Annotated in this window: 48 protein-coding genes (1 of these 48 running past the window's edge); 29 read left to right on the top strand and 19 right to left on the bottom strand. The window is 64.1% G+C overall.

Going from position 1 to position 57,671, the window contains the following annotated elements:
• The 6 genes from IH971_01785 to IH971_01760 form a co-directional block, all read right to left on the bottom strand.
• A protein-coding gene (locus tag IH971_01785) for an addiction module antitoxin (GenBank protein ID MCH7496567.1) crosses the window boundary here: on the bottom strand, positions 1-102 show its beginning. The gene continues 129 nt to the left of window position 1, outside the view; 102 of the gene's 231 nt are visible here — the first part of the coding sequence; the start codon lies at positions 100-102; its stop codon lies beyond the left edge, outside the window.
• 137 nt (positions 103-239) lie between these two features.
• A complete protein-coding gene (locus IH971_01780) occupies positions 240-1,484 on the bottom strand; it encodes a histidine--tRNA ligase (GenBank protein MCH7496566.1) in 1,245 nt (414 codons plus the stop codon).
• A gap of 81 nt (positions 1,485-1,565) precedes the next feature.
• On the bottom strand, positions 1,566-2,045 hold the full coding sequence (locus tag IH971_01775; GenBank protein MCH7496565.1) for a PTS sugar transporter subunit IIA: 480 nt from the start codon (positions 2,043-2,045) through the stop codon (positions 1,566-1,568).
• Positions 2,046-2,130: 85 nt separating this feature from the next.
• Positions 2,131-5,613 carry a hypothetical protein gene (locus IH971_01770; protein ID MCH7496564.1) on the bottom strand — a complete coding sequence of 1,161 codons (3,483 nt, stop codon included), beginning with the start codon at positions 5,611-5,613 and terminating at the stop codon, positions 2,131-2,133.
• Positions 5,595-6,920, bottom strand: coding sequence for a replication-associated recombination protein A (locus IH971_01765; GenBank protein ID MCH7496563.1), 1,326 nt, complete (start codon positions 6,918-6,920; stop codon positions 5,595-5,597). The genes IH971_01770 and IH971_01765 overlap by 19 nt, the downstream gene beginning before the upstream one ends.
• Before the next feature lie 2 nt (positions 6,921-6,922).
• Positions 6,923-8,032: a terpene cyclase/mutase family protein gene (locus IH971_01760; protein ID MCH7496562.1), complete on the bottom strand. Its 1,110-nt coding sequence runs from the start codon at positions 8,030-8,032 to the stop codon at positions 6,923-6,925.
• Positions 8,033-8,061: 29 nt separating this feature from the next.
• On the opposite strand from IH971_01760, the gene IH971_01755 reads away from it, so the two are divergent.
• Genes IH971_01755 through IH971_01745 form a run of 3 tightly spaced genes read left to right on the top strand, consistent with a single transcriptional unit; the run spans position 8,062 to position 11,790 of the window.
• Complete coding sequence (locus IH971_01755; protein MCH7496561.1) at positions 8,062-8,904, top strand: hypothetical protein; 843 nt, start codon at positions 8,062-8,064, stop codon at positions 8,902-8,904.
• Between the two features lie 17 nt (positions 8,905-8,921).
• On the top strand, positions 8,922-9,941 hold the full coding sequence (gene dctP, locus IH971_01750) for a TRAP transporter substrate-binding protein DctP (GenBank protein ID MCH7496560.1): 1,020 nt from the start codon (positions 8,922-8,924) through the stop codon (positions 9,939-9,941).
• 1 nt (position 9,942) lies between these two features.
• Positions 9,943-11,790 (top strand): TRAP transporter large permease subunit, encoded by a 1,848-nt coding sequence (locus tag IH971_01745; protein MCH7496559.1) that lies wholly within the window; start codon positions 9,943-9,945, stop codon positions 11,788-11,790.
• Positions 11,791-12,496: 706 nt separating this feature from the next.
• On the opposite strand, the gene IH971_01740 is transcribed toward IH971_01745, so the two are convergent.
• From IH971_01740 to IH971_01720, 5 genes are all read right to left on the bottom strand, one after another.
• Positions 12,497-13,057: a hypothetical protein gene (locus IH971_01740; protein ID MCH7496558.1), complete on the bottom strand. Its 561-nt coding sequence runs from the start codon at positions 13,055-13,057 to the stop codon at positions 12,497-12,499.
• Positions 13,050-13,658 (bottom strand): hypothetical protein, encoded by a 609-nt coding sequence (locus IH971_01735; GenBank protein MCH7496557.1) that lies wholly within the window; start codon positions 13,656-13,658, stop codon positions 13,050-13,052. The genes IH971_01740 and IH971_01735 overlap by 8 nt, the downstream gene beginning before the upstream one ends.
• 366 nt (positions 13,659-14,024) lie before the next feature.
• Positions 14,025-14,345, bottom strand: a complete 321-nt coding sequence (locus IH971_01730) for a 4a-hydroxytetrahydrobiopterin dehydratase (GenBank protein ID MCH7496556.1) — start codon at positions 14,343-14,345, stop codon at positions 14,025-14,027.
• Between the two features lie 14 nt (positions 14,346-14,359).
• Positions 14,360-15,709, bottom strand: coding sequence for a chromosomal replication initiator protein DnaA (gene dnaA, locus IH971_01725; protein MCH7496555.1), 1,350 nt, complete (start codon positions 15,707-15,709; stop codon positions 14,360-14,362).
• Positions 15,710-15,907: 198 nt separating this feature from the next.
• Positions 15,908-16,870 carry a hypothetical protein gene (locus IH971_01720; GenBank protein ID MCH7496554.1) on the bottom strand — a complete coding sequence of 321 codons (963 nt, stop codon included), beginning with the start codon at positions 16,868-16,870 and terminating at the stop codon, positions 15,908-15,910.
• A gap of 144 nt (positions 16,871-17,014) precedes the next feature.
• Between IH971_01720 and IH971_01715 the strand changes: the two genes are divergently transcribed.
• The 3 genes from IH971_01715 to IH971_01705 are packed head-to-tail and all read left to right on the top strand — an operon-like array spanning position 17,015 to position 20,320.
• Positions 17,015-17,929 carry a formamidopyrimidine-DNA glycosylase gene (locus IH971_01715; GenBank protein ID MCH7496553.1) on the top strand — a complete coding sequence of 305 codons (915 nt, stop codon included), beginning with the start codon at positions 17,015-17,017 and terminating at the stop codon, positions 17,927-17,929.
• Positions 17,930-17,975: 46 nt separating this feature from the next.
• Positions 17,976-19,199, top strand: coding sequence for a DegT/DnrJ/EryC1/StrS family aminotransferase (locus IH971_01710; GenBank protein MCH7496552.1), 1,224 nt, complete (start codon positions 17,976-17,978; stop codon positions 19,197-19,199).
• A gap of 8 nt (positions 19,200-19,207) precedes the next feature.
• The gene (locus IH971_01705) at positions 19,208-20,320 is read left to right on the top strand and encodes a hypothetical protein (GenBank protein MCH7496551.1); all 1,113 of its coding nucleotides are present in this window, start codon (positions 19,208-19,210) and stop codon (positions 20,318-20,320) included.
• 104 nt (positions 20,321-20,424) lie between these two features.
• On the opposite strand, the gene bcp is transcribed toward IH971_01705, so the two are convergent.
• Positions 20,425-20,883: a thioredoxin-dependent thiol peroxidase gene (gene bcp, locus IH971_01700; GenBank protein ID MCH7496550.1), complete on the bottom strand. Its 459-nt coding sequence runs from the start codon at positions 20,881-20,883 to the stop codon at positions 20,425-20,427.
• A gap of 154 nt (positions 20,884-21,037) precedes the next feature.
• Between bcp and IH971_01695 the strand changes: the two genes are divergently transcribed.
• The 7 genes from IH971_01695 to IH971_01665 all read left to right on the top strand — a co-directional run bounded on the left by IH971_01695 (position 21,038) and on the right by IH971_01665 (position 27,321).
• Positions 21,038-21,973, top strand: a complete 936-nt coding sequence (locus IH971_01695; protein ID MCH7496549.1) for an aldo/keto reductase — start codon at positions 21,038-21,040, stop codon at positions 21,971-21,973.
• Between the two features lie 85 nt (positions 21,974-22,058).
• Complete coding sequence (locus IH971_01690; GenBank protein ID MCH7496548.1) at positions 22,059-22,589, top strand: peroxiredoxin; 531 nt, start codon at positions 22,059-22,061, stop codon at positions 22,587-22,589.
• 6 nt (positions 22,590-22,595) lie between these two features.
• Complete coding sequence (locus tag IH971_01685) at positions 22,596-23,105, top strand: isoprenylcysteine carboxylmethyltransferase family protein (protein ID MCH7496547.1); 510 nt, start codon at positions 22,596-22,598, stop codon at positions 23,103-23,105.
• A 39-nt stretch (positions 23,106-23,144) separates the two neighbouring features.
• The gene (locus IH971_01680) at positions 23,145-24,107 is read left to right on the top strand and encodes an EamA family transporter (GenBank protein MCH7496546.1); all 963 of its coding nucleotides are present in this window, start codon (positions 23,145-23,147) and stop codon (positions 24,105-24,107) included.
• Positions 24,108-24,136: 29 nt separating this feature from the next.
• A complete protein-coding gene (locus IH971_01675) occupies positions 24,137-25,444 on the top strand; it encodes an MATE family efflux transporter (protein MCH7496545.1) in 1,308 nt (435 codons plus the stop codon).
• Between the two features lie 110 nt (positions 25,445-25,554).
• The gene (gene ssb / locus IH971_01670; protein ID MCH7496544.1) at positions 25,555-25,971 is read left to right on the top strand and encodes a single-stranded DNA-binding protein; all 417 of its coding nucleotides are present in this window, start codon (positions 25,555-25,557) and stop codon (positions 25,969-25,971) included.
• Positions 25,972-26,133: 162 nt separating this feature from the next.
• On the top strand, positions 26,134-27,321 hold the full coding sequence (locus tag IH971_01665) for a hypothetical protein (protein MCH7496543.1): 1,188 nt from the start codon (positions 26,134-26,136) through the stop codon (positions 27,319-27,321).
• 164 nt (positions 27,322-27,485) lie between these two features.
• Here IH971_01665 and IH971_01660 read toward each other — a convergent pair whose 3' ends face one another.
• The 6 genes from IH971_01660 to IH971_01635 all read right to left on the bottom strand — a co-directional run bounded on the left by IH971_01660 (position 27,486) and on the right by IH971_01635 (position 34,233).
• A complete protein-coding gene (locus IH971_01660; GenBank protein MCH7496542.1) occupies positions 27,486-28,511 on the bottom strand; it encodes a radical SAM protein in 1,026 nt (341 codons plus the stop codon).
• Positions 28,495-31,632 (bottom strand): DNA polymerase III subunit alpha, encoded by a 3,138-nt coding sequence (locus IH971_01655; GenBank protein MCH7496541.1) that lies wholly within the window; start codon positions 31,630-31,632, stop codon positions 28,495-28,497. Before IH971_01655 ends, IH971_01660 begins: the two co-directional genes overlap by 17 nt.
• On the bottom strand, positions 31,617-32,825 hold the full coding sequence (locus tag IH971_01650) for a hypothetical protein (protein ID MCH7496540.1): 1,209 nt from the start codon (positions 32,823-32,825) through the stop codon (positions 31,617-31,619). The genes IH971_01655 and IH971_01650 overlap by 16 nt, the downstream gene beginning before the upstream one ends.
• Positions 32,826-32,924: 99 nt before the next feature.
• Positions 32,925-33,329 carry a DUF2203 domain-containing protein gene (locus IH971_01645; GenBank protein MCH7496539.1) on the bottom strand — a complete coding sequence of 135 codons (405 nt, stop codon included), beginning with the start codon at positions 33,327-33,329 and terminating at the stop codon, positions 32,925-32,927.
• An 8-nt stretch (positions 33,330-33,337) separates the two neighbouring features.
• Positions 33,338-33,931, bottom strand: coding sequence for a hypothetical protein (locus IH971_01640; protein MCH7496538.1), 594 nt, complete (start codon positions 33,929-33,931; stop codon positions 33,338-33,340).
• Positions 33,928-34,233 (bottom strand): YggT family protein, encoded by a 306-nt coding sequence (locus IH971_01635; protein MCH7496537.1) that lies wholly within the window; start codon positions 34,231-34,233, stop codon positions 33,928-33,930. Before IH971_01635 ends, IH971_01640 begins: the two co-directional genes overlap by 4 nt.
• A gap of 211 nt (positions 34,234-34,444) precedes the next feature.
• Here IH971_01635 and IH971_01630 point away from each other — a divergent pair, with 211 nt between their 5' ends.
• The 16 genes from IH971_01630 to IH971_01555 all read left to right on the top strand — a co-directional run bounded on the left by IH971_01630 (position 34,445) and on the right by IH971_01555 (position 55,843).
• Complete coding sequence (locus tag IH971_01630; protein ID MCH7496536.1) at positions 34,445-36,262, top strand: S8 family serine peptidase; 1,818 nt, start codon at positions 34,445-34,447, stop codon at positions 36,260-36,262.
• Between the two features lie 30 nt (positions 36,263-36,292).
• Positions 36,293-36,646, top strand: coding sequence for an NADPH-dependent 7-cyano-7-deazaguanine reductase QueF (queF, locus tag IH971_01625; GenBank protein ID MCH7496535.1), 354 nt, complete (start codon positions 36,293-36,295; stop codon positions 36,644-36,646).
• Positions 36,647-36,755: 109 nt separating this feature from the next.
• Positions 36,756-36,890, top strand: a complete 135-nt coding sequence (rpmH, locus tag IH971_01620; GenBank protein ID MCH7496534.1) for a 50S ribosomal protein L34 — start codon at positions 36,756-36,758, stop codon at positions 36,888-36,890.
• A gap of 223 nt (positions 36,891-37,113) precedes the next feature.
• Entirely contained in the window at positions 37,114-37,452 is a 339-nt protein-coding gene (gene yidD, locus IH971_01615) for a membrane protein insertion efficiency factor YidD (GenBank protein ID MCH7496533.1), read from the top strand.
• Positions 37,453-37,454: 2 nt separating this feature from the next.
• On the top strand, positions 37,455-39,218 hold the full coding sequence (gene yidC / locus IH971_01610) for a membrane protein insertase YidC (GenBank protein MCH7496532.1): 1,764 nt from the start codon (positions 37,455-37,457) through the stop codon (positions 39,216-39,218).
• 58 nt (positions 39,219-39,276) lie between these two features.
• Positions 39,277-40,668: a tRNA uridine-5-carboxymethylaminomethyl(34) synthesis GTPase MnmE gene (gene mnmE / locus IH971_01605; GenBank protein ID MCH7496531.1), complete on the top strand. Its 1,392-nt coding sequence runs from the start codon at positions 39,277-39,279 to the stop codon at positions 40,666-40,668.
• 32 nt (positions 40,669-40,700) lie between these two features.
• Positions 40,701-42,572, top strand: coding sequence for a tRNA uridine-5-carboxymethylaminomethyl(34) synthesis enzyme MnmG (gene mnmG / locus IH971_01600; GenBank protein ID MCH7496530.1), 1,872 nt, complete (start codon positions 40,701-40,703; stop codon positions 42,570-42,572).
• Entirely contained in the window at positions 42,569-45,838 is a 3,270-nt protein-coding gene (mfd, locus tag IH971_01595; protein MCH7496529.1) for a transcription-repair coupling factor, read from the top strand. Before mnmG ends, mfd begins: the two co-directional genes overlap by 4 nt.
• An 11-nt stretch (positions 45,839-45,849) precedes the next feature.
• The gene (locus IH971_01590) at positions 45,850-46,659 is read left to right on the top strand and encodes a peptidyl-prolyl cis-trans isomerase (GenBank protein ID MCH7496528.1); all 810 of its coding nucleotides are present in this window, start codon (positions 45,850-45,852) and stop codon (positions 46,657-46,659) included.
• Positions 46,637-47,926: a peptidylprolyl isomerase gene (locus IH971_01585; protein MCH7496527.1), complete on the top strand. Its 1,290-nt coding sequence runs from the start codon at positions 46,637-46,639 to the stop codon at positions 47,924-47,926. The genes IH971_01590 and IH971_01585 overlap by 23 nt, the downstream gene beginning before the upstream one ends.
• A gap of 415 nt (positions 47,927-48,341) precedes the next feature.
• On the top strand, positions 48,342-49,457 hold the full coding sequence (gene dnaN / locus IH971_01580) for a DNA polymerase III subunit beta (protein ID MCH7496526.1): 1,116 nt from the start codon (positions 48,342-48,344) through the stop codon (positions 49,455-49,457).
• Between the two features lie 154 nt (positions 49,458-49,611).
• Positions 49,612-49,887, top strand: a complete 276-nt coding sequence (locus tag IH971_01575; protein ID MCH7496525.1) for a DUF721 domain-containing protein — start codon at positions 49,612-49,614, stop codon at positions 49,885-49,887.
• Positions 49,887-51,905, top strand: coding sequence for a DNA topoisomerase (ATP-hydrolyzing) subunit B (gene gyrB, locus IH971_01570; protein MCH7496524.1), 2,019 nt, complete (start codon positions 49,887-49,889; stop codon positions 51,903-51,905). The genes IH971_01575 and gyrB overlap by 1 nt, the downstream gene beginning before the upstream one ends.
• Before the next feature lie 76 nt (positions 51,906-51,981).
• Complete coding sequence (gyrA, locus tag IH971_01565) at positions 51,982-54,504, top strand: DNA gyrase subunit A (protein ID MCH7496523.1); 2,523 nt, start codon at positions 51,982-51,984, stop codon at positions 54,502-54,504.
• Between the two features lie 245 nt (positions 54,505-54,749).
• The gene (locus tag IH971_01560; GenBank protein MCH7496522.1) at positions 54,750-55,466 is read left to right on the top strand and encodes a YggS family pyridoxal phosphate-dependent enzyme; all 717 of its coding nucleotides are present in this window, start codon (positions 54,750-54,752) and stop codon (positions 55,464-55,466) included.
• A 5-nt stretch (positions 55,467-55,471) separates the two neighbouring features.
• A complete protein-coding gene (locus tag IH971_01555) occupies positions 55,472-55,843 on the top strand; it encodes a TfoX/Sxy family protein (protein MCH7496521.1) in 372 nt (123 codons plus the stop codon).
• Between the two features lie 7 nt (positions 55,844-55,850).
• On the opposite strand, the gene IH971_01550 is transcribed toward IH971_01555, so the two are convergent.
• Positions 55,851-56,966: a threonine synthase gene (locus tag IH971_01550; protein MCH7496520.1), complete on the bottom strand. Its 1,116-nt coding sequence runs from the start codon at positions 56,964-56,966 to the stop codon at positions 55,851-55,853.
• Positions 56,967-57,671 lie beyond the last annotated feature (705 nt).

Here is a 57,671-nt window from a genome sequence, read left to right as displayed (position 1 = left end):
CACGAGGTCTTCAATGAAGCGGCTTATGCGGCGGCGGCCGATCTGCGCATGCAGGCCTTCGTAGACCTTCTCATCAATGGTGAGGGTCAATTTCTTTTGCATGTTGCACCTTTGCATTCACTATACGTATACTACACGTATATTAAGACGTTGTAAGGCAGGAACCAAGAGGTGCGTGAAAATCTCAGCCGCAGGGCGCGGAGGTCTTTCAGGGGACGGTGGGTGAGGGGCATGGGACGTCAGGAGCGGAGCAGCCCCTGGACGTGCTCCACCAGCCCCGCCAGCGGCACCTCCGTCTGCTTGCCACCGGCCATCGGTTTGACGCTACAGGCCTGGTGGGCGAGCTCCTCCTCCCCGAAGATGACCGCCACCCGGGCGGCGGCCCGGTTGGCCTCCCGCAGCTGGGCCCTGGCGCTGCGGCGCAGAGTCTCCAGGATTACGCTGAACCCGGCCGCCCGCAGGTCACTGGCGGCCTTCATGGCCGGGAAACGCGCCGCCTCGGCGAGGACCACCACGGCCACGTCCAGGGATGGGGACGCAATCTGGGCGCGCAGCCCATCTCCGGCGGCCAGCAGGAGACGCTCAATACCGGCGGCAAAGCCGGTGGCGGGAATGTCGGGGCCGCCCAGCTGCTGCACGAGGCCGTCATAGCGGCCGCCACCGCAGAGGGCGTCCTGAGCGCCCAGCTGCGGCGCGGTGATCTCAAAGATGGTGCGGGTGTAGTAGTCCAGGCCGCGGACCAGGCGGGGGGCGTCCTCAAAGGGGATGTCCAAAGCCTGGAGGCCGGCGCGCACCTCGTCATGGTGGCGAATGTCTTCGGGGGACAGGTAGTCGGCCAGGGACGGGGCGTGCTGCTCCATGAGGGCGCGGGTCTCCGGGGCCTTGCTGTCGAACAGGCGCAGGGGATTGCGTTCCAGGCGCTGCCGGTCGAGGCCGACCAGCTGGTGGGCAAAGGGGGTCAGCGCCGCGCGCAGCTGTTGCAGGTAGGCGCCCCGGCTTGCGGGCGTGCCAATGGTGTTCAGGTGCACGGTGAGGCCGTGGGGCTGGAAGCGGGCGCATAGGTCGTAGGCCAGGGCGATGATCTCCACGTCCTGTTCCGGGTGTGGCGAGCCCAGCGCCTCGGCGCCGAACTGGTGGAACTGACGCAGGCGGCCTTTCTGGGGCCGCTCCTGACGGAAAAGCCGGTCCAGATAATAGAGCCGGGCGAGGGGCGCTTCCCGGTCGAGGTGGTTCTCAATGTAAGCCCTTACGACGGGCGCGGTAAGTTCGGGTTTGAGGGTGAGGTGCTTGCCGCCCTGGTCCTCCAGGGAGTACATCTCCTTATGGACGATGTCGGTCTCCTGCCCCACGCTCCGGACAAACAGCTGGGTAGGCTCGAAAGCCGGTGTGCGGATTTCCTGGTAGCCATAGGCCGCCGAGACGGTATGCACCAGCCCCTCGGCATGACGCCAGAGGGGCGTTTCGGCGGGCAGCAGGTCCCGCATCCCCCGGACGCGCCTGACGGGCTCGGCTATGGGCCGCCCTTTGCCAACGGGCTGCGCACCGGCAGCGGGTCACGGGACAAGCTAGATGGGCATTTCATCGGGGGGGGAGTCCCACGCCTGCAGCGTTGAGATAACCTGCCCCGCAGTTTCGCTGTCCAAGAGCGCGCTACGCAGATCACTCTCGCCCAGGAGCTTGCTGATGCGGCCCAGGGTCTTGAGATGGCTGTCGGGCTGATCCGCGGGGCTAACCAGCAGCACAAAGATGTGGCACAGGGCACCGTCAACGGCCTTGAAATCGATGCCCCCGGGAGAGATGCCCACCACCAGGGCCAGGTCCTTCACGTTGGGACTGAGGCCGTGGGGCAGCGCCACCCCTTTGCCCACACCGGTGCTCATGCGGCGTTCGCGCTTAAGGATGGAATCGAGGGTGGCATCGGACGCGTCAATGATGTGCAGCATCTGCAGGGGCATGAGCAATTCCCTGAGAGCGCCTTCCCTGCCGGTGGCGCGCATGGGCAGGACGATAAGCTCCTCGGAGAGGTGGGATGCGATGCTACTCATCTGCGCGGGCGAAGTTTGTCTCAATCCAGCTCAATTTCAAGTGTTTTGATCGCGCGGCGAAATTCTCCGGCCGGGGGACCAGCGCTTACACGCCAAAGAAACTTTGCTGGCCTCCCCGGGACTCATACTTGATATCCTTGAGGTCGGCATCCCGGACGTTAATGCGCAGCAGAAAACCCCGCCCAAACCCTGAGGGTGTCCAGCTGAAGGCGAACTCCCAGCAGTGCAGCTGGCGATACAGCTGCAGGTCGTGGCCGATGAGTTCCTGCTTGAGGGCGTCGAAGTGCGCAGTATAGCGCAGCTTCCAGCCGGGCCCGATATTGATCTTGAAATCTCCGTCCAGCCGGAACGATTCACGGCGGGGAGCATCGAGGGCGGGGTTCAGGCTGTAGCGCAGCCGCAGGGTCGCTTCCCACAGATTTCCCGTGGCCATGGTGGGTTCCAGCACCCGGCGGCGGAGCGAGAACTGCCCCTCCAGCTCGTCTTCGGCCTGGAGCGAGTCGGCCACCGTGTCCAACTCCTCCGGCGGTGGTTTCCCGGCCCGAAAAAAGCGCTCGCCAGCCAGCCGCAGGGTGGAGCTGGCATTCACGCGTGAGAGCCGCGGCACTGAGAGGAGCTGGTTGAGGCGGCGGTTGTTGGCATCCCGGCGGTAAAAATCGTGCTCCAGTGAGATGTCCAAGCGCAATTTTTGCAGGAAGGGCGAGCGGAAACTGGATCGAATGGGGGCCAGCTTGAGGCTGTCGGCGGTGAAATTGTAGCTGCTGCCCAGATTCCAGGTGAGGAGGTTGGTCTTGACCTCCTCCCCGTCGATGATCCGCTTGGCCTGAAACAGGTTGGATACGGACATGCTGATAGACTGGCTCTCCCCGCTGGGCGTGCGGCTTACAGGGGACCCCTGGAAGCGGTCGAACACTGCTCCACTGATGCTACGCTGGAAATAGCCAAAATCGTAGCCCAGCAGGGGCCGGGAAAAATCGGGGCTAAAGCTGTAGGAGACGGACGGCTTGATGACGTGGCGCACCGATTCCAGCGAACCGATATTGATGGGCAACAGGCCGTACACCGTGGTACGGGCCGACAGGGAAACCCGGCCGGTATGGCGCAGCGCGAATTCGTCGATTTCATCGTAAATGATGGCGTTCTTGGAATCCCTGAGGAATTCCCCGCTGGCATCGAAAGCGGCTCGCCGAAAGCTGGGGGTGATGTCCTGATTGATGCCCAGGCTGAGGTTCATGTTGACGTAGCGGAGCAGGTTCTGCTGGGCCTGGATACTGTATCTGTTCCGCGCCCAGGTCCGGTTCGACGTCTGATGCTCGCCGGGTTTCGGCCAGAAGAGCGAGTCGGGACCCACACCAAGGGTCTCAGCCTCCCAGAACACGCTCTGGAGGTTATTCAGGCTGCCGTTGAAGGACCAGTAGAAGTTGTGATACCAGCGGGGCGCCGCCCCCTTGGCCGGTTTGAGCAGAGCGCTGCGGTTGCGGCCCAGGGTGAGCCGGGGGAGGACGCGGGACTTCTCCTGAATGCGTTGGCCCAGGCTGTCGGGACGGGTGTCGAGGCGGCCCTGCGCCTGGAGATCGTAGCGCTCCTGGAAGGCCAGGGTAAAGCGGGTGGGCGACCCCGGCCAGCTCTTGCTGTAGCTGGCGTTGGACACGGCCTGCTGGGTGAGCCTCGTTCGACGGTCCAGCCCGTGCTGGCGAAAGATGCCGGGGTCGGACACGAAGCGGACGTTCACATTGAGCCGCTGGGTGGGATCGATGGTGTGGTTGTGCCGCCAGGCGGCGCTCCACTTGGTGGATACTTGCTGCGTGAACAGGTTGGCGATATTGTCGTCATCCACGAGCCGGAAGGCGGTGGCATCCAGCTGGCCGCTAAATCGATAGCGCCGGTTGTACCTGAAGCGCCCCCGGGTACGCACGCCTTTTTGGTCAAAGAGGTCCACCCAGCCCGTGGCGTCCAGGTAGGGGCCCAGCGCCCGGAAATAGCCCAGGCCTTCCAGGTAACGGCCATCGCGGCTGCTGTTGCCGTAGCTGGGCATGATCCAGCCGCTGCGCCGGCCCCCCGACTCGTTGGGAAAGACCACAAACGGCAGCCCCAACACCGGCACGTCCATCAGGTACAGGATGATGGGCTTGGCGATAACCTTATCGCCCTGGAGCATTTTCATGCGGCGGGCAGCGAAATAGAAATGGGGCCGGTCCAGGCTGCAGGTGGTGTAAAGGCTGCGCTGAACATAGAAGATGTCATCGGGGTAGCGGTGCACCAGCTCCCCGTGGTAGTGCCCGTTCTCCAGCTGGGTGCGCCCCCTGACCACGCGCCCGGCCTCGGTGAGCAGGTTGAACTCCATGACGTCGCCATACATGGGCTCCCGTCCGGTCTGATAGAGGGTGGGCCGCTCATCGAAGGCCCCCTCGGCGCGCAGCAGGTTGTCCTGCCAGGTGACCTCAAGATGCCCGGCGGCCAGGCCGTTCTCCTTGTAGTCCACGCGGGCACCGCGCTCCAGGTAGGTCACTTCTCCCGCGATATCGTAGTCGATGTACTCGGCGCGGTAAACGACCACCGTATCGACATCGGAGTTGCCGCGTCGTGGCTCGAAGCGGCCCCGGGCGCCCCCTTTAACGGTAATCCGCACCAGCTTGCTGTCCTGGTCGAAGCGGAGGGTCAGGGTATCGCCGGAAGCATGATTGACCCCCTGAAGCACGGAGTCCTCAACCACGTGGTACAGGGACGAAGCCATGCCCAGCAGCTGCAAGCGGGCCAGACGGTCCCCGCTGAAATCGGCCACCATCATGCGGCTGGTGAAAAGATCGATAAACTCCTGCCAGTCGCTGGGCGGGGCTGAGAGATAGCCCCGAATGACGGCAGTGGCCTCGGCGCCATCCTCCACCAGCGACCGCCGCAATTCATCATCCTCGTAGGTCATGCGAATGTGGGCGCCGCGCAATTCCCGGTCAGCTTCTTTGATTTCGGCGTCGCCACGGAGGTCCAGCAGCCCGGCAAGGTCGCGATAGGTCATGCGCTGGGCCGTCACGCGGCGGTCCGCTTCCACAAGGGAGACGCCACCCGTGGCATCAAAAGAGGCCCCGCGCAGGCCATCGGTTTTCACATAGCGGAACTCCTGGGCATCGAGCCGGCGGAGGCCCTGTATCATGGTGACATTCCGCAGCGCCTCGCCTGAATCGAGTTCGGTCCAGTAGGTCAGCTCCCGGCAGGTGATAATTTGATCCCCCTGCTCAAACCGGACGTTTCCCAAGGCGTGGAGCCGGTCATCAGGATTGTGGAACACGAGCGAGTCGCAGGTGAGGCGCTCACCGGGGCGGATCATGATGACGTTCCCCGAGAGGTGGGTGCGATCGGCCTTGCGGAAAAAGACCGCCCGGTCGGTGTTGAGGGTCATGGCCCCCTTCTGGAAGCGGACGTTGCCGGACAGTATCTCCCGCTCGCGTCCGCCTGCGCCGGTGCGCTCGAGCAGGTCGGCCGATAGCAGGCGCAGGCGCTCGTCCGGGGCTGCGGGCCGGGCGGGGCTGCCCAGCGCCCCCAGCAGCAGTAGAACTAGTAGCGGCCGCCCCACAGCTTCTCCAGCCGCTGCCGGATGAATTGCTCATGGCCCTGATCGGTGGGCCGGTAGAACGCCTCCGCAGCCATCCCGGCGGGGAAATAGTCGGCCGCGACGAAGTGCCCGGGCTCATTGTGGGGATAGGCGTAGTCCTTGCCGTAGCCCTCCGCGGCCATGAGGTCGGTGGGGGCGTTGCGCAACGGCAGGGGCACGGTCTGGGCCCCGTCGGCCCGCACCCGCTGGGTGGCCCCTTGGAGGGCGGCATGGGCCGCATTGCTCTTGGGCGCCGACGCCAGATAGGTAGTGACCTGGGCCAGGATAAGCGCCGCCTCCGGCATGCCCACCAGATGGACGGCCTGCATCCCGCTGGTGGCCAGCACCAGGGCCTGGGGATCGGCGTTACCGATGTCTTCCGAGGCCAGGATAACCAGCCGCCGGGCCATGAACTCGGGCTTCTCGCCCCCTTCCACCATGACGGCCAGCCAGTAGATGGCGGCATCGGGGTCGCTGCCCCGTACCGATTTGATGAACGCCGAAATAGTGTCGTAATGGTAGTCGCCGGCCCGGTCGTACAGCAGGCTGCGCTGCTGGAGGGCCTCTTCGACGGCAGCCTTGGTGAGTGTGATACGCTCAGCGGCGCCCTGCTGCCCCACGGCAATATCCAGGGCATTGAACATCTTACGGGCGTCGCCACCGGCGGAATCCACCAGCAAGGTTTTGACCCCCTCATCAAGGGCGATCTCCTTCCGGGACAGGACGATATCCTCTGCCAGGGCGCGGTCCAGCATGACCGTCAGCTGCGGGGGGGTATAGGGCGGCAGACGGATGACGCGGCTGCGGGAGAGCAGCGGGCCGATCACCTCGAAGCTGGGGTTCTCCGTCGTGGCGCCAATGAAAATGATGGTGCCGTCCTCCACCGCGTGCAGCAGAGTGTCCTGCTGGGCCTTGTTAAAGCGATGAATCTCATCGATAAACAGAATGGTCCGGCGCCCCAGCTCACGATTGCTCCTGCCCAGCTCCAGGATGGCACGGATGTCCTTGACTCCCGCCGCTACTGCGGAGAACTCGTGGAACGCGGCCTGGGAGTGCCGTGCCAGCAGCTTGGCCAGGGTGGTCTTCCCGGAGCCGGGCGGGCCCCAGAAGACCAGCGAGAAGAGCGTGTCGGTCTCCAGCGCCTTTTGCAACAGGCGGCCGGGCCCCAGCAGCTCCTCGTGGCCCACGAAGTCCTCCAGGGTGGTGGGGCGCACCCGGTCGGCCAGCGGCGGCAGGTTGTGCTGGTCCCCCTGTTGAAAGAGGGAGGGGTCGTGGGACTTAGTGGTCATATTCAATCGCTGCCGGGGACGGTGGGCTGGTCGCTGGCGACCTGGGTCTGGGTGAACCAGATCAGCGCCTGGGCCATGGCCAGAAAGCGGCCATCCTGTGTTCCCCGCCAGAGCACGCCGAGATTGGAGGGGTGGCCGTTCAGCGACCGCACCGCTCCCGTCAGAATCATATCGAACTCGGGCATGCCCCGCACGTTACGGGCCAGGACCAGGGCCACCAGCTCGAATGTGGGCACCTGGTAGGCGGCCAGTTCCATCGGTCCTGAGGCGAAATTCCCATCCTCTAACTGATTCTCGAGGAGATAGTTCAATCCGGCGGTGACAGCGCCCCGCACCCGCCGGCGCTGAGGGTGGTCTTCCACCAGCGCTTCTTCCAGCGACAGCAGCGCCTCGGTAATGATGGCGTGACGATCGCTGGATAGCGGCCCGGGGTCGCTCCAGCTGCCGTTGGGCAGTTGCCGGTTGATGATGAGCAGCCCTCCGTCCAGGGCGCGCTTAACCAGCTGCACTTCATGGGTCGCCCGGTAGTGCTCCAGGACGGCCGCCAGGACCAGCCCATGATGGTAGGGCGAATCGTCCTGCGGACGGGCCTGTAGCCAGTCCAGGGCGCGCTGGGCGGCCAGCACATAGCGGGGATTGTCCAGCACCCGGTAGCCCAGGCTCAGGGCGCGACCGGCCAGCGCCGTGGGGATGACGCTGTTCACCGAAACCACGCCCCGGTTGGTGGAGTAGAGCGGCCAGGCGCCCTCGTCCACCTGCCGCATGAGCAGCCAGTTGAGTCCCAGACCGATGCGGTCCACCGTCACCGAGTCGGCCAGTCCAGCCTCCAGCAGCTGCAGCAGCCCCATGACGTGGCGAGCCGACACGCGCACCAGCGGGTGATCGGCGGGGTAGGGCCGAGTGGGCCAGTCAGCGTAGCCCAGCCCCCAGCTGCCGTCGCCGTTGTACATGGCTTCACTGTGCACCGCCGTGCCGTCCCAGTAGCGGGCCATGGTGAGGGTGTCCAGGGGCGGGTGGTAGACAGCCTTGAAGGCCAAGGCATCGTGACGGGCGTAGGCGGTCTGGCCCCCAGCCACGGACACCATCAGGAGCCAACCGAAAATGCGGTTCATTGCGGAAAAGTTACACGGGCGGGGGGCCAATGGCTAGGGCTGATGGGGCGCCCTTCCGTGGGCCCCACCTTTTCCTTTTTCCGTTCCGCTGGCTGGCCTACATTCCCGCCGCGATGTGGCCCCTCCGTTCGTCCGCTCACGCCCCCTTGATCATGGCTCTTGCGCTCCTGGCAACCGGCTGTGCCGGACCACGCACGGCCCACCGGCCCACGGCCTTGCGCATCAGCTACGCCTATGCCTTTCTGGCGCTCCGCGCCGAGCGGGTACAGGGCGAAGATCTGCAGCGGGCCAGAGCTCTGCGCAAGCGGGCGGGCAGGCATTATATGCGTGCCCTGGAGCAGGGGCTGGCCCGCCTGGAGCGGCGGCACCCCGGCTTCACGGCCCAGCTGTCCCGCAACCCCGGCGAGGCGGTGGCTGTCACGACCCTGGTGGACGTGCCCCTGCTCTACTGGACCGGCGCCGCCCTGGGGACCGCCATCAGCGTGTTTAAGGACCGCCCCGAAATGCTCATCCGGCTGCCCGAGATCGGCGCCCTGGCCTTCCGGGTGACGGAACTCCAGCCCGGCTACCTGGACGGGGCCGCTTACGAGCTACTGATGCTGTACGAGGCGGGGCGGCCGGCCATGATGGGGGGCTCGCTGGCCCTGGCCAAGCACTATTATGAACGGGCCCTGACCTATTCCCAGGGCAACAGCGTCAGCCTCTTTGTGGGCTACGGCGAGTCCATCAGCGTGCAGGAACAGGACCGGGAGACTTTCGTGCGGATGCTGGAGCGGGCGCTGGAGGTCAAGGCGGGCGGAGTGGCCAATCGCCTGGCCAGGCGGCGGGCACGGTGGCTGCTCCAGCGCGCGGACGACCTGTTCATCCTGTGAACCTCCCGTGGTGACAAATGGCTAAGCTAGCTCCGTCCGTGGCGCTCTGTTGGGCCCTCCTTGCCACGGGCGGCTCAGCAGCCGGTGGGCGCCCCGTGACGATCAAACTGGCGACCCTAGCCCCCGCTGGGTCGCCCTGGCACCAGGTCCTGGAGGAGATTGCCCAGGACTGGCGGGAGCTGTCGGGCGGGCAGGTGCGGCTGAAGATCTACGCCGGCGGCATCGTGGGCGACGAGAGCGACATGGTGCGGAAACTGCGCATCAACCAGATTCAAGCCGCCGCCCTCACTGCCGAAGGGCTGAGCTACATCGACCGGGGCATCTACGCCCTGTCCCTGCCGCTGCTGGTAAAAGACTACCAGGAACTGGACTGGATCAGGGCCCGGGTGGAGCCGGAGCTGCGCAGCCGCTACGAAGCCAAGGGCTTCATGGTGTTGGCCTGGGCCGATGTGGGCTGGGTCTACTGGTTCACCCGTGAACCGGTGCGCACCCCCGACGACCTGCGCCGGCAGCGCATTTTCACCTGGGCCGGCGACCCCCACTCGCCCCGGCTGTGGAAAGCGGCGCGTTTCCAGGCGGTGTCGCTGTCGGCGGTGGACGTGCTGCCGGGGTTGCAGACCGGCCTTATCGACGCAGTGGACAGCTCGCCCCTTACGGTGGCCACCTTCCAGTGGTTCGGCATCGCCAAGTATATGACCGACCTGCCGTGGGCGGCCCTCACCGGCGCCATCATCATCAGCCGTGCGGCGTGGGAGCGCATCCCGGCGGAGCTGCGGCCCCGGCTGCTGGCGGCGGCCGAAAATCGGGCCCGACGCATCAAGGATGAAATCCGCTACAGTGACGCCGACGCGGTGGCCGTCATGCAGACCTACGGGCTGACCGTGGTAAATCTATCGCCCAGTGAGCGGGCCGAGTGGCACGACCTCATCGACACGTACGGCCGCCAATTGCGGGGCACCCTGGTGGACACCGCCATGTATGACCGGGTGCAGGCGCTGAAGCGGGCCTTGCCCGGCATGGATCGTGAGCGCCCCTGACATGGACTGCCTGACCCTCAAGCAGTATGCGGCCACTGCCGGTGGCACGGTCCGGCGCGGCCTTGACCTCGCAGGGGATTGGACCTTGGTGACCATATTGGCCGTGATGGTGACCTTTCCCGTGGCCGAGGTCATTTGGCGTGAGCTGTTCAGGTCGGGCATCAGCGGATCCATCGTCACCGTGCAGCACCTCACGCTCTGGATCGGCTTCGTGGGGGCCATGCTGGCGGCGCGGGATGGGCGTCTGCTTTCGCTTACCGGTGACAGCAGCTGGCTGCCGGAACGGTGGAGCACCGCGGCGGGGATTCTCGCGGGCGTGGTGTCGGTGGGCGTCACCGTGGCCCTGCTGGTGGCCAGCTTACACCTGGTGGCCGTGGAACGGGCCTTCCCCCGGACGGTGCTCGGCCCGATCCAGGTCTGGATGGCCCAGGCGGTGATGCCGGTGGGCTTCGCCGTCATCGCCTGGCAGCTCCTGCGCCGCAGCAGCAGCCGCTGGGACCACCGGCTGATCGTCGTGGCGGGGGTGGCACTCCTGGCGTGGCTGGGTATGGGCCTGGAGTGGCAGGGCGGCGCGGCCCTTTATGTGGGTTTCGCCGGACTGTTACTGGCGGTCATTCTGGGGTCGCCCATTTATGTGATCCTGGGTGGCGCCGCCGTGCTGCTGTTTTGGAATGTGGGCGGCGTGCTGGCGGCCATCCCTGCAGAGACCTACCGCATCGTGGTCCATCCCATGCTGCCTACCATTCCGCTGTTTACGCTGGCAGGCTTCTTTTTCGCCGAGGGCGGCGCCTCCCAGAGGCTGGTACGCGTTTTCAGGGCCTGGTTTGGCTGGATACCGGGCGGAACACCGGTGGTGGCCGTGTTGGTGTGCGCCTTTTTTACCTCATTCACTGGGGGGTCCGGCGTCACCATTCTCGCCATGGGCGGGCTCCTGTTCCCCATGCTCTTGAAGGAGGCTTACTCGAAAGACTTTTCCACCGGCCTGCTCACAGCCTCGGGCTCGCTGGGCCTGCTGTTTCCCCCCAGCCTGCCGGTAATCCTCTACGGCATCCGTTCCCAAACCCCCATTGACCGGCTCTTCCTGGCGGGGCTCCTCCCGGGGCTGTTGCTCATGGCTCTGCTGGCCGCCTGGGGAGTCCGGCAAGGGCTGGTGGGCCAATCCCGACGCACGCCTTTCCGATGGCGCGAGGCGTTGGCGTCGGTGTGGGTGGCCAAATGGGAAGTATTCACGCCGCTGATTGTGCTGGTGGGGCTGTTCGCCGGCATCGCCACCCTGGTGGAGACAGCGGCCATCACGGCCATCTATGCCTTTATCATCCAGGTCTTCGTCTATCGCGACCTACGGCTGACCCGACAGGTCATCCCTACCATGGTGAACTGCGCCACCCTGGTGGGCGGGGTGCTTATCATCCTGGGAGTGGCCATGGGCCTGACCAGCTACCTGGTTGACGCCGAGGTACCCACCAGAGCATTGGCGTGGGTCCAGGCCCATATCCATTCCAAGCTGGTCTTCCTGCTGGCGCTCAATGCCGGCCTGTTGCTGGTGGGCGCGCTCATGGACATCTTCTCAGCGATTATTGTTGTGGTGCCGCTGATTGCGCCTATGGGGCTGGCATTCGGCATCGACCCGGTGCACCTGGGCATTATTTTCCTGGTGAATCTGGAGCTGGGCTACCTGACGCCGCCGGTGGGCATGAACCTGTTCCTGAGCAGCTACCGCTTCGAGATGCCGCTGCCCGCTGTCTACCGCTCGGTGGTGCCCTATCTGATCATCCTGGCCGTGGGCGTGCTGCTCATCAGCTACGTGCCGGCTATTACGCTCACGATTCCAAACCTGCTGGGGCGCTAACAAGACCGGCCGGCGCGTCCCGGCGCCCAAGCTCCCGGTCAGTCCATCCAGCCAGTCCACCACCTTTGCCATCGCCCCCGTGATGTTGGCGGCGTTGGCGGCCTGGCTGGCGGCATCCTTTTTGCGGCTCAGCTGCAGGCCGTGGTCGCCGTTCACCACCGTGACCGCGACCTGGTGACCGGCGCCGCGTACATAGGCCTCCATCATTGGCAGCGCGTTCAAAGGGTCGCTGTTGCCCGTCAGCAGGTACACCGGCCGCTGCTCTGCCCTGAGACCGGGGTAGTGCTTGTCACCGCTGGCTGCGTCCCTGAATACGGGCGTCAGCAGGATAACGGCGGCGACTTTGGGGCGGGAGCGGAACACCCGGTAGGCCACGGCGGCCCCCAGTGATTTGCCCGCCAGCACAATCGGCTGCGCCGCCACACGGGGCAGTCCCTCGGCGTAGGCCAAAACCCCCTCCAGGTCCGCTACCTCCCGGGCACGGTTGCCCGATGCCCGGCCCCCGGCGGCGGTGTAGCGCCAATCAAAGCGTAGCGCCGCCCAGCCGGCCGTCACGGCGTGGTCGGCCAGTGCGGCGATGAGGGCGCCTTCCTTGGGGTAAGCTGAGCCCGGGGCGATAATGAGCAGGGGGACCGGGCTATTCCCGGGCGGATAGGCGATCAGCGCCGGTACCTCACCGCCCTGGGGCAGCACGATGGCGACCCAATCAGCCAGCGGGCAAGCCTGGCCGGGGTATCATGAGCAGCGCCGGCACCTGCCGATAGTCCTCTTCCTGAGCCAACAGCCGTTTAGCCAGCGTCAGGCAGCGGTGTACGCCGTCGAATATAAAAAAGGAACCCTCCGGCGACTGCTCGCGCTCCTCATCTGTCGCCGGCGCCAGCATGAGGGTGCCAAAGCGCTCGTAGTCGAACTCGTCGTCCATATAGCGGCACTTGCCGAAATAGTCAGGGTCGTGCTCCACCGGCGACAGTCCCAGATCAGCCGTCAGCTTTTCAAACGTCCATTTGTTCACCAGGAGCCGTGCCGCCACCTCGCCCAGGGTACGCCCCTCATCAGCGGGTGTGAGGAGCCGGCTGCCGTCGGCTTCCGGCCAGATGAGCGACAGGAAGCGCTCGTCATCCTGGAGGTGGACCTGATAGAGTTCCCGGGCCTCACCGAGGGCATCATCCACCTTGGGGTCCAGATGGTGGAGCCCGGCCCGGGTCGCGTCCAGCAGTTCAACCGCCTGAGGCCAGGTCATGCGGGTCATGCTGGGGCTTTTAGCCATCTTCCTCCTGGTGAAAAAAGTCCGCCTTCAGGGCTTCAATGAGGTCGGCCTTGTGCGCAGAATCCGCTTCCCACCACGGTTCCGCTGCCTGCAGAACCCGGACGGCGGTCTGGGTGCGTTCACCAAAGAAGATTTCATTCAGCGCCAGCAGGCTCATGAACTCGGCGTGGACATCGGCGATATTGCAGCGCGTTACCGAGGATTCCTTGAGCATTTTGGAGATGATGCCCACGGCCTTAGTGGGGTCCTCCGCCGTCTTGGCCATGGCCGTGAGAAAACTCCTGGTGTAGTTTTTCTCCTGCCCGATGACCGCGGTACTCTTGCCCATGAGGCTCACCGTACGCTCGATGAGTTCGATACGCTTCTGCGTCAGGTCATAGCCGGTCTGCTCAGCCCAGAGCGCCTTTTGAACGAGCATGGCGCCCCACACGGCCCCGCCGAAGGCCAGGATCCCTGAAATGATCGCCAGAAAAAGATTGTATTTCAGGGTGCTGAATAGATTTCCCAGGCGCGACGGCCGTCGCGGCTCCGTCCTGGCCGGTTGCTGCGCCGGGGCATCCTTGCCGGCCGGTCTAATTTCTCCCTTGGCTGTCTTACTCATAACGTCCTCACTGTCCATCCTGTGGATGTAATCGAGCCTCGCATTATTGGTCTCTCACAGCCTGTACCGGGCCGCGTCATCATCGCGAGACGGTGACCGAAGCTAGCCCCACGCGCGTGGAATAGCAATGTGCCGCCCGTGCGCGGCGGTGGTCAGGATACGTTATTTAGAGGGGTCTCTGGTTCCGCCATGGCCACCTTACTCTCCACAGTCTGATGCTGCGGCAGCGGGGCCCAGGCGACGCGCCGGGTAGCAGCTGTTTATCCGGCGCCCTGATTCAGCGCGACATTCAGCAGCCTCGCTGTGGCAACTGGCTGCCTCGGGGTGAGTTTCATGCGGGGGTAGCGCTGCTTGATCGGTCAAATATCAGCTTAGCCTACCAGCCAGCTCCGCAATCTTGCGGGCCATATTTATGTCCCTGGCCGTGACCCCGCCCGCATCGTGGCTGGTGAGAATAACGTCCACGGCACCCCACCTCAGCACCAGGTCGGGATGGTGATTGGCCTCCTCGGCCAGGAGGGCCACCTGCTGGACGAAAGCGGCACCATCGAGATAAGCGGCAAAGGCGATGGTGGTGCGGAGCGCAGCACCACCATGCGTCCAAGTGGGCGACTCCGTGAGAAACGCCTCGATTTCAGACGGCGGAAGCTTGTGCGGCCGGGGGGCGGAACCACTCTCTGCGGTCAAAGTACGGGCCTCCTCTAAAAGACGTTGTTGGCCAGTTCATGCCGGATCGACCCCACCCGCGCCATGAATTGGGGGTCGGCGTTCATCTTGTGCTCAACAGTCCGGCAGGCGTGAATGACGGTGGAATGGTCGCGTCCGGCGAAATGAAGCCCGATGGTCACGAGCGATGCGCCGGTGAGCTCCCGGGCCAAAAACATGGCGACCTGCCGGGCCAGGGCGAGATCCGCGCGGCGCCCCTTGCCGATGAGATGGTTCTCGCGAAAGTCAAACTCGTCCGAGATGACCTTGATGACCTCATCAACGGTGACATTCTTGGCGGCATTTTTGCCCAGTATCTGCTGGACCACCTGCCGGGCCATTTCCAGATTGATCTCCTGGTTACGCAGGGAGCTGTAGGCCAGGAGCCGGATGAGGGCCCCCTCCAGGTCCCGCACATTGGACTTGATGCAATGAGCAATATACTCCGTGATCTCGTAGGATATATCGAGGCCGTCTTGCTCGGCCTTGTGCAGCAGAATGGCGATGCGCGTCTCCAGGTCGGGCGGATGGATATCGACGACCAGGCCGGCCTGAAAACGGGAGATCAGGCGGTCCTGCAACCCGGAGAGCTCGCTGGGAGGGCGGTCGAGGGTCATGACAATCTGCTTGCCGCGCTGGTAAAGGTCGTTAAAAGTGTGGAAAAACTGCTCCTGGGTCTGCTCCTTTTTCTGGAAGAATTGAATATCGTCCACCAGCAACATATCCACACTGCGATAGTATTTGGAAAATGACGTGGTGCGGTTCTTCTGGATGGATGAAATAAAGTCCAAGGTGAACTTCTCGCTGGTGACATATACTACGCGGGTGTCGGCATCCTGGGCCAACATATGATTGCCCACAGCCTGAAGCAGATGGGTCTTGCCCAACCCCACCCCGCCATAGATCACCAGCGGGTTGAACAGGTTTTTTTGCAGGCCATCACAAACGGACTGGGCCGCCGCCTTGGCGAACTGATTCCCGGCGCCCTCAATAAAGTTTTCAAAGGCGTAACGGCGGTTCAGTTGCGACTGGCGCGAAAAGCCGTTCCCGCGCTCAATTTCCGTCGGCAAGATGGGCGCAGGCTCATCCGCCAGACCTTCGCCCAGAACCACGCTGTACTGTACCTGGAGGTCCCTGCCGGTAGCCTGCTTCAGGGCCGCCACAATGATGGGCCGATAGTGGGCATCGAGCCACTCATAATAGAACTGGCTCGGCACCTGGAGGGTCAGCTGCGAGTCCTGCAGGTTGGCCACCTTGAGCGGTTCAAACCAGGTCTGAAAGGTTTGGGTGGCGACCCGATCTTTAATGAGTGAAAGGCAATTTTGCCAAACGGCAGAGGTGTCCAACAGTACTCAGTCAGTTAACTATTAAATTTGAAAGCGAGCCTAGCGGCCGGCAAGTTATCCACAGGTTGTCCACACTCACCGATCACGCGTTTGAAGTTGAACCGCGGCCACGCAGGCAGTCAAGTTAATTGTGGCGCGAGGCCGATTATTTTGCCCGTCAGGGGCGATTTGCACCCCAGATCTCGCGGGCTAAGACGGCTACTGCAGGGGGGCGGTGGAAAAGCTGTCCCGGAGGCTGGCCACCAGCTCCTGGTCGGTCAAATCGAGGATGGGCGTCGTATCGTACTGCTCAAAGTAAAGCGCGGGCGCCAGGCCGGCGGGCAGAGCCAGCGCCTCCTGTATGCGCCGGTCGCTGGGCACAAAACCGCGCAGCAGCAGCCGTTTCACCGTCTCGGCGATGGTTCCCTGCAACCCGCAGACAAAAACGACGCAGTTGGCCGGCGCGATGTAACCCGGCTCGAATCCCAGGCGCTGCTCCAGGTCCGCCAACTTCTCAGCCTCGAAAAAGGCCTCCACCCGGCCGGTGTCACCCTGCCAATCAGGGTGCAGATGGGGGCGACTTATGGATGGAAAATAGCGCGGCGCCACAGGATTCAGCAGCGCCTCCAGTTCCGCGCTGTAGGCCAGATCGGTGGGGTGGCTGGCCCCGTGCAGCAGCACATAGTTGGGGGCTTTGCCAGGCTCAAATTCGCCCTGCCAGGACGCTTGCAGCACCATGGCCACAAAGGGCGCCAAGCCCGTTCCGGCCGCCACAAACAGGCGCAGCCGGTGGTCGTTCTCCCCCAGCGCATGCGCCAGGGTGAAGTGCCCCGTGATCTTGGGGCCCAGCCACAACCGGGCGCCCGGCTGCAGCGGCCATAAAAGGTGGGTGAACGGATTGGCGCTGGTGGGCCGGTCCACGTAGCGCACGTAGAACTCAAGCCAGCGCTGCTCGTAAGGCGGTGAGGCGATGGAGTAGGCCCTCCGTGAACCACCTTTTTCGGGCGCCTGCTCATTGTTGGCCCCCAACACGGCGTACTGCCCAGCCACAAATTTGGGGACCGCCGACGCAGCGGGTGACGCGTCGGCCGGAATATCGGGCCGCACACGGAAGATGCTCAGTAGATCGGTGACGTCTTCCCGCTCGATCAAGGTGGCGTTATAGTTGAGAGGTCGGGCCAAGTTCCTCCGCCGCTACTCCGGTTAGCCTGTGGCGTTCAATCCCAAAGGTTGTAAGCTTAGGCTGCCGTGCCACCATAAAGAAGAGTAATTCGGGACTGCGCCGCTTAGCTTCCGGCGACCCGCAGGAAATCACGTCGCCCACCCATGCCCGAGTACCCCGATATTGCCATTTACCTTGAGCGGCTGGAGGCACTGCTGGGTGGCGAACAACTGCTCAAGGTGCGCCTGCGCAGCCCTTTTCTGCTGCGCACCGCCGAGCCACCGCTGAGCACCATCGAAGGACAGACGGTCACCGGCTTCGAGCGCCTGGGCAAGCGGCTGGTCTTCTGCTTCCCCGTTGATCACTTCCTGGTGCTCCACCTGATGATCGCCGGACGCCTCCACTGGCGCGCAGCAGGGAGCAAGATTCCGGGCAAGCTGGGACTGGCCGCCTTCGAATTTGCCCACGGCAGCTTGCTGCTGACCGAGGCCGGAACCCGTAAGCGTGCCGCACTCCACCTCCTGGCAGGGCGGGACCAGCTGGCCGCCATGGACCGGGGTGGCCTGCACGTGCTAGGGGCTACCCGCCAGCAGTTCCGCGACGCCCTGCAACGGGAAAGCCACACCCTCAAACGCGCGCTGATGGACCCGCGCCTGTTTGACGGCATCGGCAACGCCTACTCCGATGAAATCCTGCACCGTGCCCGGCTGTCGCCGCTGGCACTCAGCCAACGGCTTGGGGACGAGGCCATCGAGCGCCTGCGGCTGGCCGCCCAAGACGTGCTCCGGGACTGGACCGACCGCCTGCGCCAGGAAGTGGGCGACGGCTTCCCCGAAAAAGTTACCGCGTTTCGCGAGGGCATGGCCGTGCACGGACGCCACGGCCAGCCCTGCCCGGTCTGCGGCCACCCGGTGCAGCGCATTCGTTACGCCAGCAACGAGACCAACTACTGCCCCCACTGCCAGACCGGGGGCAAGTTGCTGGCCGACCGTGCTCTGTCGCGCCTGCTGAAAGCGGACTGGCCGCGCTCCCTGGAAGCGCTGGAGGAACTTCCCGGGCGCAGGGGTCAGGGGCCGTGAAAAAGGGGCGCTATACAGGCCTCGGATCGCGTAGCTTCGGCGGCCCATGAGTACGTCCACTCGTCAGCCCGCGGAACAGTTGGCGCTCCTTGGCGGTGCCCCGGCCGTCGACCGCACCCAGTGGCCCTCCTGGCCGCCGCGCCTGCCGGGACTGGTGGAGGCGCTCCGGCAGGTCGTGGAGGAGGACCAGTGGGGGGTGCGCTCAGCGACCATCAAGCAGTTCGAGGAGGCCTTCGCCGCCTACCACGAAGCCGAATTCGCGCTGGCCATGGCCAACGGCACGCTGGCCCTCCAGGCCGCCTTGCTGGCCTTGGGGGTGGAGCCGGGGGACGAGGTCATCCTCCCCGCCTATACCTTCGTGGCCACCGCCGCTGCCGTGCGCTATGCCGGGGCTCACCCGGTCTTCGCTGACGTGGACCCCACCACTTTCAATCTCGATCCCCAGGACGCCGCCCGGCGTATCACGCCCCGCACCCGCGCCATCCTGCCGGTGCATATCGGGGGCAACCCCGCCGATATGGCCGCCATTAACAAGCTGGCGGAGCAGCACGGACTGGCGGTCATCGAGGACGCGGCGCAGGCCCACGGCGCTATTTACGCCGGCCGCAAGGTGGGCGCCCTCGGTCTGGCGGGCTGCTTTTCGTTTCAGTCGTCAAAAAATATGACCGGCGGCGAGGGCGGTATATTGCTCACCAACGACCGGGCCTATTATGAGCGGGCGTACCAGATCTACAACTGCGGGCGGGCGCTGGGCGGCCCGTGGCACGAGCACGTAGCCCTGGGGCTGAACCTGCGCATCTCCGCCTTTCAGGCCGCCGTGCTGCTGCACCAGCTGCCCCAGGTGGAGTCCTGGGCCGTCACCCGGGAGGCCAACGGACGCTACCTGGAGGAGCGGCTCGGCGCCATCCCAGGCATCACCTGCGCCCGGCGCTACCCGGAAACCGGACGCAACGCCTACCACCTGTTCATTTTTACCTACGATCCGGACCCGTTTGACGGCCTGCCCAGGGCCCGCTTCCTGGAAGCGCTCAACGCGGAGGGGGTGGTGGCCTCCCAGGGCTACAGGCCCCTCACCGACCTGCCGTTCCTCTACTCTAAGGAGCAGCAGGCCAAGGGCGGCTCGGCCCAATCCTGGCCGGTGACCGAGTACGTCTCTCAGCAGGGGGTCTGGCTGCGGCAGTTCGAGCTGCTGGCGGACAGGAACATGATGGATGGGATTGTGGCGGCGGTTGAGAAGGTGCGAGCGGAGGCAGAAAAATTGCAAAAATGACAGCAAAAATGCCGCGCGCTTTCGTTATCATGCCATTCGATAAGGAATTCGACGCTGTATATGCTCAGTTCATAAAGCCTGCGTTGGAAAAGTTAGGCTTTGAGGTGTTTCGCGCCGATGACATCCAAAACCAGCGAAGCATTCTGCAGGATATTGTGGTTTCTCTTTCAGAGTCAGATCTGGTCATCGCAGACCTCACCGGCGGTAATGAAAATGTCTTTTATGAGCTCGGTCTTGCTCATGCTCTTCAACGCCCAGTGATTCATCTGACGCAAGACTCCGAGGAAATACCGTTTGATCTCAAGCCCTATCGCTTTGTCTCCTACAGCACGCATTTCGCTGAAATTGACACCGCTCGCAGTCGACTTAGCGAACTCGCGTCTGGATTTCTTTCGGGCGGCGTAAGATTTGGGAATCCTATAACCGATTTTCTCCCGCATCACGGTGGGTCTGTCAAAGAACCTGCTGATCAAACGAATCATTCCACTGGGGTCCCCAATCTAGGGGTTGGCGCTAAGGATCCTAATTCGAGTGATGAGCGGGGATTCTTAGACCACGTAGCAGATATGGAGGAGGGATTCCTTCTCCTTACGGACATTATAAATGACGTTGGAGAGGAGATGGACGCCATTACTGCCGCCATGAATCGTGGAACAAAGGGGTTCAAGAACTCTGAATCGGCAGCACACTCTAGGGCCATATCCCGTTCTATTGCAATAGACATCGATCGATTTGCGCTCAAATTGGAGGAAGCGAACGTTCGATATAGTGAGGTAACATCAACTACTAGTAACAGCCTTGAGTTTATCATCTCATTCTTTGGGAATTTGATTGCCGACAACCCAGAGACCGGGCACGAACTCATCTCAGTTCAGCTTGAGCCGATCAGAGAATTGCTTGAAAAAGCTAGGGCAGGTAGAGATTCGTTTGCGAATCTTAGCGTGGCACTGGACCAGATTCCGAAGATTGAGCGCTTTCTTAACAAGGCAACTAGTAATGCAGCCAAACAAGTTAGGCGGCTTGTAGACAATGTTGAGATGACGATTGCTTCAGCCTCCCGGGCTATCGAGGTCGGAGACAGCATAATTAGAGATTTAGGCTCAGCCGGAGATGCTGATTGATCCAATAACTGATGAAATCATTTTCACGCGGAGCTCAACTAGACGAATCTCATTTCTCGATTCCCAGATTACCATCGCGATACAACTGGTGCCTATCTTGGCCCCTACGCCCACTCCTCCAAAATCGCCTTGGCGTGGTTCGGCGGCCGCACCTTGGCATAGACTTTGGCAACGTTGCCTTGCTCATCAATGAGGTACGTCGTGCGGCGGATGCCCTCGTACTCCCGCCCCAACATCTTCTTGGGGCCCCACACGCCGTAGGCCTTCATCACCTCGTGCCCCTCGTCGCACAGCAGGGGGTATGGGAAGCCGTACTTGTCCGCGAACTTCTTCTGCTTCACCGGTGGGTCGCCGCTCACGCCCACGATCTGGATGCCGGCCTGCTCAAACGCCTGGAATTCGTCCCGGAATCCCTTGCCTTCGATAATTCAGCCAGGGGTATTGGCTTTGGGGAAAAACCATAGCACCAGCTTACGTCCCCGGAAGTCGCTCAGCGACACCCGCTGGTTATCGGCATCGGGGAGGGTGAAGTCGGGGGCGGCTGTGCCCGGTTCCAGTAGCATGGTCTCTCCTTATGGGATGCGGTGGTCAGTGGTGGGGCCGGCGGCCCGCTTCAACGGGTTAATTTAGCACTGCCCTGCAGGCGGCCCAACTATTGTCGCCCGCTGGCCGCCGCCCGTAAATTGCCACCCTCCCCATGTACTTAGGCTCGCCAGCATGAACTACCGCCACCTGGGCCGCAGCGGCCTGCAGGTCTCGGAGATTGCCCTGGGCGGCTGGCTCAACGTCGGGGGCTGGGTGGACGAGAAGGCCGCCATTGCCCTCATCCACCAGGCCTTTGCTGCCGGGGTGAACCTGTTCGACGTGGCCGACGTTTACGCTGATGGGCAGTCGGAGGTGGTGCTGGGCAAGGCCCTGAAGGAACTGCCGCGGCAGCAGCTTGTGGTGGCCACCAAGTGCCGCTGGCGCATGTGGCCCGGCCCCATGGGGGAAGGCCTCTCCCGGAAGCACATCATCACCGCCTGCGAAGCCTCCCTGCGACGCCTGGACGTAGAGGCCATCGACCTCTACCAGGTGCACTCGCCGGACCCCAACACCCCCATTGAGGAGACCATGGCGGCCCTGGATCAGCTGGTGCGCCAGGGCAAGGTGCTCTACCTGGGCTGCTCAAACTTCTCCGCAGCCCAGCTGGAGGCAGCCCAAGCCGCGGCGCAGGGGCGCGGGGGCACTCCCTTCAGCTCCAGCCAGCCCCCCTACAGTCTCCTGGACCGCGGGGCGGAAGAGACCCTCTTCCCCGCCTGCGCGCAGGCCGGGGTGGGCAACATCGTCTACTCCCCGCTGGCACAGGGAGTGCTCACGGGCAAATACCGCCCGGGCCAGATCCCGGAGGGCAGCCGCCAGAGCCGCAAGAATTTTGACATCTCCTACCTCACGGAGGCCAACCTGGCGGTCGTGGAGCGGATCAGGCCGCTGGCGGAGCAGTTCGGCATGACCCTGGGACAGCTGGCCCTGCGCTGGTGCCTGCGCCGGGAGGAGGTGGCGGCCGTCATTGTGGGGGCCACCCGGCCCGAGCAGCTGGACGAAAACCTGGCCGCCGCGCAAAAGACACTGGATCCTCAGCAGGTGCAGGCCATTGCGGACGCCCTGGCCTGAGTGCCGTCCGCAGCTATCCCGCCAGCGACATACCGGCCCAAAATGTCTTGAATAGCTGGGCGGGTGGTGGTATAATCGCCTTGCTATGCAGCGCGGCATATCGATCGGGCGGTTGATTGCGGCCGGGTGGCTGGCTGCCGCCGGGGTACTGCTGGCCGCAGAGCCCCTGGCCGAAGGCGACCTGGCGCCCGACTTCACCTTGCCCGATCAGCATGAAGTGGACCGCTCCCTGTCCGATTACCGCGGCCAGAGGGTATTGGTCTACTTCTACCCCAAGGACGACACTCCCGGCTGCACCAAGGAAGCGTGCGGTCTGCGCGATGTCTACGCCGAGTATCAGACGGCCAACATCGTCATTTTGGGTATCAGCTACGACTCACCGGAGTCTCACCGGGATTTTATCGCCAAGCACGAACTGCCCTTCGCCCTGCTTAGCGATGCCCGCAAAGAGGTCTCCAAACTGTATGGCACCAAGGGGATCTACCCCATGGCCATCCGCCGCTCATTCCTCATTGATGAAGATGGGCGCGTCGTCAAGATCATCAAGGATGTGGATGTCACCACCCACAACCAGGATGTTCTGCGCTATTTCCGCGAAGCAGCCGCCCAACCGTAAACTCCCGTGACGCTGGGGGACAGCCCGACGCCGCGCGCTGGCACGGCGGGTTTCGCGCTGTCGCTGCTGACGTGGAGCCTCTTCCTGGCCCTGCAGCGCAGCCTGCCTATACCGACCCTGCAGCTTTCACCCGGCTGGCGCTGGGGCATGACCCTGCTCTTCGCCACTGACACTCTGGCAACCATCGTCTGGAGCCTGCGCGTATTGCTAGCTGCCCAGCGCGACCAGCGTCTGGCCAGCACCGGCCCCTACGCCGTGGTGCGCCACCCCATCTACAGTGCCCTGCTGTGGGGCGGGACCGCCGCTGTTGCCTTCGCTTTCCAGGCCTGGCTGGTGTTGCTGGCAGCTCTGCCGCTGCACCTGATCTGGATTCGTCTGGCCCTGATGGAGGAGCAGTGGCTGATTGCTTTTTTCGGTGAGGATTACCAGCGCTATGCCGCCCGCACGGGCCGGTTCCTGCCCCGGCGGTCGCAATTTACCACACCTCCCGGAGACTCCCCGGAGATTTCGGGCTAACCGTTTGTCGCGGCGCTCGCAGCTGCCGCCAGCTCCCCAATGACCGAGCATAAACCAGCTACCGGAACACCCCTGCTGCGCCTCGCCGGCGGCATGCTGCTGTTCATCTTGCTGGCCGCCCTCACCAACGTCCTCGCCCGGCGCCTCATGCTCACCCACAATCCCTATTTCGTCGGTTTCTGGCGTTTCACCCTGGCCGTGCCCGCGTTGGGCTTACTGCTCCGGGCGCAGGGACGAAAAATACTCCTGCTCCCGGTTGACCGTTGGCGCTTTGTGGTTCTGGCCCTGCTGGTGGTCCCCGGCAACCAGCTGCTGTTCCTCATCGCCATGCGCTACGCGCCGGCCAGCCACGCGGCCCTGATGTACGCCACCACCCCGGCGTGGGTGCTGCTGATCACCCTGGCCCTGGGTGTTGAGCGCTTGCGGGTGTGGAAGCTCACCGGCATCGCGCTGGCCATAGCGGGGGTGGTGATTGTCCTCATGGGCCAGGGGTTCGACCTCGGCAGCGAGGTGCTCAAGGGCGACGTCATCCTGCTGGGGGCCGTGGCGACCTGGTCAGTCTACACGGCCATCAGCAAGCCCCTGGTGGAGCGCTATGGCCCCCTCGAAGCGACGTTTCTGGTCATGGCTTTCGGCGGATTGCTCTACCTCCCCATCGGCATCCCCGCCGCCATCCTCACCGACTACAGCACCGTTACCCTGGCCGACTGGGGCTCGCTCATCTATATGGGGGTGTTCACCTCCGGCATGGCCTACTTCGTATGGTTCTGGCTGGTGGACCTGCTGCGCCCCACCCAGGTGGCCATTGTCACCACCGCCCTGCCGCCCGCCACCATACTGCTGGCCTGGCTGCTCATCGGCGAGAGCCTCACGCCTAATTTCATCCTGGGCGGGCTCATCACCCTGGTAGGCATCGTCGTTGCCGTTGTCGGCGGCGGTGGCAAGCATACCCTGCGCCGGGACCGGGAGGTGATGACTCCGGTGGACGGGCGAGCCATCTGAACCCTCTCCGCCGACCCCTCACCCGCGTGGTGATGAACCTGGCTGCGCCCATCATTTTAGCCAGCCTCTCCCAGACCCTGATGAGTCTCATTGACATCGCCATGGTGGGGCGCTTGGGGGCCGCGGCGGTGGCGGCGGTGGGTCTAGCCAGCATGTTCACCTTTGCCATCAGCGACTCCCTGAACGCCATACAGGCCGGGGTCCAGACGGTTGTTGCCCGCCGGGAGGGTGAGGGCCGCCCCCGGGAGGCCGGCGAGGCCTTGCGCAGCACGCACTATTTTGCGCTGGTTGTGGGGTCCATCGCCGGCCTGCTGTTCGTCGTGGGCTCCCGGGGGCTCATACCCCTCATAAACCCCGATGCCGACGTGGTTGCCATGGGACTCAGCTACATTCTTTACCGCGGGCCCAGCCTCGGCCTGGTGATGATGGGATTCGCCTTTTACGGCTTTTACAACGGGATCAGCCGTCCCCGCATCCACCTCCTCGTGTCCGTGGTGGCCAACACCCTGAACGTGGTGCTCAACTACGGCCTCATCTTTGGCCACTTTGGGATGCCGGCTATGGGCGTGGGCGGGGCCGGCCTGGCCACCACCATCTCGTCCGCCGTGGCCGTGGCGCTCTATGCTCTGGCCACCCGGCAGAACGCCCTGCGAAGACGCTATCCCGGCATCTGGCGGGGGCCGCGCCAGCCGGACACGCTGGGCAAGATCCTCAGGCTTTCGTTGCCTGCCGGCATCCAGCACTTCGGGGTGATGGCGGGCTTTGCAGCCTTCATGACCTTTATGGGCTGGGTGAGCACCGTGGCCCTGGCAGCAACCGAAATTGTCATCAACATTCTGTCCTTTTCCTTTATGCCCGCCACCGGATTCCTGTTTGCCACTCAAACGCTGGTGAGCAAGAGCATCGGAGAGGGGAATTTCAAGCGCGCCGAGGACTCGGTGCAGATAGCCACCCTCCTGTGCCTGATCCTGATGGGCTCCATGGGGCTGGTGTTTATTTCGGCCCCGCGCTTCATTCTGGGCCTCTTTACCCCGGTGGAGGCCATTGTCGCCATGGGTGTCCTGCCCCTGCAGATTCTGGGTCTGGTGCAGTTCGCCGACGCCGTGGGCATGGTCAATTTCGGAGCCCTGCGCGGCGCGGGTGACAATGTCTATCCGGCCGTGGCCGAGATCATGCTCATGTGGCTCTTCCTGCTGCCTGTCACCTGGTTCACCGCCATCCACCAGGGCTGGGGCATCAATGCCGGCTGGACGGCCCTGGCGGCTTACATCGTTATCTATGCCGCCACGTTCTATCTACGCTTCCGCCACGGGCCCTGGCGGCGCATCGTCATTTGACGCCGTAAAACTTGCCATTGTATCCTCCGGGTAAAATGCTTACGTTTTGTTTTCCGCAACGGGACAGATAATTCGGCCAGGGCGCCCGCCCCGGCCAAAAGGGGGGCAGCATGCAGCGAAACAGCGTCAACAAAGTAATCCTCGTCGGGCACGTGGGGGCCGACCCCGAGCCGCGCTACACACCGTCAGGCACCGCCGTGGTCAACCTGCGCATGGCCACCAACGAATCGTGGCGTGACGCCGACGGCAACGACCAGGAGCGCACCGAATGGCACCGGGTGGTGCTGTGGGGCAAACAGGCCGAGTTTGCCGCCAACTACATCAAGAAGGGCCAGCTGATCTCGGTGGAAGGCAGCCTGCAGACCCGCACCTGGGAAGACCGCAACAAGGTCGAGCAGCGTACCACCGAGATACGTGCCCAGGCCATCACCACCCTGGGCGGTCGCAAGGACAGCGACGCCAAACCCCCTGAGGATGCCCCCGGCGTCAGCGAGTCGCCCCCCGACGACGACGATATCCCATTCTAGGGGTCAGCATACAGCAGTCAACGCTAAGCCTTTGACCCCAGAATTCCCCAAGCGGAACTCGCGGGGTATCAGTGCAGGGTAGCCGAAATCCGCCTTCGCCATGCGGGGTAATCCTGCAAGATAACTATTGGCCGATATTCGTCGGGGCAAGAATTGTGAACCATGGGAGACATAATAATGTGGAATACGTGGGTAATGATTGGAATTCCAAGTTTCGTGGGGATAATTGGCTTTGTCCTTGGTCAGTACTTCAAACGTTGGGTTGACAGAGGACGCGCTATCGTAACCGTGGAAGGCGTCAAGGTGGATGTAGATCTCGCCGAATTGATCACGTTGCCTGTCACTGTAGTTTTAATGAGCGAGGAGAACCCATGGTTAACGGACCTAAATGAGCGCATTTCCGGCACCAAGCTAGCCAGTGTCATAAGCCGAGTAGAGTTCCTTCGGGGTAGGGTGGATGAAGCGCTACGGCGTGTCGAAGAATCGTTGACCAATCTCAGCAGGGTTGCGGCCATGGGCAAGTCCGAGAAGCAAGAATTCATCGAATATTTCACACTCCCCATTGTTGATGGCATTCTTGTCGGCAGCCTTGTTAGGGAGGAAATAAGCTTCGACCCAGTAGACTACTCTTCAGAACCTGAGAGTATTATAGTCTCGCCAAACACTAAAGTTGGGGGCTTTGATATCCACCTTGGTCCCAGAACTTATAAGTTCTACCACAAGAACAGCTCTTATGACCAATTTCTCAGGCCTGCAGCCGATGCATTCGCCTATTTCGACGTCCAGCGGATCCAGAAGATGCTTCAGCACGTCAGGAAAGAGCTGATTGCTGCTCCAAAGCACTTTGCCGAGATCACTGAAATGCTCACGTCCGTCGTTCAACCCGCACGCAGACTGTTTGCTAGTCTCCAGTTCATCAACCAGGGCCGATCTCCCTACGTAATATCCCCTTGGGCAGCGATTCGTCTGTTCAAATCGGGTGACTTCAACGGGACAGTCTTGATCCTGAGAAAATCCGGAAAGGAAGCGGCATCCACGAGCAAACCGGCCGAGCCTGCTGAGAATGATCATGATCCTCCGCCAGTTCGTACTATCCCACCTGGCGATGCCATCACTGTGAGTTATCGCTCTAAACTCTCCGTAGACGAAATCCTGGTAAACCACCCTTTGCTGCTTGAATTCGTAAACTCTGGTGCCGTCGACTGTCGTGTCACCGTGCAGCTCGTGACATCTTCATGGTGGGAAAAAGAATTCTGTCGATCCCCTCTGGCTTCCGTAGGAATCCGAGAGCTTACCGAAAAAGAGGAGGAAGATTTACTTAAGCGTGGCCAGAAGCTTGCACGAAAATGACAGCCAGCAACATTATTGTGAGCTAGGAAAAGGAAATTCTTCTGCCAAGTTCACATTATCCCTGAGCGCTGCGATCCTCCCCCGTCACATCTCTTCTTTACCATCGAACACCAGCACTTTGCCACCCCCTCGGGTCAACCAACGCTGGTCCCTACCCCATTGTTTCACTCCTCAGTGTTAAACACCAGCTCCATCTGCTCCGCCAGCGCACCGTGGTCGGGCTGCCCGGCGGCCCCGTCGCGCGGCGGCGCTTTGATTCCGTACCGGGCCCGCAGGCGGCCCATGGTGGCCGACAACGCTCTGCGGTAGTCCTCGGGAGCATAGGCCCCGCGCCCATACCAGCGACGGTAGCGCCGCAGCAGGTGGGGGAAGCGCTGGGCCAGGAAGGGGAAAAATACCCGCTGGGCGCTGGGCTTCAGAAAAACGGCGTGGGCCATCAACCCCTGGGCGCCGGCCCGCGCGGCAGCCGCCACCAGGGCCTCCAGGTCCCGGGGCCCATCGGTGATGCCCGGCAGGACCGGCGCCACGAATACGTTAACGTCGATACCCGCCCCCGCCAGCCTGCGCACCGTCTCCAGACGCAGGTCGGGGCGCGGCGCCCGGGGCTCCAGCGCCCGCGCCAGCCGCCGGTGCAGGGTGGTGATGCTCACGTTCACGTGCAGGTCATTGCGGCTCGCCAGCGCCCGCAGCAGGGCCAGGTCCTGCAGCACAAGGTTGGACTTGGTGGTGATGGACAGGCTCAGCCCACCGCCGCCGGGCAGCAGGCGCGAGTAGCGCAGCAGGGTTTCCAGGATGGTCCGGGTCACGCCGAACTGCTTCTCCGCCGGCTGATAGGGGTCGGTGGCCGCGCCGATGGCAATATGGCTCCCGGCCACCTGGTGGCGCAACAGGTCACGCCACAAAACCCGCCCGGCGTCCGCCTTGACGTAGATCTGGCGCTCGAACGCCTCCGGCGCCAGCTCCATGAACTCGTGGGTGTAGCGGGCGTAGCAGTAGCGGCAACCAAACGTGCAGCCCCGGTAGGGGTTGATGGACCACTCGAACCCTACCCGGCGGGAGCTCACCCGGTTCAGCACCGAACGCACGGGCAGGCGAAAGTACTCGGCGTCGCCGCGCTCCAGGGTCCGGGGCGCTCCTGCGGCCAGCCGGGCGATGCCGGTGAGTGCGCCCGCCTCAGACATGTCGGCCATAATCCTGCCTGCGTTGGCCGGCCCACACTTCGGCGGGGCTCCCCGCGGGCGGAACGCCCAGCGCCCGGGAGAGGCTGGTGAGCTTCTCGATCGTCACCGTGATGACGCCCCAGTCCGCCTCCGCCCGCCCCTGCACGAGAAACAGCTTCTCCCACTTCACCAGGTCGTTGAACTGCTGATACTGGGCGGGAAACAGGACGCATTCGTAGACGTCGCTCTGATCCTCGAACGTCAGGAACTCCATGGGCTCACCCTTGCGCGTCTGCACGGTTTTGGTGGTCAGGCAGATGCCGGCCAGCGTGACCCTGCGGCCCACCTGACCGGGAATGGCCTTCGCCAGCGTGACCCGCCCCCGCAGCAGCGCTCCATAGGGGTCCAGGGGGTGTTTTGACCAGGGGTAGCCGAAGGATTCGATCTCCATCTGGAGGCGTTGCCGCTGGGACAGGGGCCTGAGGCGGTGGCCGTCGGACGCGTGGGGCTGGCCACGGTCAAAGAAGTCGTCACTGTCCAACCGGCCGTGGGCCTGGTAGTGGTGCTCAAGCAGTTGCAGGAGCAGCTCGGGGCGCGCGCGCTCCGGCTCCAGCTCGTCGAAAGCGCCTGCCCGGATGAGGGCCCGGCTATCGCCGAAGGGAATCGCCACGCGCCCCAGAAAGTCGGCCAGGCTGTGGTAGTCGCCCTGCTTGCGCTCGTCGAGGAGCGCCGCAATGCTGTCCCTGTGCAGGCTGCGGATTTCCATGAATCCCATGCGCATTTTGCCCCCGTGTCCTTTCCAGGCCAGCGCGCTACGATTGCTGTGGGGCGCTAAAACGCGCAGGCCCATGCGGCGCCCTTCCGACATGTAGGCATAGGGCGAATAGTACCCGCCGCGGTTGCTGATCACCGCAGCCATGAACTCGGCGGGGTGGTGGGCCTTCAGATAGGCGCAGACAAATGACAGCCGTGCATAGGAGGCCGAGTGCGCTTTGGTGAAACTGTAGCCCTGGAAGCTCTCCACCATCTCCCACAGCTGCGCCACAACCTCCTGTGGGTAGCCCCGCGCCAATGAGCCCGACATGAATTTCTCGCGCAGCTGGGGGATGAGGGGACGCAGCGATTTCTTGGTGCCGATCTTCTGCAGCATATCGGCCTCCGACCACGAAAACCCTGCCAGCACCCGGCCCGCCTGCGCCACCTGCTCCTGGTACACCATGATGCCGTAGCTCTCGTTCAGAAAGTCCACGTCCGGGTGCAGCGGTTCCCACGGCTCGCCGCGAATGCGCGCCACCAGCAGGTTGGAGAAGCGGTTGGCGGCCGGGCGGATAATGGAGGAGTAGATCACCACGTGCTCGTAGTCGGCCCGGCCCGCCTTGGCCAGCAGCTGCCGCGTCGCCGGCGACTCAATGTAAAACACACCCATGGTGCGGCCCGCCTCCATGAGGTCCCGGGTCTTGCCGTCGTCCAGGGGCCGGATGTGGTGGTACGACAGGTGCTCCCGTGGCTCCCGGTACAGATTGATCGCCCGGAGGCAGTCGCGCACCACGGCCAGGGAGCGGTTCCCCAACAGGTCGATTTTCACCAGCCCGCTCTCCTCCACCTGGTCCTTCTCCCACTCCACGATCTGGACCCCCTTGGGCGCCTTCAGCACCGGCACGTAACGGCGGATCTCATCAGGCACCACCACCACCCCGCCGGCATGCACCGAGGGGTAGTGAAACACCCCGATCAGCCGCATGGCCACCTGGATGACCTGCTTCCAGGTCGCATTCAGGTCCAACACCGGGGCCCCCACAGATGGGGCCGGGACCACGCTATTGGCGTCCTGACGGATGGCCGGAGTACGGGGCGCCGGGTGGCCCGCTTGGCCAAATACCAGTCCGATACGCTTGGTCATGGTTAGGATATCCTCGTTGCTCAGCCCGAAGACCTTGGCCACTTCCCGCACGGCCGACCGGGGCTGCAGGGTCACCTGGTTCGCCACCATGGCGGCCCGCTCGGTGCCGTAGGTCGTGAACACATAGTCCAGAATGTCATCGCGTTCATCCCAGGCGAAGTCCACATCCAGGTCGGGCATGTCGCTGCGCTCGGGATTCAAAAAGCGCTCGAAAGCCAGGTTGTGCCGGATGGGGTCCACCTGCGTAATCAGCAGGCAGTAGCTGATCACCGACGCCGCCCCGCTACCCCGCCCGATGGTGAGGTGGGTCTGCCCCACGATATCGGCCACCGTGAGGAAATAGGTGTCAAAGCCCTTCGCGCTCACCAGCCGCAGCTCCTTCTCGATGCGCCCCTTCACCTTGGCCGGCAGGGGGCTGCCATAGCGTTGGCTCGCCCCCGCATAGACCTGCCGCCGCAGCTGGGTCGCGGGGTCTTCCCCTTCCGGCGCACCGGGAAAAATCGTGGCCGAAAAATCCCAGCGCGTCTTGCAGCGGGCGGCCAGCGCCATCGTCCGGTCCACGGCATCGCCACAGTGGGGGTAGCGTCGGCGGAACTCGTCTTCGTCGGCAAAGTGGTGCTGTTCTGGTTTCAGTTCCCAGGGCGGCAGGTCAGACAACCGCTGGTTGCGGTCGATGGCTCGCAGTACCTGATGCAGGCCGGCGTCGTCAGGGGCCAGGAAATAGACCTCGCCGGTGCTCACCGCCTCCACACCCAACCGTCGGCAGGCCGCCAGTAGCGGCAGCGTGTCCCTGCCCGGGCGCAGCTCACCGAAGAGGGCGTCGGGGGGCACCACCGCCGCCAGCCGCTCCAGCAGAGCAGGATCAGGGCACAGCGTCAGGAGCCCGCGGCCCCAGCTGCCCAGGCTCGGCGCCACGTCCTGAGTGGGGTCGTCGTGGAGCCGGGACAGGAGGCGGCAGAGGTTCTCGTAGCCCGTCTGGCTGGTCACCAGCAGGACCAGGTCCTGCCGCGGCCGGGCGCCCGCTGCGCCCACCAGAATGTGGCTGCCACAGATGGGCTGGATACCCGCCGCCCCCGCCAGCCGCACAAAGTTGATGAAACCCCACAGACCGTTGACCTCCGTCACCGCCAGGTGACTCATCTTCAGCCTCTGCGCCCTGTCCAGCAGCGCTTCCAGGGACGCCGTCCCCCGCATGGGCGAGTAGTGCGAGTGCACGTTCAGGTGGCAGAACAGCGCTAATCCTCCAGGCACAACTGGCCGGCCGTGAGAATGCTACCCACACCATACTTTTCCCTGATGCGATCCACCTGTCGTGCGACCCGCTGGTCCCGGGTCTCCCCAGCAGCAAACAGACTCAGTTGCCGGGCGTAGGGCTTCAGGCGGCGGACGGCCACCGTCATGGCCCGCACGCGGTTGCGCCGCCGGTTGGCCCGTCGGAACAGCCCCAGCAACCCCGCGGTTACGCCGGCGGTGTCGGGACGCGGCAGCCGCCCGCTGGCGCGGTCTTCGTAACCATCGCTGTAGTGCAGGGTCAGCGTGACATCCTCGGCCAGGCACTGGAGGCGCCGCAGTTTGTAGGCCACCACGTCGGCCAGGTACTGGATGCCGCCGCGCAGGCGAGCTGCGTCGTTGGTCTCCTCCGGCAGGGTATAGCGTTCCAGCAGGTTGCGTCCGTTGCGGTGGGTCCATTGCGGGGACAGGACCAGCGAAGTATCCACCCCCCGGGCCTGGGCCGAGACCTGCCTGAAAAAGGGGTTGAAAACCATCTGCCCCAGTGGGGTATGGCTCACCAGCTCCTGGACATCCCGTACCACGGCGAGATTCAAATCGCGCAGGGGCTGGAGCACGCCTGGCTCCCTGGCTATGGGCAGTATGCTGGCATGGAGTGGCGCCAGGAAGTGCAGCTCGCCCCCCGGTGGCACCGTCAGCACCGCTGCCTCCGTGGGAACCCTGGTGGCGATGGCCGCCACCAGCTTGTTGCGGCCGATCCCGATGCGCGCTGTCAGGTTCAGCTGGTCGGCCAGGTCCCGCCGTACCATGTGTCCCGCCCGCTCACTCGAGCTGAACAGGCCTTCCGTCCCCGTCATGTCCAGGAAGAAGCGGCCGTAGCCGGCCGCTTCCACCGCCGGAGAGTAGCGCGTCAGACGCTGGTAAAGCAGTGCTTGCACCTTATGGTATAGGGCCGGGTTAGCGGTCACCAGCACCGTCTGGGGGGAGATTTTGCGCGCCAGGGAAACCCGCATCTGGCGGCGCAGTCCCTCCTGCTCAGCCTCGCGGGACAAGGCCAGAATGGTGCCGTTCTGCCGCGGGGAACTGACCACCGCCAGCGCTCTGCTCTCCAGGGAGGCGTCCTGCAGACGCTCGGCGTGGACAGGAAAATCTTTCAGCCGGGTATGGAATACGCGCGCGGGCTGGGAAGAAAGCATGACCGCGAGGTTAGTCACACCCGCAGCCACGGACAAGTAAAATCTAAATGTTATACATGCTTATGACATTGTGTATTGCTTAGTATACTCCTGTCCGAAGCTCTCTTGACGCTGCCCTCAGAGCGTCGCCAGCGGTTCACGGCCGGCAAAACCGCCCCCCAGGGGGTGCCAGAAGGCCAGTTCCTCCTCCCCCAGTCGCCAGCAGAGGTAGACTTCCTCGCCGGTAGCGCGAATGTGGGGGAAATCAAGCAGGCCTTGCCCCAGGTCCCGCACCAGAATCCCCCGCTCCATAACGGTGTAGAGCACCTGCTGGAGGCGCACAAAGGCCTCCAGGGGCGGCTGATGGCCGTTGGTTTGGGCCTTCACGGCGGCGGAGGGCTCCGCGGGCGGCGTAAAACTGAACCCCTCCGCGTCCAAAACCTGCTTGAGGACCGCCAGCTCCTCCACCAGCGGTTTGACTTTCGCCAGGGCGGCGGTGGCTTCCCCCAGGCTGAAGTGCTGCTCGTGTTGGTAGCTGGGCACGGGGCCGCCTACGGGGCAACCGACGAGGGAAAGGCGAAGTCAGGCAGGTGTGCCGCCGACACCAGCACGCCCGTCACCCGCAGCCCTTCGGTGTGAGCCAGGATGGCGGCGTCGTGCAGGTGGCCGCAGACGGGCCGCTCCCACGGGCCTGCCCCTCTGGGCGTAGCCCAACCCTGGCCGTACCCGCCACGGGGAGGCCGGGCGAGCCTGAGCTCCGCCGAAGGGTCGCCGGGATAACGGGCCCCGATGCAGTCGGCCACCACCCCCGTCTCGCCCGCTGGCACGTGATAAAGGTGGGTCAGATCAACAAACGGCTCCCGCAGCAGTGCCGCCAGCCCCCGCAGCGGATGGGCGCCCGACCGGTTGATGCCATCGCGCACATAGGCCCACGGCGTCTCGTCGGGGAAGCGGGCCAGGTCAAAGATAACTACCGGCGCGCCACCAGCGGCGTTGCCCCGCTCCCGAAAGGCCAGCAGCGCCTCCCGCGATCGATGGGGATCGTAGTGCATCAGCCGGGCCGGTTCCGCCAGGCCCGCTTTTTGAGTCGCGCTGGCTTGGGAAAAGGTGGGCGTCCACACCCACAGCGGGGACGGGCCGGTCATCCCCCCAGCTGGTAGCCCAGCCGGATGAGACTGGCTACCAGCCAGCGGTCGGCGATAAACAGCACTCCCAGCGCCACCAGGGGCGTAAAGTCCAGCCCCCCGTACACGGTGGGGATGCGCTTGCGGATGGGGGCGTACATGGCCTCGGTGACGGCATAGAGCATGCGGGTGGCGGTGTTCAGGGGCAGGCTCACGTTCAGCCAGGAGAGCACCACCTGCACGAAAATGATAATCTGTAGGACATCGATGACGATCCGGATCAGTTGTCCGGCGGAGACGAAGAGGTTTCCAATGAGGTACATGTTACTAGCTTCACACTTAGGGCCGTTTCCGGCGCGTTTTTCCACCCCCGGGTCGACACGGGCGGCAGGCCCTGGCAAGCTGCCACCCCATGCGTTACGGCGCCAGCATAATTTAGCCGCACCGCCATCGCTGAGCAAGCGCGTCCGGGCTCCATTCGACAGCCGTTAAGATATTTCCCTGCCGCGCCGAACCGGTTTGTATTTTAGAGCCATGACCTACCATGACCGCGCTCAGGCCGCGCCCGGCTCGAGGGCCGCGTTGACCGTGCAACCGTCTTGGGCCCCGTGGAGGCGCCCACTGCTGCTGGCCCTCCTGCTGGTGGCCCCGCTGGCCCCGGCAGCGCGGGCCCCCATCCATCCCGCCACCTATACGCTGGGCCAGCGCCCTGACGGGCAGGTGCGCGCCTGGGTATTCTTCACCCACAAACCGGTGCCCCTGGCCAGGGCGCGCTCCACCCCGCACCTCGCTCCCCACACGCTGGATCGCCGCGCCCGGCGGGGCTCCCTCACAAGCGCTCAGGCTGCCCGTCTGGATCAACCCGTTGCGCCCCTGTTTCTTGACCGCGTCGCCGAGACCGGCGCCACCCTCCGCCGCGTCAGCCGCTGGCTGAACGCCGCCAGCGTCAGTGCCACCCCGGAGCAGCTGCTGTTGCTGGCCGGCTACGCTTTCGTCGACCGCATCGAGCCGGTACGCCGGCTGCGCCGGGCACCCCTGCCCACCACGCTGGACGAAGCGGTGGTGGCCCCAGTCATGCCGCTCAGCCCGGCCCGGCTCGACTACGGCCCCAGCGCCGGCCAGCTGGCCATGCTGAACGTCCCGGCCGTCCACGACCGGGGCTATTCCGGCCGCGGCATCATCGTGCTCATGCTCGATACCGGCTTCTACAAAGACCATGCGTCCATCCAGCCAGAGCGTATCCTGGCCGAATATGACTTTTTGGAAGACGACGGGGAAACCCAAAATGAGAACCAGGAGGAGGGCAAGGTAGGCCAGCATGATCACGGCACCTGGACCTACACCGCTCTGGGCGGCTACCAGCCGGGGCAGCTCATCGGCCCGGCCTACGCCTGCAGCTACCTGTTGGCCAAGACCGAGTCCGTGCCAGGGGAGTTTCAGGGCGAGGAGGACAACTACGTCGCCGCCCTGGTGTGGGGTGAGGCCCTGGGGGCCGATGTGGTCTCCAGCTCCCTGGGCTACCTGGACTGGTACACCACCGCCGACCTGGACGGTCTCACGGCGGTCACCACGCTGGGCGTGCTTTGGGCCACCCGCCTGGGCATGACGGTGGTCACCGCCGCCGGCAACCAGCGCGGCAGCAACGATCCACCCGGCTGGGACGGCTTCATCATCGCCCCCGCCGACGCCGACAGCATTATCACCGTGGGGGCGGTCTCAGCCCTCGGCGCCTTGGCGTCGTTTTCCAGCCACGGCCCCACCGCCGACGGACGCATCAAGCCGGAGCTGGTGGCCCAGGGCCTGTCGGTAGTCTGCGCCTCTCCGGCAGGACCCGACCGGTATACCGCCAAGGGCGGCACGTCTCTGTCCACGCCCCTGGTGGCGGGCAGCGTGGCCCTGCTGCTGGAAGCCCGCCCCAACTGGGGGCCCGCCCAAGTGCGGGAGGCCCTCATGATGACCGCCAGCCAGGCCTTCGCCCCAAACAACGACTTCGGCTGGGGCGTGCCCGATCTGCTGGCAGCCCTCGACTACTTTCCCAGCGACACGAGCGTTATAACCTACGCCTTGGCCATTGACGACGTCTTTCCCAACCCGTTTCCGGGCTCCGTCCGCCCCTACACCGTCATCCGCTGGACGCTGCCAGCGCCCTCGGACGTGCATATTGCGGTATTTAATCTCCTCGGCCAGCAGCTGCGCACCGTCTACAGCCAGGGTTCTCAGCCGGCGGGGCCCGGCTCCGCTACCTGGGACGGTCGCGACCAGAGCGGCCGGCAGGTGCCTTCGGGGCTCTATTTTGTCCGCCTGTCAGCGGGACCCGCAGCCGTTGTGCGCCGGGTCGTGGTCCGCCGGTAATGGGCCCATACCACTAAGGAGGCGCTCCACATGACCACCGAGAAATGGCACCAACTTGAGGTCGTGCCTAACCCTCACCCCGACCGCGATTACGATGTCGTCATCTCCATACCGGAATACACCAGCGTCTGTCCCCGGACGGGCCTGCCCGATTTCGCCACCATCACCATCACTTACGTCCCCGACCAGCAGGTGGTGGAGCTCAAGTCGCTTAAATATTACATCCTCAACTACCGTAACCTGGGGATCTTCTACGAGGACGTCACCAACCGCATTCTGGACGATTTCAAAGCCGCCGCCCGGCCCCGCAGGATTGAGGTGGTGGGCGACTTCACCCCGCGGGGCGGCATCCACACGGTGGTGACCTCCCGCTGGCCCCCCTAGGCGCCGCAGCCGCCCCGCCTTTCACCCCTTGGGTCGCGTCAGGAAAATCCCTTTTCCAGGGGCTAGGTCACGGCCTAAATTGGGCCGCTAATCGAAAGCAGCCACGGCCATGAAAATCAAAATTCGCCTCAGTAACCGCAAACGCAAGAACAAGCACGGGTTCCGTGCGCGCCTCAGCACCAAGGCTGGCCGGGCCCTCCTGGCACGGCGCCGCCGCAAGGGGCGCAAAGTCCTCTCCGCTTGACTCCGCTTGGACCACACCTTTCCCCGCGCCAGGCGACTCACCCGCAAGGCGGATTTCCAGCAGGTCTTCGCCCGTGGAACGCGCATCACCCGTGCGGGCCTCACCGCCTGGGTTTATCCGGCGCCCTTCCCACGGTTGGGTTGCACTGTGGGCAGGAGTTACGGCAACCACGTCAAGCGCAACACCTTCAAACGCAGGACCCGGGCAGCTTTTAGGCAGCTTTATGATCAGCTTCCACCCGCAGATATTGTCATCTCCGCGCCCAGGACGGGGCGCGCCATCGCCTACCACGAAATCGAAGCCTTTCTTCGCTACCTTGGCACTCGCCCTCCCGCGAGCCGTCAATAGCATCCTGGTCAGCCTGCTCGTCGCCCTGGTCATTATTTACCGGCACAGCTTCGCCCTGCTGTTCCCCCCGGCCTGCCGTTACACGCCCACCTGTTCCCAATACGCCCTTGATGCCCTGCGAAAATACGGCCTGCTGTCCGGCTCATATCGGGCCGGCAAGCGCATTCTACGCTGCCATCCCTACAGTACCCGTAGCGGGTTCGACCCCGCCTGATCATGACCGATACGCAGCGCGCCGTACTGGCCTTTGTGCTCATCGCACTGATACTGCTCCTCTATGGGCCTATGGTGCGGCGCCTCTCGCCCCCCCAGCCGATGGAACCGCCCCCGGAACAGCGCTTGCTGTTCCAGCCCGCTGACTCGCTGCCGCCACTGGCTGCCCCGCCGCCGGTCTCCCGCCGAGCCGTCGCCGCCCCGGCGTTAACGCCGCCCGCCAGTGCTCCCCTCGTTGCCACCGCGGAGCGCTCGTTCAGCCTGGAGACACCCCTGTACCGGGCGACCATATCTTCCCTCGGCGGCGGCGCGCTCACCTACTTTGAGCTCAAGGAGTATCAGCATGGCAGCGGGACCGGCAATGTGCAGCTCATCACCGATAATGGCGCTGGCGTTAATCTCCATTTGGCCTACATTAATCTTGTGGGTGACTCAATACACTTGACCCAAAACTTTGATATCCTTTCCGCGCCGCGAACCGAGCATACCTATCTGGAGGAGGGTTCCCTCACCGTGGCTTACCGCTATACCTTTCCCTCCGGCAGCCAAATTATTAAGCGCCTGACCTTTCACAGCGATCGCTACACCGTGCCCGTTTCCATTGAGTGGCTCTATCCTGAGCGCGAAATCGGCCCCAGCGCGAGCACCTTTGAAATCGCCTGGCCCGGTGGTCTGGCCAGCACGGAAAGAGTGCGCAAGGAGGACGAGATTTACAGCAAAGCCTACGTCTTTCAGGGCGGTGAATTGGCCGACCAGGGCAAAGCCCGTCGCGGAAAGCCGGTTCATAAAAATTTCGTGGGCAATACGGATTGGGTTGCCCTGCGCAACAAGTATTTTGCCGCCGCCTTCATTGCCGACCCGCAACAGCCCGGGGCGTTCGGCGCATTGCGCGCGCGCTTCGAGTCCGTTACTGGGACCAACGGTAAAGAGGAGGCCGTGACCCGCCACGGCATGGCGCTGGGCTATGATGCCCGCCGACCCGTGTCCATGACCCTCTATTTGGGGCCCCTGTCCTACTTCATTATTCGCGATCTGGATGTCGGGCTCCAGCGCATCATGAACCTCGGTTTTTCCCTGATCCGGCCCATCAGCACCTTTGTGCTCTACAGTCTGGTCTTCTTGCATGGTTATCTGCCTAACTACGGTGTCGTTCTGATCCTGTTTGCCGTTGCCATTCGCGTGCTCACCAATCCTCTCACCAAGAAGAGCGCCATCTCCACCCAAAAAATGCAACTGGTCCAGCCCAGGCTCAAGGAGCTGCAGGCAAAGTATAAGGGCAACCAGCAGAAACTGAGCAAGGAGACCATGGCGCTCTGGAAATCGGAGGGCGTGAATCCGCTGGGGGGCTGCCTGCCCATCCTTATACAGTTGCCGCTGCTGTGGGCGCTGTTTATTGTCTTTCGCACCACCATCGAGCTCCGCGGCCAGCCCTTTATCCTTTGGGTCACCGACCTTTCCGCCCCCGATGTGGTCTTTACCCTGCCCTTCAGCCTACCCCTTTATGGCAGCGGCGTCACCATTCTCGCGCTGATCATGGGCATCACCATGTTCGTCCAGCAGAAATTGAGTGGTGTCTCGAACAATCCCCAGCAGAAGCCCATGATGTACATGATGACGGGCTTTTTCTTTCTCATTTTTAACACCTTTCCCAGCGGCCTGAACCTCTACTACGCCTTTTCCAACATTCTGGGCATCTTCCAGCAGCGCAACATCCGGCGTAAGCTGCAAGCTGGACAGCTCGGAACCACGGGGGCAAAAAGCAAGTAACCCGCCGCTCCCTTTAGCTGTTTATCAAACCCCGCCGTTGATCGTAAATTGCATCACCATGTCACTGGCACCGGATAATGTGCGCTCGCGGGCTGCCGCCCTCCCCTACCGCACCGATACCATCGTTGCCCTGGCGACGCCCCCCGGGCGGGGCGGTCTGGCCGTGGTGCGCCTGAGCGGACCCAAGTCCCTGGCGTGGGCCGGCAAGATGTGCACGGCGCCGCTGGCAGCCAACCCGCGGCACGCCTTTCATGGGGCGGTCACGGCGCCCGACAATGGGCCCGCGCTGGATTCGGGCGTCATAACCTATTTCCAGGCCCCGGCCTCCTTTACCGGCGAAGACGTGGTTGAGTTCAGCATCCACGGCGGCTACGTAACGCCGCGGGAAGTCATCCGTCACCTGGTACGGCTGGGCGCCCGCCAGGCGGAGCCGGGCGAGTTCTCCATGCGCGCCTTTCTCAACGGCAAAATGGATCTGGCCGAGGCGGAGGCCCTGAATGAGGTCATTACCAGCCTGAGCCGGCGCGGACAGCAGGCGGCAACCTACAAATTGAGTGGCGGACTTTCCCGGGAAATCAACCGCATGCGGGCAAGCCTGCTGCGGCTGCTCACCCTACTGGAGCACGAGCTGGATTTTTCCGAGGATGAGCTGGACGCCACCACCCATGCTGACATTCGTAAGGCCTTGGCGCCCGTCGCGGAGCAAGTCCGCCACCTGCAGGCCACCGCACCTTATGGCCGTATCCTCCGCGACGGCGTGCGCATTATCCTCGCCGGCCCACCCAACGCGGGCAAATCCAGCCTGTTTAACGCCCTGGTAGGCCATGAGCAGGCCATCGTTGCAGACCTCCCCGGCACCACCCGGGATAGTCTGGAGGCCTGGATCGATATTGCCGGTTTCCCGGTCTGTCTGGTGGATACCGCCGGGCTTCAGGATACCAGCGATGTTCTGGACCGGGCCGGCGTGGAGCGCAGCCGGCAGCAGCTGGCCGCGGCTGATATTGTATTGCTGCTGGATCCCGACGACCCGGCCGCCGCAACGCTCGACGCAGCGCTGGACCTGGATGACGAACGGCCGCCCGCGCTGCTGCAGGTCCACTCCAAGCGCGACACCGACGGCGACCCACCCGCGGCCGACGGCCCCATCCCCGTCTCGGTCCGGCGCGACAATGGATTGGACCTCCTGCTGGCCCGGCTTGCCCAGGTTTTGAGCGACCACCTCCCCGCCGAGGATGGGGCCGTGGTCAGCTCCGAGCGCCAGCTGGCGGGCCTCGAGCTAGCCCTGCAGCAAATCGAGTCGGCGGTGGAGCAACTGGACGCGGGCCAATCCATCGACGTTATCAGCAGCGAGATTCGCCTGGCGATGGACAGCCTGGCCAACATCATTGGCGAGGTGCCCAACGAAGAGGTGCTCCAGCGCATCTTCAGCGAGTTCTGCGTGGGCAAATAGGCGTGGGCAGTAACGCCAATGTGACCGATCGCGTGTGGGACGTGGTGGTGGCCGGTGGCGGTCATGCCGGCGTGGAGGCCGCCCTGGCAGCGGCACGCCTGGGCTGCGCTACCCTGCTGGTCACCCTCGATCCCCAGGCCATCGGCCGCATGTCGTGCAATCCCGCCATTGGGGGCTTGGCCAAAGGTCACATGGTGCGGGAGATCGACGCTTTGGGCGGCGAAATGGGGCTGGCAGCGGACCAGACCGGGCTGCAGTTCAAAATGCTCAATACTAGCAAAGGTCGCGCCGTCTGGAGCCCCCGGGCCCAGATCGACAAACGCGCCTATGCCCGGCATCTGCTCACCACCGTCTCTAACCAGCCCGGTCTCACCGTGCGCAAGGGCGAGGTCATCGGCGTGCGCGTCAGGCATGGCCGCCTGTGGGGGGTGCTCCTCCGGGAAGCGGGTCGCCTGCGCACCAGGACGGCCATCCTCACCTGCGGCACCTTCCTCAACGGCCTGATCCACATTGGGGACCAGAAATTTCGCGCCGGACGCATGGGTGAGCGGCGCTCGGAGGGCATCACCGAATCGCTCCAGGCGCTGGGGTTTGCGGCCGGCCGCCTCAAAACCGGCACCTGCCCCCGCCTCCACCGTGATTCTATCGACTGGGACCGCACCACACGCCTGCCCGGGGACGAGCGGCCCGTGCCCTTCTCATTCCGCACGCCCCAACCGTTCCAGCCACCCGACGAGCCTTCCTACCAGACCCACACCCGGCCGGCGGTGCACGACATCATCCGGGCCAATCTCCAGCGCTCGCCCCTCTTCACCGGCGAGATTGCCGGCGTGGGGCCCCGTTACTGTCCCAGCATTGAGGACAAGGTGGTGCGCTTCGCCCACCGCAACGAGCACCCCATCTACCTGGAGCCGGAGTGGCACGACGCCCAGCAGATCTATGTCAACGGCTTTTCCACCAGCCTCCCGGAGGACGCGCAGCAGGAGGCCCTCAAACACATTCCCGGTCTGGAGCAGGCCCGCTTCATCCGGCCGGGCTACGCCATCGAATACGATTTTATCCCGCCCCGCCAGCTCCAGGCTACCCTGGAGAGCAAGGACATTGCCGGCCTCTACCTGGCGGGACAGGTGAACGGCACTTCCGGCTATGAGGAGGCCGCTGGCCAGGGCCTCCTGGCCGGTATCAATGCCGCGGCCCAGGTACAGGAACGCCCGGCCCTCGTCCTGGGACGCGACGAGGCCTATCTGGGGGTCATGGTGGACGACCTCATCACCAAGGATAGCGCCGAGCCCTACCGCATGCTCACCTCCCGGGCGGAGTATCGACTCCTGCTGCGCCCCGATGACGCCGATCTGCGGCTCTCACACCACGGCACCGAACGGGGGCTACTCACCCCGCAGGACAGCCGCCGTCTGGAAGCGCGCCGCCGGAATGTGGCCCGCTTCAAGGAGCTGGCCGCAACCCTCAAGATCACCCCGGACAACTCTGGCACCGACGGCCAGTGGGCCACCATACCCCCACAAGGCGCCACCCTCGCGCGCCTCCTCAAGCGGCCCGAATTCACCCTCCACCGTCTGGCACCGCTCTTGCCCGCCGGCGCGCTGGAGGATCTGCCCGAAAGCGACCGCTTCACGGCGGAGACTGACCTCAAGTACGAGGGCTACGCCGCCCGCCAGCAGGCCGCCGCAGCCGCGCTGGCGCGGCTGGAGCACACCCCTCTGGACCCCCAATTCGACCTCGGCGCCATCGTCGCACTCCGGGCCGAGGCCCGTGAAAAGCTGTTGGCGGTGCGACCCCAAACCCTGGGCCAGGCCTCCCGCATCGCCGGGGTCAACCCCCCTGACATCGCCCTGCTGGCCATCCATCTCAAGCGCTGGCATGTTTCACGTGAAACATCGCCGTGAACCGGACTGAGGGGCTGCTGGGGGCCGTTGGCGCTGCCCTGACCCGCCTGGGGGCCGCGCCCGGCGCCCGACTGACGGGGGTCGAGCCCGCCTTTCTGCCCCTCCTGCTGGCCCACCTGTCCACCACCGCCGGCCGGCCCGTTTTGGCCTCCTTTCGCCATGACGAGGAGCTGCTCCGCGCCGGGGAGGCCCTCAGGGGGCTGGGGTGGACCACCGAGGAGCTGGTGCTCTTCCCCGCTCCGGCGGAAGCCGATGCGCCCCCCGGCTTTGACGCTCCCCTGGAGCCGTTTCGACGCGCCGCCCTGGCCCGCCTGGCAGACCCCGCACCGCCCGCTTTTATTCTCTGCACACCGCACCTCCTGGAGCGCGGCCTGCCACCGGCCTCCGCCTTGCGGGCCGCTTCCCTCCGGGTGCAGGCCGGGGCCGTCACCTTCGCCGCCCTGCGCGCCTGGCTCCGGGAGAACGACTACGAGGACGTGCCCCTGGTCACCGAACCCGGCACCTATGCCGTGCGCGGCGGCATCATCGACTGCTTTCCCGTCAATCTCCCGGTCCCCGTCCGCTTCGACTTTGACGGCGAGGTGCTCGAGGAACTCAGAACCTTTCACATCCATTCCCAGACCAGCGACCGCCGCCGGGAGGCCGTCGTCATTTTCTCCTGTGCGGAGACCTCGCAGGAGCCCGTGCCCATCTATGACTACCTGTCCCGGGGATGGGTCGCGGCCGCTGAGGAGCCTGTCCCTCTGGGCGTAGCCCAACCCCCGCCGTACCCGGCACGGGGAGGCCCGGCGAGCCTGAGCCCAGCCGAAGGACCCGCCGCAGTCTGGACGCTCACCGCTTCCAACGGACAGCACCCCGGACAGGACGGTGACCTGCAGGTGGAAGCCCTCGAAAAACCGGCTCTGGAGCCGGCCCTTGTGGCCGCACGCTGGGAGCGCCTCAGGGTTGCGGCCCCCGACGCCCGCGCTCTACTGGTGGCCGACGACCCGGGCCTGGTTGACCGCGCCCGCGCCCGCTTTCCCACTGTGCCCCTGGAGCTGGTTGCCGGCGACTATCCCTCCAGCTTCTCCTCCCCGGCCCTCAAACTGCTGGTGCTCGCCGGCCGCCACCTCCTGGCCCGCCCCGCCATAGTCTTACCGCTGGCGGTGGCCCCGGCCTGGCAACCGTACCGCCAGGCCGCCCCCTCCCTGGCCACCCTGCAACAACATCTCGACACCCTGGAAGCCGGCGACCCCATTGTCCACGTCAGCTACGGCATCGGTCGTTATCTCGGCCTGCTGCCCCTGCCCGCCGCAGGCAACCAGCAGGAGGCGCTGGCCATCGAATACGCCGGCGGCGACCGGGTCTACGTCTCACCCGACAAGGTCGGGCTGGTCTTTCCCTATACCCCGGAGGGCGACGGTCCGCCGCCCCTGGACGCCCTCAATTCCCGACGCTGGGAACGGGTTCAGCAGCGCACCCGGCGCTCCGCCGAGGAGGTGGTGGAGCAGTTGGCCCAGCTCTATGCCCGCCGTCAGGAGGCCGAAGGCCTCGTCCACGCCCCGGACGATGAGTTGCAGCAGGACATGGAGGCCACCTTTCCCTACGTCCCCACCCCCGATCAGCTCCGCGCCATGGATGAGATCGTCCGTGACATGGAGCTCCCCCGCCCGATGGACCGCCTGCTGTGCGGCGATGTCGGCTTCGGCAAGACCGAACTCGCTCTGCGCGCCGCCTTCAAAGCCATTCGCGGCGGCTATCAGGTGGCCCTCATGGCCCCCACCACCATCCTTGCCAACCAGCACTTCATCTCCTTCCGGGCCCGGCTTGAGCCCTTTGCCGTTCGGGTCAACATGCTCTCCCGCTTCGTCCCGCCCGCGACCCAGCGGCAAACCCTCCAGGACCTGGCCGCCGGGTCGGTGGATCTGCTCATCGGCACCCACCGCCTCCTGTCCAAGGAGGTCTTCTTCAAACGCCTGGGTTTGCTCATCGTCGACGAGGAGCACCGCTTCGGCGTCAAGCAAAAGGAGCACCTCAAGTCGCTCAAGGCCTCCGTGGACGTGCTCAGCATGTCCGCCACCCCCATTCCCCGCACCCTGCACTTCTCGCTGGCGGGCATTCGGGATATCTCCCGCCTCGCTACGCCACCGCTGCAGCGTATGCCCATCTCTACTTCGGTACACTATTACGGCCTGGGACTGCTCAAGGAGGTGATTCAACGGGAGCTGCGCCGAGACGGCCAGGTTTACGTCGTGCATAGTAACGTCAAGGACATCCACCGCCTGGCCCGCGACCTCCAGGAGGCGCTGCCCCAGGTCAAGCTGGCCGTGGCCCACGGACAGCAACCCGCCCGCCAGCTCGAAAGCACCATGCTGGCCTTCGCCGAGCGCCGCTTCCAGCTGCTGGTCTGTACCAGCATCATCGAGTCGGGCATCGATCTGCCTAATGTGAATACCGTCATTATCAACAACGCGCACCGCTTTGGCCTGGCCCAGCTGTATCAGATTCGTGGCCGGGTGGGGCGCGGCAACCGCCAGGCCTACGCCTACCTCATCATTCCCCGGCGGCCCCGTCTTTCCCGCCAGGCCACCAAGCGCTTGAAGACCATCGAACGCCACAGCGCGCTTGGCTCCGGCTACGCCTTGGCCCTTCGCGACCTGGAAATCCGCGGCACCGGCAATCTCTTCGGCCTGGAGCAGAGCGGCCACGTCGCTGCCGTGGGCCTCGACCTCTACACCCGCATTATTCGCGACGTCGTGCGCGAGCGCGACATGGGCGGCGAGCAGTCCACGCCCCTGCCCCGCGACGATGTCACCGTGCGCCTTTTTCCCGACGCACGGCTACCCGCCGGCTACGTCGCCGAACCCCATCTGCGCCTCAACCTGTACCGCCGACTCGCCAGCCTGGCCACCCTGGAGGAGTTGGACCGTTTTCGCCACGAACTCGCCGACCGCTTTGGGCCCCTGCCCGCCGAGGCTGAAGACCTCTTGCGCACGGCCCGCCTCGCCATCCGCGCCGCCCACTTGCACATCAAGGCTGTTCGAGCGGCCCCCCGGGGGCAGCTGCACCTGGACTTCCCGCCGCCCAGCGATGCGTCCGAACTGCTCAGCGCCATCGAGGCCGCGCTGGAACCAACCGGCAACGCTTATCGTTTTGTCAACCTGAAGAGTGGTGAGCTGCGCCTCGTGCTCACCATCAACCAGGCCGACGCCTACACCCATGCCGAGGATTTTCTACAAACCCTGGAGGACAAAATAGCTGCCGACGGGGCCGCCGCCGCCGCGTAAACAGTATGAGCATGCCCACTCGCCCCCAAAAACGCTTACTTCGGCCGTCACGCCTGTGGGCGGCCGCGCTGGCCGCGGCGGCCATCGTTCTGTTAGGCTGTTCCCAGCGGGTGGCGGATGATGAGCCGCCCCTCGCCAGCGTGGAGGGCCGCACCATCACCCTGAGCGAGCTGCAGCAAGGGTCCAACCTCAACTATCTGTCCATCGGCGAAGCCACCGAGCGCTGGATTGACGACCAGGTCTTGCTCAGCTATGCGCGCAGCTCAAAACTCATCGACCGCCGGACCCTCTCCACGCGCCTCCGCAACCACGAGCGCCAGCTGCTCGCCGCCCTGCTGCTCGATTCGCTCCTGATGCGGTCCATCTACATCGATCCCGAACGCGTACGGGAATACTATGCCAACAACCTCAAGGAATTTCAATTTCCCGCTGCCGCCGCTTTCATTGTTCATTTGGGGTTTCTCCAGTCGCATGATGCGCGCTCCGCGCTCCAGCGCCTGCGCAGTGCCGACCACCGCGACTCCGTGCTGAATCATTTTAACTTTGACCGCCAGATGGTGATCCGACACCGCCTCATCCCGGTTCTGGACCAGGCCATCTTTTCCGCCCCCGTGGGCCAGCTCCTGGGGCCCATTGTATCCGACTTCGGCTATCACCTGGTCTGGGTGGAGCGCCTCTTCAAGCCGGGTGAGACCATGCCCTTCGCTCTGGTGCGCCGCGATATCTTCGAGCGCCTGTTCCAGTTGCAACGGCCCCTGGCACGCTCGTCCATCCTTGATAGTTTACGCGAAACTCTCGATGTACAGGTCTTCCATCCCTAAGCTCCTCCTCGCCCTCCTGCTGCTGCCACTCGCTCTGAGATCGCAGGAACTGGTGGACGGCATTGCCGCCATCGTGGGTGACAAGATCATCTTGAAAAGCTCTGTTGCCCAGCTGGCCCAGATGAACGCCCTTCAGAGCGGGATCAATCTGGCCGCCAATCCGCAGCTCGCTGAGCGGCTGCAGGCCGATGCGTTCGAGAATCTCGTGTTGCAAAATATCCTCCTGGCCCGCGCCAAGGTGGACAGCCTTGACATCATCCCGGATGAAGATGTTGACCAAGCCCTGGAACAGCAGGTCGCATCCATCATCGCCCAGATCGGCTCCGAAGAGCGCTTCGAAGAGGTCGTGGGCCAGAGCCTGCGCGATTTCCGCCGCGACCGGTGGTATGACATCAGGGATCAAATTATTGCCGAGCGCTACCAGCAGGAAAAGGTCGGCGGTGTCACCGTGACGCGCGGCGAAGTCACCACCTTCTTTGAAACCTACCGCGATAGCCTGCCGGCCGTTGATGCGCAGATCGAGTTCTCCCAGCTGATTTTACAGGTCCTGCCCGGCGACAGCGCCCGCGACCAGGCCCACACCAGGATTCACGATTTGCGCCGCCAGATAGTCCAGGGAGCCGCTTTAGCTGACCTGGCGCGGCTGTACTCCGACGACCCCGCATCCGCCGATCGGGGCGGCGAGCTTGGTTTCGTCCGCCGAGGTGTTTTCGTGCCCGCCTTTGAGGAAGCGGCCTTCGGGCTCGCTATCGGCGAACTCAGCGAAGTGGTGGAAACGCCCTTCGGTTTCCACATCATCGAGGTCCTTGAAAAACAGGGTGAGCGCATCAGCGTCCGCCACATCCTGGTGGCCATTACCCCAACCGAGGCCGACAGGCAATCCGCCCTCACCCGCGTGCGCGATTACTACTATCTGCTGGAAGCAGCACCCGCGCTCTTTGACTCCCTCGTCCAGGTGCTCTCAGAGGAAGAAAACGCTTCTCCCGACTTGGGCTATATCGGCTGGCTGGAAATGAACCGTCTCCCGGAGGAGGCCTACCGTGCAGCCGTCTTCGGTGTTCTGCCTGGCGAGGTCACCCCGCCTTTCGAAACCCAAGCAGCTTTCCACATGCTTAAAGTTCTGGGCATCAAAGACGGCGGGGCACCAACTCTTGAGGACTACTATCCACAGTTGGAGGCCCTCGCCCTGCGGGACAAACAGGCAAAATACCTCGAAAATTGGATCGCTCGGGTCCGTAAAGAGGTGTTTATCAAGACAATGTATTAGCTATCCTCATTCCCACTCTGTCAAAAAGTGCATAAAGACTGTAATCTCCTCAATTGCACGCCGGCTCCAATTTTTCCCTCCAACTACCCCGTACCCTTACCCCTATCCCAACCTTATCCACAATACATACTCACGCCCCACAGCTGAAAATACCCTCCAGCACCGCTCTCAGTTCTGCCACTTATCCACATTTTGAACAGGTCTTATTACAAATAATATTCTTAAAGTAATCCTTACAAAGTAATTATATTTATATTCGATCAAACTTTTAAGATTGCCAGGCGAGATCGTCTCTCGTTGGGCGACAATTCCCTTGGTGAAAAGGGTTGATTCTCAGTAATTTCAGGGGCATTGATCCTGGGGTGGCGTTACATTTCCGCACAACCTGTGATATCACTATCCTGACAACCACAACATGAAGTTTACTTCCGACCGGTCCTCGCTGTTACAGGCTCTCCAGCAGGTAGGCAAAGTTACCCCGACCCGGTCGACACTCCCCATCCTGGGCTCGGTCCTGCTGTCGGGCGATGGCGACCGTCTCAGCCTCCGCGCCACTGATCTGGAGATCACTCAGGTCGTCTCTATTCCTGCCAAGATATCCCAGGAGGGCAGTGTCGCTATTCAGCACCGCACCCTCATGGAGATTACCGGCGAGATGCCCGAGGGCGAAATCGAGATTCAGGTGGCCGATGACCGCAAGGTGCAGATCAGCACGTCTTTCGGCTCTTACTCCATCATGGGTAAACCCGTCGACGAGTTTCCCTCCCTGCCGGCCATCGATGGCCAGCAGGCGGTGAAGCTGCCCGCCGCTCTGCTCAAGCGGGTCATTGACAAGACCGCCTTTGCGGTCAGCCGCGACGAACTGAAGCCGTCCCTCATGGGCGTGCTGCTGCAGTTCCAGGACGACGGGCTCCTCGCGGTTGCCACCGACGGCCATCGCCTGGTGAAGCACCGTCGCACGGACTATACCGGCAACGGCTACCAGGGCAGCACCATCGTACCGGTGAAGTTTCTCAACATCCTCAGCGGCTATCTGGACGGTGACGACGACATTACCCTCAACATCGGAGAGAACCACCTGGCGGTGGAAAGCCACGACATGCAGCTGTTCACCCGCATCATCGATGAGCGCTTCCCCGACTATGAGGGCGTATTTCCCGATGATAACGACAAGACGCTCAAGATTGACCGCAATGAACTCCTGGCTGCCGTGCGCCGGGTAAGCATCTTCTCCAACAAGACCACCCACCAGATTGCCCTGAAACTCAGCGCCGACGGCCTGGAGCTCTCCACTGAGGATGTCGAGACCGTCTCCTCGGCCCATGAAACCCTGCCCGGCGACTTTACCGGCGACCCCCTCACGGTGGGCTACAACTCGAACTACCTGCGCGACCTGGTCACCCATATGGACGGCAATCAGATCCTCATGCAGTTTCGCACCCCGGTCTCCGCCGCCGTGATTCGACCCGAGGAGCAGCAGGAGGGCGAGTCGCTCGTCATGCTGCTGATGCCCATCAGGCTCAGCGACTGACCGCTGGTGGCCCGTCAGACCACTGCTCGGCTCCACCCGCTCGTGGCCCCCTCGGCCCCCTGGACCTTTTGACCTTCGGCTGCAAGCTGCTGCTGCAGCGCGCTGGTGCTTGGGGCGCCCAGGCCCGTCTCCCCGACGTGATGGGGATCGGCTCATGACCAGCCTCGCCAAGGCCATCAGCGGCCTGCTGGAAGAGTCCGGTCTGGAGCGGGGCGTTCGCACCCAGCGGGCGGTCTCCCTCTGGTCCCAGGCCGTGGGTCCGGTCGTGGCCCGCAATTGCCCCGCTGTGCGCGTGGATGGTGCCACCCTGCTGGTGAAGGCCAAGTCGGCCGCTTGGCGCAACGAGATTGCCTTTCAGAAAAACCATATCCTTGACACCTTGAACCAGTCGCTGGGTGACGCCCAACTCAGCGACATTCGCTTCTGCTGATGGGTACGCAGGAAGTCATCAAAGAGGTCCTCCAAAGCGAGCCCCCACAGGACGAGGAACGCTACGGCGCCGATAAGATTACCGTCCTCAAGGGGCTGGATGCCGTCCGCAAGCGCCCCGCCATGTTCATCGGCGATCTGGGCCGCCGGGGTCTCCACCACCTGATTTACGAAGTCGTGGATAACTCCGTCGACGAGGCCATGGCTGGCTACTGCACCAGGATTGAGGTGGTGCTCAATCAGGACGGCAGCTGCACCATCACCGACGACGGCCGCGGTATTCCCGTCGACATCCATGAGGACGAGCAGCGCCCGGCGCTGGAGCTGGTCATGACGGTCCTGCATGCCGGCGGCAAGTTTGACAAGGGTTCCTACAAGGTCTCCGGCGGCTTGCACGGGGTGGGCGTCTCCGTGGTGAACGCCCTCTCCGAATGGTGCCGCGTTGAAATCCGGCGCGCGGGTAACATCTACGAGCAGCGCTATAAGCGGGGCGCGATCCAGGGACCCATCGAGACGCGGGGCGGAGCAGTGGGCACCGGCACGTCCGTGACCTTTAAGCCCGACGGCGAAATCTTCAAACAGCCCGTCTTCGAGTTCGACATCATCGATGATCGCCTGCGGGAGCTGGCCTACCTGAACAGTAGCCTGGAAATTTCCCTCGCCGATGAGCGCTCTGGCAGCGAGCGCAAGCAGGTCCATCACTACAAGGGCGGCTTGGAGGAATTTGTCCGCCAGCTCGATGCCACCCGCACCGCCCTCATCCCCAATCCCATCCACCTGGAGGGGGAAAAGGACGGCGTGCCGGTGGAACTGGCGCTCCAGTATAATGATGGATACAATGAGAATATCTTTACTTTTGTGAACTCCATCAGCACGGTGGAAGGGGGCACCCATCTCGCCGGCTTCAAGACGGCCCTCACCCGCTCGCTGAACCAGTACGCCGTCAAGAACAACCTGTTCAAGTCCACGAAGAGCGCCAAGAACACGTTCTCCCTCAGCGGCGAAGACGCCCGCGAGGGGCTTACCGCCGTCCTCTCCATCCGCGTGCCCGACCCCCAGTTCGAAGGCCAGACCAAAACCAAACTGGGCAACGGCGAGGTCAAGGGCATCTGCGACTCCATCATCATGGAGGGCCTGGCAGATTACTTCGAGCGCAACCCCGGTGTCGCCCGCAAGATCATCGAGAAAGCCGAACTGGCCGCCCGCTCCCGGGAGGCCGCCCGCCAGGCCAAGGACCTCATCCGCCGCAAGAGCGCCCTGGACTCCTCCAGTCTGCCCGGCAAACTGGCCGACTGCTCCAACACCGAACCCGAGTTCTGCGAACTTTTCCTGGTGGAGGGCGATTCGGCCGGCGGCTCGGCCAAGCAGGGGCGCGACCGACGTCTCCAGGCCATTCTGCCCCTCAGGGGCAAGGTGATCAATGCCGAGCGCGCCCGCGAAGACAAGCTCCTCGCCAACACCGAGATTCAGGCCATCATCACCGCTTTGGGCACCGGTTACGGCGGGGGCGACGAGGAGGAGCATGAGAACGGCGCCAGCTCCGACTTCAACATCGAGAACCTGCGCTACCACAAGATCATCATCATGACCGACGCCGACGTGGACGGCAGCCATATCCGCACCCTGCTGCTCACCTTTTTCTACCGCAAGATGCAGCCCCTCATCCACGGCGGCCACATCTACATCGCCCAGCCGCCCCTCTACCGCATCCGCCAGGGCAAGACCGAGCTGTATGCCTATTCCGACGAGGAGCGGGACGTCATCCTGAAGCGCCTGAAAAAGGATTCGGGCAAAAAGCCCCAGCCCGAAATCAACCGCTACAAGGGGCTGGGGGAAATGAACCCCGACCAGCTCTGGTCCACCACCATGGACCCCGAAACCCGCACGCTGCTGCGGGTTACCGTCGAGGACGCCGCCGCGGCCGCCGACCTCTTCGCCCGACTCATGGGTGACGACGTGGAGGCGCGCCGGGAGTTCATCGAGACCAACGCCCTGAACGTCACTTTCCTGGATATTTAGCCATGTTTCACATCCCCATTGGGTGCGACGCCCGCGGCTGCCCGCCCCGCGCTGACGTCTCCGGAACGACAGGTCAATGGACGTAAGCCACGGCAAAATCGAGCCCCGCGAAATTGTCGACGAGATATCGGAGTCCTATCTCAACTACTCCATGTCTGTCATCGTCAGCCGGGCCTTGCCCGATGTCCGCGACGGACTGAAGCCCGTCCACCGCCGGGTGCTTTACGGCATGTCCGAGCTGGGGTTGCCCTTTAATCGGCCCCACAAGAAGTGCGCCCGCATCGTGGGCGACGTCATGGGCAAGTATCATCCCCACGGCGACGCATCGGTCTACGATACCCTGGTTCGCATGGCCCAGCCCTGGTCCCTCCGCTACCCCCTGGTGGACGGCCAGGGCAATTTCGGCTCCATCGACGGCGACAGCGCGGCGGCCATGCGCTATACCGAGGCCCGCATGAGCCGCATTACAGGCGAACTCCTGGGGGACCTGGACAAGGAGACCGTCGACTTCGCCCCCAATTTCGACGACACCCTGCAGGAGCCCACCGTGTTGCCGGCCCGGATGCCGGCCCTGCTGCTCAATGGGTCCGATGGGATCGCCGTGGGCATGGCCACGAAAATTCCGCCCCACAACCTTAACGAGGTAGTGGCGGCCCTCATCACTCTCATTGACCGTCCCGATGACCCCGAAGTCACCATCGATGAGCTCATGACCAGCATTACCGGCCCCGACTTCCCCACCGGCGCCTATATCATGGGCACCGATGGCATCCGGGCGGCCTACCACACCGGGCGCGGCCTGGTGATCATGCGGGCCAAGGCCTCCGTGGAGGAGGTACCCGGCAGCGGCGGGCGCCCCGACCGGGAGCAGATCGTCATTACCGAGATCCCCTACCAGACCAACAAGTCCCTCATCATCGAGCGCATCGCCGCCCTCGTCCGCAGCAAAAAACTGGACGGCATCCGCGACGTGCGCGACGAATCGGACAAGGATGGCATCCGCCTGGTCGTCGAGGTCAAGCGCGACGCGGTACCCGAGGTGGTCCTCAACAACCTTTATAAGCATACCCAGCTCCAGGACACCTACGGCATCATCATGCTGGCCCTGGTGAACAGCCGGCCCAAGGTGCTCAATCTGAAGCAGATGCTGGGTCACTTCCTGGACTTCCGCCACGAGGTGGTGGTGCGCAGCACCGAGCACGAGCTCCGCGCAGCGGAGGAACGGGCCCACGTCCTCGAGGGGCTGAAGATCGCCCTGGAAAAAATCGACGCCGTCATCGCCCTCATCCGGGCCTCCCGAGACACCGATACCGCCCGGGCAGGCCTCATACAGTCCTTCCGGCTATCCGAGCGCCAGGCCAAGGCCATCCTGGAGCTGCGCCTCCAGCGACTCACATCCCTGGAAGTTGACAAGGTGGTGGACGAATATGCCGAGGTCATCAAGCAGATCGAAAAGCTCAAGAGCATTCTCGCAAGTCGCCCCCTGCGCATGGCCATCATCAAGGAGGAGCTTGAGCAGCTGCGCGAGCGCTATGGCGATGATCGCCGCACGGAGATCATCCCCACCTTGGGTGATTTCTCCGTCGAGGATATGATTGCCGAAGAAGACATGGTGATCACCATCAGCCACAACGGCTTCATCAAGCGCTCGCCCAGCAGCCAATGGCGCCGCCAGCGTCGGGGCGGCCGCGGCATTCAGGGGGCCACCACCCGCGAAGACGATTTCGTGGAGCACCTGTTCATCGCCTCCAGCCATGACTATATCCTCTTTTTCACCGACCGCGGGAAGTGTTATTGGCGCAAAGTGCACGAGATTCCCCAGGTGGGCCGCCTCTCCAAGGGCCGCGCCATCATCAACCTCATCGAGTGCGGCGCCGGGGAGAAGGTGCGCGCCTTCGTGGCCGTCCGCGAGTTCAGCCCCGAAAACTTTATCGTCATGGCCACCCGGAAGGGGCTCATCAAGCGCACCGCCCTGAGCGCCTACGGCAATCCCCGCCGCGGCGGCATCTACGCCATCGACATTGTCGCGGACGACGAACTCATCGAAGCCCGCATCGCCACCAACGAGCACGACATCATCATGGGCACCCGTTACGGCAAGGCCATCCGCTTTCCCGTCGACAACGTGCGCCCCACGGGCCGCAAAACCCGGGGCGTCCGGGGCATCCGGCTGGGCGGCGAGGACGACTACGTGGTGGGCATGATGGTGGTGCGTCGCGAGGGCACCGTGCTGGTGGTCACCGAAAACGGCTATGGCAAGCGCACCGACGTGCTGCAGTACCGCGTCACGCACCGCGGCGGCAAGGGCATCCTCACCCTGAAAACCACCGACAAGGTCGGCCCCCTGGTCGCCCTCATGGAGGTGGTGGAGAGCGATGACTTGATGATCGTCACCAATAAGGGCGTTCTCATCCGCCTGCCGGTGCAGGACATCCGCACCATCGGCCGCAACACCCAGGGCGTACGCGTCATCCGTCTGGACCAAGGCGCCCGCATCGCCTCCATCTCCAGGGTCGTCGAGGACGAGGACAAGTCCGAAGGCGCGCCGGAGACCAACGGCCAGCCCGAGCCGGCCCCGCCCCCGGCCGCCGCAGAATAGAGGCCCCGCCCGGCGTGTGGCGGCCTGGCAACCCCTCGAATACTGTTCCACCTTGGGGCCCTCCACGTGCGCTTCCCTGCTCTCATCTTAGCCGTGCATCTGGCCGCCGCTACCAGCTCCGGCGCGCGGACGCCGCTCCCCAAGGCTGGTTCACCCTGGCGCTCCGCCACACGGACACAGGCTGGCGCATCGTCCACGATCACACCTCCGCCGGCGAGTAGGAGCGGCCCCCGGCCGATGCTGCCGTGACCAGCCCCACCGGCATCCTCGATCCCGCCGCTCTGGCTGACATTCAGGCCCGCATCGCTGCTGCCCAGGCCCGCAGTGACCACGCCGCCGCGCAGGTCACGCTGGTGGCCGTCACCAAGGCGTTTCACGTGGAGACGCTGATTTCCGCGTATAAGGCCGGCCTGACGACGCTGGGTGAGAGCCGCGTCCAGGAGGCCGCCGCCAAACTGCCCCTGTTCCCCCACCGCGCCGCCTGCCAGGTACGCCTCATCGGCCACCTCCAGTCCAACAAGGCCCGCCAGGCCGTGGCGCTGTTCGATCTCATCGAGTCGGTGGACTCCCTGAAGTTGTTCCGCAGGCTGGACCAGCTGGCGGCGGATGCGGGGCGCGAGTTGCCGGTCTACCTTCAGGTGAACGCGGGGCATGACCCCGCCAAGTTCGGCTTCGATCCCGCTGAGCTGGTCAACCTCAGCGCTGAGCTGCAGTCGGCGCACCAGCTGCGCATCGCCGGCGTCATGACCATCGCGCCCCTCACCGCTGATGAAAGCCGCCTGCGGGACTGCTTTGCCACGGCCCGGCAGGTCCGCGATGACCTCCAGGCCCAGCTGCCCGCCTGCACCGACCTGTCCATGGGCATGAGCGACGACTTCGAGCTGGCCGTGGAGGAGGGCGCCACCCACGTGCGGCTGGGCCGGGCGCTGTTTGGTGAGCGGCCAGTCCCGGCGGACCACTAGGCGTCATGGCGCAGCCCTATCTTGATGAGCTCACCGCCCTGATCGAGGCGTCGTCCCTGGCGAGCGCGGATGCGGCTTCGCTGGACTGCCGTCATTTCTTCAGCGGCGCCGCGGCGTATGTGCAGGGCCAGGTCTTCGCCCTGCTCACGCCGGTGGGGCTGTCGCTGAAGCTATCGCCGGCCCACCGCCAGGCGCTCAAGGGCAACCACGGCGCGAAACCGTTGCGGCAGTTTCCCAAGGGGCCCATCAAAAGGGACTACGTGGTGTTGTCCCCAGCCATGCGGCGCGATCCGGCTGCCCTCCGTCCGTGGCTGCAGGCCAGCGTGGACTACGTCCGGTCCCGGTTGCCACCAGCCGCTGCGGCCGGGTCAGCTTGAGCAGCCCTCAGCCGTAGCGCCGGTCGTCGCCGGTGACGACCAGCACCACCCGCTCACCCTTTGCGATCCAGCCACTCTCGATGAGGCGCTCCAGCCCCAGCCAGGCCGCCGCCGCTTCCGGGCCGGGCGACAGCTCTGAGATCTCCGCCAGCCGCTGTTGGGCGCCGGCTAAGGCGTCCTCGCTCACCGCTACCGCCGTCCCGCCGCTGGCCCGCAGCACCGACAGCATCCATGGCCCCGCCAGCGGCGCCGGTACCATTAAGCCCAGCGCAGCGGTGTTGGGCTCCGGCCACGGTTCGGTGGCGTCGCCCCCGGCATCAAAGGCCTGCACCACCGGCGCGCACCCGGCCATCTGCACCGCCACCATGCGCGGCATGGGCTGCCGTACCCAGCCCAGTTCGCCCAGCTCCCGGAACGCCTTCCAGATGCCGATGAGGCCGGTGCCCCCGCCGGCGGGGTAGACCACCACCTCCGGGAAGGCCCAGTCCAGCTGTTCGGCGAGCTCCAGCCCCAAGGTCTTTTTGCCCTCCAGGCGGTACGGCTCCCGGAAGGTGGAGAGGTCGAACCAGGTGAGGTCCAGCTCCGACTTCATTTGCGCGGCGGCCTCGGCGATGGTCTGGCCGGCCAGCCGCACGTCTGCGCCGCTGTCGCGCGCCTCCTCCACAAAGGGGGCGGGAATCGTCTCCGGCATATAGACCCGGCATTCCAGCCCCGCCGCCAGGGCGTAGACCGCCGCCGACACCCCGGCGTTGCCCGCCGATGGCAGCGCCACCCGCTGAATGCCCAGTCCCCGGGCCATGGACAGCGCCGCGCACATGCCCCGGTCCTTGAAGGAGCCGGTGGGGTTGGCGGTCTCGTCCTTCAGGTAGACCCGCCGCCCGCGGTAGTCCCGCTCCAGCAGGGGCGTCTGGGCTTCCCCCAGCGACAGGAACGACGGCTCCGGCAGGGACGGCAGCAGCGGTTGCCAGTGCCACAGGCCGGGGATGTCGGGCAGGTCCTCCGGCAGGAACTGCTCCGGCGACCAGAAATAGTCCGCCCGCAACGGCTGCCCGCAGGCCGTGCAGACCGTCTGCACCTCGTGGGGTGAATGGGCCCTTTCGCACGCCCAGCAGGTAAGCGTCATGGCGCGAAGTTAGGGGCGGAGAAGTGGTCTTGGTAGGCCGTGCTATCTCTCATTGTCCGAATGCATATCACAGGCCGTGCAAGAGAGGGTCAATATTGCAATTTGCAGTGAAGACGACTGCGGCTAGTGTTCCAGGCCCCCAGATACGGAGCATTATAGGAGCTTGCCTTCCCCGGCGCTACGTTAGTAAGCTTAACCTTTGCATATTTAAGATCATAGGCTACCGGAGGATCGCATTGTGGATGATTCCGTTACTAACCACGTAGAAACCAACTATCCAGATTATTCACGCCTGTATCACGAGGCAACAAGTTTTTACCGGGAACAGTTCAGGAGCCTTGACAAAGTAAAGGGAACCCAAATAACTGATCTCTTGCCGGAATTGATACTGGTGCAGTTCAGTATGATCTGCTTCCAATCCCTCTCCAGCGTCTTTCACCTACTTCAGAGAAGAGAGTTCTTTACTCCGTTATTGATAGTCCGAAACATGCTTGAGTACGCTATTACCTGGGCATACATTAAAAAAGATCCAATGGTCAGAGCGAACCAATACTCAAATGATGGATTACGGATACAACTTGGATTAACCGCTGCCGCCCGAGATCACCCCGACGGAGATCACCGCGACGGCTCCGACGGCTCGTCCTCGACGCGGCCGGCGCGCCCCAGCAGCTCGTGCAGGCGCTGCGCGGAGAACGGCAGGAA

The sequence above is a fragment of the Candidatus Neomarinimicrobiota bacterium genome, from assembly GCA_022560655.1.
GTDB lineage: Bacteria > Fidelibacterota > Marinisomatia > SCGC-AAA003-L08 > TS1B11 > JADFSS01.
The sequence above is the reverse complement of the archived record's forward strand: the minus strand, read 5'-3'. Positions and strand labels throughout refer to the sequence as shown.

Bases quoted from the DNA above. Each gene is read 5' to 3' on its own strand.
- IH971_01780 (MCH7496566.1), bottom strand. From the start codon at position 1,484: ATGCGGGACCTGCTGCCCGCCGAAACGCCCCTCTGGCGTCATGCCGAG.
- IH971_01775 (MCH7496565.1), bottom strand. From the start codon at position 2,045: ATGAGTAGCATCGCATCCCACCTCTCCGAGGAGCTTATCGTCCTGCCC.
- IH971_01765 (MCH7496563.1), bottom strand. From the start codon at position 6,920: ATGACCACTAAGTCCCACGACCCCTCCCTCTTTCAACAGGGGGACCAG.
- IH971_01760 (MCH7496562.1), bottom strand. From the start codon at position 8,032: ATGAACCGCATTTTCGGTTGGCTCCTGATGGTGTCCGTGGCTGGGGGC.
- IH971_01755 (MCH7496561.1), top strand. From the start codon at position 8,062: ATGGCTAGGGCTGATGGGGCGCCCTTCCGTGGGCCCCACCTTTTCCTT.
- dctP (MCH7496560.1), top strand. From the start codon at position 8,922: ATGGCTAAGCTAGCTCCGTCCGTGGCGCTCTGTTGGGCCCTCCTTGCC.
- IH971_01745 (MCH7496559.1), top strand. From the start codon at position 9,943: ATGGACTGCCTGACCCTCAAGCAGTATGCGGCCACTGCCGGTGGCACG.
- IH971_01740 (MCH7496558.1), bottom strand. From the start codon at position 13,057: ATGGCTAAAAGCCCCAGCATGACCCGCATGACCTGGCCTCAGGCGGTT.
- IH971_01735 (MCH7496557.1), bottom strand. From the start codon at position 13,658: ATGAGTAAGACAGCCAAGGGAGAAATTAGACCGGCCGGCAAGGATGCC.
- IH971_01715 (MCH7496553.1), top strand. From the start codon at position 17,015: ATGCCCGAGTACCCCGATATTGCCATTTACCTTGAGCGGCTGGAGGCA.
- IH971_01710 (MCH7496552.1), top strand. From the start codon at position 17,976: ATGAGTACGTCCACTCGTCAGCCCGCGGAACAGTTGGCGCTCCTTGGC.
- IH971_01705 (MCH7496551.1), top strand. From the start codon at position 19,208: ATGCCGCGCGCTTTCGTTATCATGCCATTCGATAAGGAATTCGACGCT.
- IH971_01695 (MCH7496549.1), top strand. From the start codon at position 21,038: ATGAACTACCGCCACCTGGGCCGCAGCGGCCTGCAGGTCTCGGAGATT.
- IH971_01690 (MCH7496548.1), top strand. From the start codon at position 22,059: ATGCAGCGCGGCATATCGATCGGGCGGTTGATTGCGGCCGGGTGGCTG.
- IH971_01680 (MCH7496546.1), top strand. From the start codon at position 23,145: ATGACCGAGCATAAACCAGCTACCGGAACACCCCTGCTGCGCCTCGCC.
- ssb (MCH7496544.1), top strand. From the start codon at position 25,555: ATGCAGCGAAACAGCGTCAACAAAGTAATCCTCGTCGGGCACGTGGGG.
- IH971_01665 (MCH7496543.1), top strand. From the start codon at position 26,134: ATGGGAGACATAATAATGTGGAATACGTGGGTAATGATTGGAATTCCA.
- IH971_01660 (MCH7496542.1), bottom strand. From the start codon at position 28,511: ATGGCCGACATGTCTGAGGCGGGCGCACTCACCGGCATCGCCCGGCTG.
- IH971_01640 (MCH7496538.1), bottom strand. From the start codon at position 33,931: ATGACCGGCCCGTCCCCGCTGTGGGTGTGGACGCCCACCTTTTCCCAA.
- IH971_01635 (MCH7496537.1), bottom strand. From the start codon at position 34,233: ATGTACCTCATTGGAAACCTCTTCGTCTCCGCCGGACAACTGATCCGG.
- IH971_01630 (MCH7496536.1), top strand. From the start codon at position 34,445: ATGACCTACCATGACCGCGCTCAGGCCGCGCCCGGCTCGAGGGCCGCG.
- queF (MCH7496535.1), top strand. From the start codon at position 36,293: ATGACCACCGAGAAATGGCACCAACTTGAGGTCGTGCCTAACCCTCAC.
- rpmH (MCH7496534.1), top strand. From the start codon at position 36,756: ATGAAAATCAAAATTCGCCTCAGTAACCGCAAACGCAAGAACAAGCAC.
- yidD (MCH7496533.1), top strand. From the start codon at position 37,114: ATGATCAGCTTCCACCCGCAGATATTGTCATCTCCGCGCCCAGGACGG.
- yidC (MCH7496532.1), top strand. From the start codon at position 37,455: ATGACCGATACGCAGCGCGCCGTACTGGCCTTTGTGCTCATCGCACTG.
- mnmE (MCH7496531.1), top strand. From the start codon at position 39,277: ATGTCACTGGCACCGGATAATGTGCGCTCGCGGGCTGCCGCCCTCCCC.
- IH971_01590 (MCH7496528.1), top strand. From the start codon at position 45,850: ATGCCCACTCGCCCCCAAAAACGCTTACTTCGGCCGTCACGCCTGTGG.
- IH971_01585 (MCH7496527.1), top strand. From the start codon at position 46,637: ATGTACAGGTCTTCCATCCCTAAGCTCCTCCTCGCCCTCCTGCTGCTG.
- dnaN (MCH7496526.1), top strand. From the start codon at position 48,342: ATGAAGTTTACTTCCGACCGGTCCTCGCTGTTACAGGCTCTCCAGCAG.
- IH971_01575 (MCH7496525.1), top strand. From the start codon at position 49,612: ATGACCAGCCTCGCCAAGGCCATCAGCGGCCTGCTGGAAGAGTCCGGT.
- gyrB (MCH7496524.1), top strand. From the start codon at position 49,887: ATGGGTACGCAGGAAGTCATCAAAGAGGTCCTCCAAAGCGAGCCCCCA.
- gyrA (MCH7496523.1), top strand. From the start codon at position 51,982: ATGGACGTAAGCCACGGCAAAATCGAGCCCCGCGAAATTGTCGACGAG.
- IH971_01555 (MCH7496521.1), top strand. From the start codon at position 55,472: ATGGCGCAGCCCTATCTTGATGAGCTCACCGCCCTGATCGAGGCGTCG.
- IH971_01550 (MCH7496520.1), bottom strand. From the start codon at position 56,966: ATGACGCTTACCTGCTGGGCGTGCGAAAGGGCCCATTCACCCCACGAG.